This is a genomic window from Candidatus Velamenicoccus archaeovorus (genome assembly GCF_004102945.1).
Taxonomy (GTDB): Bacteria; Omnitrophota; Gorgyraeia; order Velamenicoccales; family Velamenicoccaceae; genus Velamenicoccus; species Velamenicoccus archaeovorus.
This window is the reverse complement of record NZ_CP019384.1, coordinates 749,731-807,401: the sequence shown is the minus strand read 5'-3', so window position 1 is coordinate 807,401 and position 57,671 is coordinate 749,731. Positions and strand designations below refer to the sequence as shown.

The window sequence follows — 57,671 nt, the reverse complement described above, 5'->3', positions numbered from 1 at the left end:
GGAGATTTTTCCGATATCTTACGATGCGCAGGTCTCCAGGGAAGAAACCTCGCGCCTCCTTGAAAGACTGCGAATTTGGATTTTCGAACGGCAAATCCATCCAAGAAAACAAGTTGACCTCGTCCATAAAGTCCTTTATACTCCACTTTAGTTGCAGAAAACATTTCCCCCACCCTAAAGGGAGGTCGCCCCATGAAAAAGATTCTCCTGATTGTGGTTATCGTTCTCATCGCCCTGCCGGTCATCGCCGTCCTCAGGGACCAGATCATCAAGAACACCGTTACCATAACTACAACTCAGGTTACGGGCGCACCTGTATCCATTGACAGCTTCTCTCTGGGCGTCATCAGACAAACCGTCACCATCAAAGGTTTCAAACTTTACAACCCGCCCGGATTCCCCAAAGAGCTCTTCGTCGATATGCCTACCGTCCACGTTGCGTTTGTCCTCGGCGACATCCTCAAAAAAAAGATCCACTTCAAAGAAATTGAGATCGCGCTCAAAGAGCTCGTGATCATCAAGGACAAGGAAGGAAAGATGAACGTGGATGCCCTCAAGGTCGCCGAAGCGCCGCAAAGGCCAAAAGGAGAAACGACGCGAAAACAACCGACAGGACAACTCCCCCTGCAGATCGATCTTTTAAAACTCAGCATCGGGAAAATCGTCTATAAAGATTACTCCAAAGGCGAAACACCAAAGATCCAGATCTATGACCTGGGTTACAAACAAAAGACGTATCGCAATATCACCAGCGCCCAACAGCTTGTTGCGCTCATCCTCTCGGAAGCCATGAAAAATACGGCCATCAAAAGCGCCAACATCTACGCCGTCAGCTCCATTTTAGGCGTCGGTTTCCTGCCGGCAGGCGTTGCCATCACCCTGATGGGCAAAGACAGCGCTCAGGACAATTTCGATATTCCTTTCGAAAAAGTCTATACGGTGGCTTTGGGCACTGTTAAAACGCTCGGAGAAATCAAATCAGAAGACAAGACAAACGGAACCATCAAGGCCCTCATCGATAAAAATGACGTAACCATCAAGATCCAAAGCGTAACGGAGAAAACAACACAGATCGTGATCCTGGCCAGACGCCTGCTCTTACCCCAACCCCAGGCTGCCGGAGAAATCCTGCAACGCATCTCGGACAAGCTCAAATAGCGACAAACCTGTAGCATGAGAATCTGGGACCTCAACCCATGCCGACTCTGCCGCAACCATCTTCTTGGAGAACATCGGGAGCTCCATGCCGTCTGGTCCATCCTGACGCGCCATAAAAAAGGATACTCGCGGCATCCGGAAACCCTGCGCTGGAAAGGAAAACTTCGAGCGCTCTTCCTCAGGCATGAGGCGCTCGTCAAAGAAATGGACAAAAGACACTATGCCCACCGCAGCCCTCTGCCCCCGCGGTTGGCGACAGGAAGGAATAAACAGGATATCTTGCTCGCTTCGTCTCATCAACAAATTCATATCCTCAGGCTCAAAAAATGTGACTGTGACGTCTAACGAAAAATGGGGGGGGAGACGTGGTAAAATCCAAGATGCATATTTTCAAGATCAAGAACCGTAAAGGATATGCTGCCATCTGCTGCGATCATCTGACCGAAGGCAAGACGGCGGCCCAGGCTGCCGCACGCATGGAAAAGGCCCTGCGGCGACGGAAAAAAACCGCGTAAACAGACGATGGCATACGAAACGACAGAAATGTTCTCTGCCATCGCCCGCCGCTACGACCTGCTCAACAAAATCCTGAGCTGGGGACTGGATGAGAAATGGCGCCGGCAAACGGCAGAAGCCGCATGCCCGCGCGCCGGCAGCCGCATTCTCGACATTTGCACAGGTACCGCAGACTTGGCCTTGAGTTTTTTTAACACGCAACCCCACTGCCGCGTCACCGGCATCGATCTCTCTTCGGCCATGCTGGATCTCGGGAATGCGAAAATCAACGCCAAGCGTGGACGGCCCGACATCTTCCTTGGCCGCGGCAATGCGCTGGATTTGCCGTTTGAAGACTCTTCTTTCGATATCACGGCCACAGCGTTCGGCTTCAGAAATATCCCGGACCGCAGCCGGGGGCTCCGGGAAATGCGCCGCGTCACCAAAAAAAGAGGGAAGATCCTGATCCTGGAATTTTCCCCGCCGAAAAAAAATATTTTTTCGGCACCTGTCCGCTTCTACATTAGCCGTATCGTGCCCATCATCGGGGGATGGATGAGCCGATCGGCCGAGGCTTACGCCTATCTGGCTTCTTCCATCATATCGTTCCTGTCCCCCCAAGAGGTCTGCTCCATGATGAGGGAAGCGGCCCTGAGCGACGTCACGACACGATACCTAGGCGCCGGCGCGCATCTTTACGTCGCCGTAAAACCCTAACGACAATGTCCGCATATTCCAAAGGTCTCATAGCCGTACCCGGAGGAAAAATCTGGTATAAAATCGCCGGGAAAAACAAAACAAGGGCGCCCCTCGTGACACTTCACGGCGGTCCCGGCTCGCCCCATGATTATCTAGAACCCCTGGAGGCCCTGGCCGACGAACGGCCGGTCGTCTTCTACGACCAACTGGGCTGCGGCCTCTCCGAAAAACCCAACGACCCGGCGCTCTGGACCATTGAGCGCTTTGTTGAAGAACTTGCCGAACTACGCCGGGCGCTAAAACTCAAAAGGTTTCACCTCATGGGCGCCTCCTGGGGAACGATGCTCGCCGTCACTTACCTTGGGCTCAAACACCCAAAGGGCATTCTCAGTCTGACCCTTTCTGGGCCCTATCTCAGCTCGTCCCTGTGGCACAAGGACCAGCGACGCTGCATCGAACAATTCCCTGCGGAGATCAGAAACATCATTCTTAATGCCGAGAAGGATGCATCATTCGATACGCCGGAATACCAAGAGGCCATGACGGCCTATTACCAACGCCACGTCTGCCGTCTCCAACCCTGGCCCGCATGCCTGAAGAAAGCCTTTAAAAAACTCAACATGGATATTTACGGCAGGATGTGGGGGCCGAGCGAATTCACGATCCGCGGAACCCTTAAAAATGCCGATTGCACGGCCATGCTCAGGGATATCCGCATTCCCGTCTTATTGACCTGCGGACGCTATGACGAAGCGTCTGTCGAAACCACGAACCATTACCGCAGCCTCCTGCCGAACGGCCGCATGGTCATTTTTGAAGATGCGTCGCATATGCACTACCTCGAAAAAAAACATGACTACACGGACCTGCTGCGGGCCTTTCTGCGGTCGACGGAAGAAAAGAAAAGATCCTGCGCGCAGACAAAGCGTCTTTTTTCATCCACCAACGTCGCCGCAACATAAGGAGGGACCATGCTGGCCATAGAAGCCCTGAAGCTCGCTCTGGAGAAAGAAAATGGTTCCATCGCGCTCTATAAAAAACTCACCAACGCTCATCCGGAGATCGCCGATCTTCTCTCGGACCTTCTCAATGAGGAATACAAACATAAAAAGAAGATCGAAGAAAAAATCAGCGAGCTGACGAAAGATTAACCCCGCCGCTGGACCTCTTCACCAGAGGCGCCAGACGGCATCACGCGCAGACACAAATACAAAGGAGTACTTGTTATGAGCGGACTCTTCGGCGTCATTTCCAGCAACGAGAACTGCAATCAGGCCCTGTTTTACGGAACGGATTACCACTCCCACCTCGGGACGGAATTCGGAGGCATGGCCGTCTTGGGCGAGAAATTCCATCACAAAATCCACGCAATCAATCAAACGCAGTTCAAATCCAAATTCTTCGAAGACCACCATCAGATGAACGGCAAAAAGGGGATAGGCGCCATCAGCGACACGGACGAACAGCCGATCTTTACGCATTCACGTTTTGGTTCGTTCTTTATTGTGACGGCCGGCTTCATCGAAAACAAAGAAGACCTCGTGCAGGACCTCCTGGAGAAAGGGATATCCTTCAGCGAACCCAGCCGCACAGGGGTCAATACATCCGAGCTTATCGCCAAACTCATCACGACCGGCGACAACCTGATCCATGGCATCGAAAGCATGTTCGAAAAAATACAGGGATCCTGTTCGCTTCTGATCCTTCATGAAGACGGCATCTATGCCGCTCGCGACCGCAAAGGGTATACCCCTTTGGCGCTCGGAAAAAACGACGGCATGTGGGCGGTCGCAAGCGAAACAACCGCTTTCACGAATCTGGGGTTTGAAACCGTCAAGTTCCTCGCCCCGGGAGAAATTATCTTATTGAACGAAAACAACGGCCTCGTCAGCCGCACGCCCGGACGCCCCAACCAGCAAATCTGCACGTTCCTGTGGATCTATACGGGATTCCCGGCGTCCAGTTATGAAAACATCGGCGTGGAGCTCGTACGCGAACGCTGCGGCCAGGCGCTGGCGCGACAAGACAAAGACATCGAAGCAGACGTCGTCTCAGGCGTGCCGGATTCGGGCGTCGGCCATGCTATCGGCTACGCCATGGAATCCAAAAAGCCTTACCGCAGGCCCCTTGTGAAATATACGGCCGGCTACGGCCGCAGTTACACGCCGCCATCACAGGAAACCCGCGACCTTGTCGCCAAGATGAAACTCATCCCGATCCGTTCCATCATCGAAGGCAACCGCATGATCGTCTGCGAAGACTCCATCGTCCGAGGCACGCAACTGAAAAATTTCGCCATCCGCAAGCTCTGGGATTGCGGCGCCAAGGAGGTCCATGTCCGGCCGGCCTGTCCACCGCTGCTATTTCCATGCCGTTTTTGCCTCTCGACGCGCACCACGCAGGAGCTGGTCGCCCGCCGCGCCATCCGGGCCATCGAAGGCCGCGATATCGAGGATATCTCGGAATATCTGGTGCCGCATTCCGAGAAATATGCCAAGATGGTAGAGTGGATCGCCCGGGACCTGGAAGTGACGACCTTACGGTATCTGACCATCGACGACATGATCAAGGCCATCGGCCTGCCGAAAGAAAAGCTCTGCCTTTATTGCTGGACCGGCGAATATCCGGCTGAGGCGGCGACGCATAAAAGATCAGCTGAAGCGGGCAAGGAAACGACAAAAAAACAAAAATAAATATTATTTGACAAAAACGGAAAGCTTGCTATAATGAGTTCCGTAGTAAACAAAGATTAGAAGTCTTCAGGCCGCAAGGAGGAGAAATCTAACCTTGCGGTTTTTTATCTGTGTCATTATTACCCCGTTGGAGATCCCGCAAACAGGTAAAAGTGAACAGGATTTCTAACGGGGTTTACTATAATTTTAAGAAAAGGAGGTAACAAGCTATGGCAAAAGGAGTTGTGAAGTGGTTCAGTAACCAGAAGGGTTACGGATTCATCACCCCTGAAAACGGCAAGGATGTCTTCGTGCATCACACCGCGATCAAGGGCGAAGGTTACAAGTCTTTGGATGAAGGTCAGCAGGTCGAGTTCGACATCGAACAGGGCCCCAAGGGCGAGCAGGCGGTTAACGTCGTCAAGCTGTAATCTTTAACCACGCTTAAAGCCCGGCGTCCGCGTGATGCCGGGCTTTATTTCTTTCTCTTCACACCCTATCCTGCCGTGCTTTTTCCTCAAAGGAGATTTTCCAAGATGACAAATCATTCAACGACAAACAAAACCCCCCAGGAGCCTGCTGCGTCCCCTGATAGTTTTTATGGACTGGGCATCGCCCCGGGCATCCTCGATATCCTCAAACGCATCCATTTCATTACCCCCACGCCTATCCAGCGAAAGGCGATCCCTTTAGCTATGGAAGGTAAGGATGTCGTCGGGATCGCGCAGACGGGAACAGGCAAAACCCATTCTTTCGCTATTCCCATGATCCAGCGCCTCAGTCAGACAAAAGGCATGGGCCTGATCCTGGCGCCTACCCGTGAACTCGCGATCCAGATCGATGAAGCCTTCGGCGTCCTTGCGCACCCCTTCAACATGAGAACAGCCTGTCTGATCGGAGGCGCGCCCATGGAACCCCAAACGGTAGCCCTGCATAAAAACCCGCGCATCGTCATCGCGACACCAGGCAGACTTCTCGACCACATGAGGCAATGGCACATCATCCTCGACGATGTCACCATGCTCGTCCTCGACGAAGCCGACCGCATGCTGGACATGGGTTTTGCTCCCCAGATCAACATGATCCTGAAATACATCCCCAAACAGAGGCAGACCATGCTCTTCTCCGCCACCATGCCCAAAGAGATCATGGAAATGGCGACGCATCACATGAAACTGCCCGTGAGCGTCGAGATCGCCGTCTCCGGGACCGTCGCCGAGCGTGTCACGCAGGAATTATTCATCGTCAAAAAAGAAACCAAGATGAAGCTTCTGGACAAGCTGTTGAGGCAATACCGTGGTTCGGTCCTGTTATTCTCCCGCACCAAACATTATGCGCACAAGATCACACAATCCATCCGCGGGATGGGGCACCGCGCAGCCGAGATCCATTCTGACCGTTCCCTCAACCAACGACGCGAAGCCCTGGAAGGCTTCAAATCCGGAAGATACAGGATCTTGGTAGCAACGGATATTGCCGCCAGGGGCATCGATGTTTCGGGGATCGAGGTGGTCGTCAATTACGACCTGCCCGAAGACGCGGAAAACTATGTCCACCGCATCGGCCGCACAGCCAGGGCCGGACAAAAAGGGCATGCCATCTCCTTTGCCACGCCCGACCAGAGCCGGGACGTGCGGGATATCGAAAAACTGATACGGGCAACGCTGCCTGTTTCACGGCATCCGGAGATCCCCTCGGAAGAGTTTACCCAGGAGTCACAGGCGGCCAGACACAAACCCCAGGGCAAACCATCCGGACACCATCATCATGCCGGCAGACGGTTTTCCCATCACCGCTGACCCCGCACCGCCCTCCGGACGTTCCTCCAAGATCACCCCTTGACAAAGAGACATTTCTGATAAATAGTAAAAGCTGGAACGTCACCGCAAAAGGAGGGACCATGAAAGCTTTCCTGATAGGCCTGCTTTTTCTTTTTGTCCTCGGTTTCCTGCTATGCGCCGGCATCATCCTCTTTCCGTTTTTGATGCTTCTCGTTCTATTCTTAAGGATCCTCATTGTCCTCGCCCTGGTCATCTTCTCCATTTGGCTCCTGGGAAAAATCATCATCCTTTTCTTTGAAGAGCTTCGTGGCGGCAAAACAGGGAAACGTGAACAAAAGGGAGGAACCATGGCAGAAAAAGAAATCGGCGTCATCTCGCACTATTTCGGGAAGGTCTCCGTCGGCATCATCGCCCTGAACGATACCCTCAAAGCCGGAGAGACGATCCATATCAAAGGCGCGCACGATGATTTCATGCAAAAGGTGGAATCCATGCAGATCGAGCATGCCGATGTCAAAGAAGCCAAAAAAGGCGATGCTGTCGGCATCAAAGTAGCGCATCCTGTCCACGAACACGACAAAGTCTATAAGATCATTGCCTAGATTGATTCTCTTGTAAACTTGTCCACCTTCTGAAAAAATCGGCAAAAGGCCTCTCTAAAAAGCACTGCAATGGAAAACAAGCTCCCAAACTGGCTACTCATTTCCATAGGTGTCGTATCGTTTCTATCTCTTGGTTTTCTTCTGATCTGGTTAGCCTCTACGGGGACCATTAAATACGAAGAATCGCAGAAAGACATCGCGCCCATCCACACCCAACAGCAAGGAGCGGGTTACAGGTCCTTACTGGAAAAGAACAACGAGAAAATAAAAACCCTCCAATCCCATGAGACCCTCCTGCAGGATCAAAAGGAAAAAGAACTCAATCAGACGCGCTGGGATACAAAAGACCGGCTCCAATTGATGAGCACCCAAAAGAAACTTTCAGATATCTGACTGCTCCCGATCGATATTTCATCCTGCCCCTTCCGGCCATCCTTTTTTGCAGATACGAACTAAAAATACCTAAGCAACTAAAAATACCTAAGCAAAGGTAAACCTTTCACCCCTGAAATCGTCTAATATATAAAACATCATAAGGAAACCCCCATCAGGGAAGTCTGTTCTACAACCGGTCTACGCTGATAGTGGTTTTAGACCACCGTCGACTTCAATCGGGGTAACCGCCGCTTGAAAACGGCGGCTTTCTCTAACGGGGTAAATAAGGGGAGAAAATTATGAAAAAAAGGGCAGGCATTCTGATCGTCATGGCAGTGTTTTTCACGTGCGTTCCTGCGGCAAGGGCAGACTATGTCGTCAGTCTTGGTTTCACCAACGCAGACAGACCTATCTACGGCAAGAGACATGGAAGAGACCGTCTTTTCTACACCAACTACGGTCACTATCCTCACGGATATTATTACTGGCCTCCCAGGCCTCACACCCGCGTTTATACGCAAACCGTCATCAAGACAATCGAAAAGACAATCGAAGTCCAGCCGAAACAAGCGATCTTTTCAGATCAGGAAAAACTTGGCATTTCAGACATCATCTTTTTGAGCAAAGCCGGAATCAACGATGACGTCATCATTGACAAGATCGCCATAACGCGCGCCGTCTTCAAGCTCACAGCCGAAGAAGTCAGCACGCTGGTCAAGGAAGGCGTCAGCAACCGCGTGATTAATTTTATGCTGAATACGGCCAAAAAGGCGGCTTTTTAAAAGAAAGAAAAAAAGGAGAGAAGCACAAATGTAAACCCATTCCTTACCTGCCTTGATATCCACACAAATGTGTGGCATTCTTCAGGTACCCACCACCGCGGCGTCCAACACAAAGAATCACGATTCCTCCCCAGATATACCTACAAAATATCCGATCCGTTGCAGAATTCTCACCCTTTGTAGAACTGTGTAAGTATCGAAGAATTCAATCGGGCATCCGCACAGCCTGGACCCCATTTTCGGACCGCCCCTTGGAGCTTGGAAAAACTATGGAGCCCCCGCGGCTTTACAGCCCTCGGCTTTGCCGAGAGGCGAGCCCGTAGTGCCTGTCTGCATTTCCGCCGTTGCCGAGACCTCGCCGGCTGACAGCCGGCGGGCATCCACGAGTTCACGCCCATGATTTTCCCGCCAGAGGCTCTGGATCGTCCAAGGCGGCTGCGCGAAGGCGGATAAAAAACGCATAAATACATAAATAAAGGAGGTTTTGGATCAGCCTGTTCCATCTGCGGCCAGCTTAAAACCACACCCGAAAGCATGCTGGTTGCGAATTTCGGCCGGACCGTTGGATCCTGGCTGTACCAAGCTTTAAGGACAGATGGAAATCCATCCTACAGAAAAGGCGCAACCGACACAGCCGAACCTCTAAAATCCATCGGCCATTCCTACACGCTGTCAGCAGAAATATGTAACCGGAATGTTGTCTTTTCATGGCTCAGAATGCTGTCAGAAATGGTCGCCCGGCGCGCCAGAAAAAACAGGTGCCAAGGAAAGACCATCAGCCTATGGATCAATTCCAAAAATGAGTCTTTTGTAAGACAAAAAACCTTTTCAATACCCCTTTTAACGGCTGGGAGATATTCATGCATTCTAGGGCCATTTTTGGCCAAAAGAAGGGCATTTTTAGGCCTGTCAGAGCCCTCGGTGTCACCCTCTCCGGCCTCGTTTTTGATGAAACCCCTCCCTTGTTGCCTGAACAAAAAAGAAGGGAGGCCCTCCTCATGGCCCAGGATAAAATCAACGCCAGATATGGCGGCTAGACCATCTCACCGGCCGTCCTGACCGGAATTCATCCCGAGTAAGATAAAGTAGGGCTTTTGGGACATATTTTAAAGGAATTAAAACCAGGTAAAACCAAATACTCAAAATAAGTGTCTGAATATCATTTTTCATAACCTATTATAATACCGCTTGTCTGCGTCAATCTTTCATATATGCTCAAGTTAACATAATATATATTATAGGAACTTGCAGAGATTTGTTTTTATGGTAAAATAAAGCTGTTTTTAGAGCTTCCAGATTGAATTTTTGCCAGATAAATATCCCTTTTATCCAAAATCTTTAGATCAAAAATATAGAGATAAACTATGAGGAAAAAATATAAATCGATGGGACAAAGAAAATCATGCCGGATGATTTTAGCCGGGCAGACAACCTTCAAAAAACACCAAAAGGTTATAATTTCTTTAGGGCTACACCGACCTTCAAAAAAATCGCTTATTTTTTCGTTTTCTGCCTCCTTCAAGCAATCTTTAAGAACTAGCCTAATGGCTTTCTTGTTCCACAAAAGAAACAAAAAATACAACAAAAAACGGCCTTAAAAAAGGCCGTTTTTCCAACCATTATCTCGATTATACAAAGGCTATTCGATGGGCGCTCCTGATGAGGTGTTGCCGACCCTGATGACACCGGATTGATCCAGGAAAAACTCCCGGACGCCTGTCACATTAGGAGTCTGGGGTGCGGCAACAACGGAATAGGTATTCGTGCCCCCTGTCCAAGCAAAACTGTAACCAGACTTATTGCCGCTGGCAAGAACCACATCGATAAAAGGCGGCTCTGTCCCGCTCATTTCGCTTAGATTCCCTGGAAATCTTGCCGGAATCTGAGCCATCCTAAAAGCCTCTGCCGCGGACGTCAACGTTTTCAAAGAAGCTACGGCAGACGCCTCATTGGCATTGATCCTAGCCCTGACAAGATTTGGGATCGCGATGGCGGCCACCGTGACAATGATGGCGACAACAATCAGGATCTCAACCAGCGTGAACCCTTTATGGTCAATTTTTTTCATCTCCATAGGCACATATTATACGAAATCGCTGCCAAGAAGTAAATGCTTTCGGCAAGAAAAAGCCCCCTCGTTCCTCAGGGGGCTTTTTCTTCTCTTATCATCTTGTATTATCTTGTTTTTAGTCCCATTCCGGGCTATTCAACTGGTTTGTACTTCTTGGGATTTTTGTCACTTTTACCAGACATGGATTTCGGACTCCCCTTTTTTGCAGGACTTCCGGAATGATGCCGCTTGTCGCGAACATCTTCTTTCCTGTCGCGCACGTCTTCATGCCTGTCGCGCCTATCTTCGCGCCGATCAATCCTGTCTTCTTTATGATCGCGCTTGTCTTCGCGACGGTCCGCTACATCCTCCCGCCGGTCGCGGATGTCTTCCATCTTATCTCTCTTCCAAGCCTCCGTGCCTTTAGGGGGATTGTGTCTGGCATCCCAGGCGTCTTCCTTGCGATCACGAATATCCTCCCTGCGATCCCGGACATCCTCCTTATGGTCACGGACATCTTCCCTCCTGTCCCATCTGTCTTCCCGCCGGTCACGGACATCCTCTCTTCTGTCCCTACGGTCTTCCCTCAGATCGCGGGGGCCCTCACGAAATTCTCTGGGAGGGCGATGTCTATAGCCCCCTTCCGGTCCTTGCAGTCCTGGCGCCCCTTCTCCCGAAGACACCTGACCGCCTGGCGGCTGTTCCCCAACGGGCCCTCTTCTTGGGGGCCGATTCCCTCTTTCCTCACGCGCACCCTTAATGTCCTCTTTCAATTCCTGGCGTGATGATTGCAAATCTTCCATATCTTGCTGGCGTTGCTGGATATTCCCCTGATGAACTTCGTGAAGCTGCTGACGAAGCTGCTTGGCCGTCTCCTCATCGCCGGACTGCACAGCCTGATGGATCTGGTCTCGCAGATTTTTCTCTTCCTGCCTGGCAGACTGGGCGTTCTGCCTGATCTGGTCCTGCTGCCCTTTCAGCTCCTGCTTGTCAGAGCCGATTTCTTGTTTCAGATTCGTACCGGAATCGGAGGTCGTCTCGTCTTCCTGCGCCATAGCCAAGGTGCCCGTCAAACACAAGACACCTGCGCTCATGCACAGCAGAATCATTCTTTTTCTCATAATTCCTCCTTTTTTCGCCACGAACACCCAAAAATCCTTGCGTCTGTTTAGACGAACGTCTTGCAAAAAAGTTTACTTCCGTAGAATCCCCCCCCCCCAGACTTTAAGTCTGGGACTCCTTTTTTCTAAGGAAGAAGCAAAACGCACAAAAATAGTTTACTCAATAAACAAACTTTTGTAAAAGGAATTTTATTAGTGCGCAGGGATCGTGGAAATCGGCAACCTGCAAAATAAGAGTGGGGGATCTTGGTATTTCAGCTAAGATCTTCCAGAGGAAGGACGAACGCTTTGACGCCTTCTTTTCCGATCTGTTTGCGCAGCTCTTTGACACAGGCAAGGAGACGCGCACCGTCTTTATCTTCGCAGGCCACATAAAGAACATTGTTTTTCCCAGGCCAGATATCATTTCCCAGATGAATCCCCGATGTCTCTCCGCTGCCGAAAACACCAATAACCTTTGTATAATTTTTTAAAGAACACACTCGCAAGGCCTCCATCACCTCGGCGTCAATGGCTTCGTTATAACAGATCATGACCATCTTCATCCCGTTAGACATATCTCCACCACCTTTTCTCTGTTCGCCGAAATTTCCTTTTTTGGCACTCCTGTGGCTCAATCTTCATATCATCCCATCAAAAACTTTGTCTAACGGGATTCATGATTTCGCCCCTCCATTCTTCTTGAGCCTATTCTCAAAAACGGCATACAGTATAGGGACAAAAAGCATCGTAATAAACGTAGATACCAGCAGCCCCCCAACCATAGTCACACCCAAAGGCTGCCAGCTCTCCGAACCCTCGCCTCTCGAAAGAGCCAACGGCAGGAGACCGACAAGGGTCGTGATCGTCGTCATCAGGACGGGCCGCAGTCTCTCTTTGCCGCCCTGGGTGATGGCCTGCTCCATCGACATTCCGCGGGCGCGCAGGATATTGATATAACTGATCAAAACGATGGCATTATTGACGACAATGCCCATCAACATAACAACGCCAAGAAAACTGATAACGTTCAATGTGCTGCGGGTCACCAAAAGACCGAGAATAACGCCCGTAAATGTAAAAGGCACCGCAAACATGATAATAAAAGGGTCCAGCAGAGATTCGAACTGAGCCGCCATAACCATATAGACGAGGATAATACCCAAGGCCAAAAGAAGGGCCAGATCCCTAAAAGCCTTGGTTTGCTCTTCCGCCTCGCCGCCGAAATTTATATAGATGCCGGCCGGCAATACCATCTTGTCTGTTTCCTTTTTGATATCCTCAATGACTTTCCCGGATGACCTATTAAAAGTATTGCAGGAAACACGCACCACTCTTTCGCGGTTCTGGCGCTCGATCTCTTCGGGACCAACGGTCTCCGAGATCGTCGCGATATTGCCCAGTCTTATCTGCTTGCCGGAATAAGGCGATGCGATGGCCAGATTCTCAACATCTTCGATCTTTTGGCGGTTGGACTCCTCCAGCCTGACATAGATATCATAGGTCTCGCCTTTTTCACGGTATTTTGTTGCCACCGAGCCTTCGATATAAGTCTTAACACTGTCGGCGATCGTTTCCATATCAATCCCTAGGACCCCTATCTTTTCTCTGTCGACCTTGATGACCAGTTCAGGCCGCTTCAGCTCGCGCGAGATGGAGACATCGACAGCGCCGGGGACCTTCTCCATGATATTTTTGAGTTGGTTGGCAACGGCATCCGTCGCCTCAAAAGAATGACCGATGATCTCAACCTGGATGCTCTTGCCCCCCGTTCCCGTGATCAACTGCCCCAGAGGGTTGCCTGTCGTGATATCCACCTTCAGGACACCCGGGATCTTGGCGATCTGCTTTCTTATAACCTGGCCGACTTCCTTGACGGAACGCTTTCGTTCTGTTTTGGACACAAGCTTGACGCCGGCAGAAACAACATGGCTTCCGGCCGCCTGACCAGACGTCCTGCCGATACCGGCTACCTGGCCGCTCCTAACGAATAGATATCGTCTCTCTGGCGCCTCTTTGACAAAAATATCTTCGATTCTTTTTGCCACCTTGTCAGACTCTTCGACCCGGGTCCCGATAGGAAGCTCGACTGTCACCCTGACGTCGCCGGAATCCTCCTCAGGAATGAATTCATTGCCGACAAAAGGCGCCAACAGAAGACTGCATGCAAACACAATGGAAAAGCCGATCAAGGTAAATTTCCTATGCCTCAGACACCGCTCAAGAGCATGAGCATAGAAATTTTCCCATGAAGTAAAGATCTTCTCGGAAAAATCATAAAACTTCGCGAAGATGCCTTGTTTTTTCTGCGACGGAGAACTTACTCTTAACCATTTGGCGCAAAGCATCGGGCTGAAAGTAACGGCCGTAAAGAGAGACGCCAGGAGAGTTACGATAACGATGATCGCCAATTCACCAAACATGATACCGACAACACCCGAAATGAACAACATGGGCAAAAAGACCACAACGGTTGTCATCGTCGAGGCGGCAATCGCCAGGAACATCTCGTTGGCTCCGAAGATCGCCGCTTCTTGCGGCCTGTTTCCCTTCTCCAGACGGCGATGGATATTATCGACAATGACGATGGCATTATCTACGACCATGCCGCTCGCAATGGCAACGGAAGAAAGACTGATCGTGTTGATGGTCTTGCCGCTTAAAAATAGATAGACAAAGGTGAATAGATTCCCCCGCCTTTACAGGCGGGGTTCTGTTAAAAGCCAAGCTCCGCTTGTCCTGTGTCTTCCTTGCCTTGCATCTCAACGTACTTCTTGATGACACCCTCATTGACGCCTACTGTTGAGACGAAAAATCCCGTGGACCACATACCCTCATTGTCCCAGTAGAACTTCTTGAGGAAACGAAACTTCAAGCTCAGCTCCCGGGACGTATTTTTCTTCAATGTCTCAACAACCATGCTCACAGCGTATTTCGGCGGAATGACCATGTGCAGATGCAGATGGTCTTCGGCGATCCCGATCGCCATATACTCCCAATCAGGATAATACTCGCATGCCTCTTGAAGTTTCGTTCTCAGGTACTTGGCGACACCCTTGTTGAGGATTTTTCGTCTATACCGGGTAACCCATACAATGTGGTACTGCGTCTGATAGACCGCGTGGGCGGATCGCTTTAATCGCATGGATTCAGTATATCATAACCTCCGGAAGACACAGGAACGGGCTCTCACCCCCGCCTTAACAGGCGGGGAACTCCCGCTGAGTTAGAAGAGAAAAGGGAATTGTCAAAGCAATGATCATGCTGGGAGCGGATTGCCTCAGGAAAAACCACACGACAAAAATAACCAAAACAATAGCCACCCAAACAGAAGACGTCAAGCTATTGACCGAATTGATGATATCCTCGGAAGTATCAAAAATGATCTGCATATGCACATCGGAGGGCAGCGTCTTCTCGAGTTCCGCGATCTTCTTCTTGACGCGTTCAGCCACCTCGACCGTGTTGGTGCCTGTCTGCTTCTGCACCTGCATCAGAAGCCCTGGGTTCCGGTTGATACGCACGATCATCGTGACTTCCTTGAAGCCGTCCTCAACGCGTGCGACGTCTTTCAGAAAAACGATCTTGCCGCCGCTCTTGCCCAGGATGACGGAATTGATCTCATCAGGAGTCGCAAATTCTCCCGGAAGGCGCAGAAGATAATCCGTCAAGCCCATTTTGATGTTGCCGACAGGCTGAGTGATATTTTCCTTATCAAGCGCATTTGTTATGTCCAGGATGGAAAAACCGTATCCTTCCAGCCGCTCCCTGTCGATCCACACATTAACCTGTCTCTGAAGACCGCCAAAAAGATTGACCGTCCCGACGCCCGGTAGCTGTCTCAGGGCATCGCCTACCGAATTATCGATAAGGTCGTAAAGCTCAGGATAAGTCTGGTTAGCCGTGATGCCGAAAAAAACAATGGGAATATTGGCTGTGTTGAACTTATAGAGAAACGGATTATCCATCTCATCGGGGATATCAGGCAAATAACGCTTGGCCTGTTCAATGCGGTCGCGGATATCGTTGGATGCCTCATCCAGGTTTGTCCCCCACTTAAACTTCAAGGAGATAACAGAAGCTCCTTCCATGGAACGCGATGTGATCTTCTCCAGTCCGGGTGTCGTGGCCAGCTGGTTTTCCAGCGGTTCCGTCACCTTGATCTCGACATCCTGCGGGTTGGCGCCCGGATAAGCGGCGATAACGGAAATGATCGGCGGTTCGATCTCCGGCATGATATCAATGCCGATCCTCGTCAGACTGTAAAAAGCCAGGATGATGATGGCGCTGAATATCATCAGATTGCTGACGGGTTTTCTGACTCCAAATTCAGGAAGACTCATTTCAACTCCTCGGTTTCGACAGAAACGCCGTCACGCAACCTCTGCTGCCCCATCACCACCACGACATCGCCGCTCTTGACGCCTTCTGTGATCTCCACGAATTCTCCATAACGGATGCCCGCCTTGACGATTCTCATCGAAGCCTTGTGATCTTCAACGGCATAAACATAAAGATTGTCCCCTTTTCCCATCAGGGCCTCTTTAAGAACGACCGGGACATTCTTGTGCTCTTCAATGATAAGCCCGACATCGGCAAACATCCCGGATTTCAGACGCCCCTCCTTATTGTCAATGGTGATTTCAATGGGCGCGCTGCGGGTCTCTAAGTCCACCACCGGACTGATCAGCGTCACCTTGCCTATAAAGACCACACCCGGATAGGCGTCGACCGTGATCTTCGCCTCCTGCCCCAGAGCAACAAAAGGCAAATATTTTTCAGGGATATCCAGATCGATCTCCATCTTTTCCATGTTGACGACAAAAGCTATCTGCGTTGTCGGCTCGACATTAGCGCCGATATCGACATTGATCCTGCCGACGACCCCCGTCAAAGGACTCTCGACAGGCGCCTTTTCAAACGTAAAACCGACCTCATCTCTGTCGATATATGCAATCACATCCCCTTTGTTAACGGGGCTGCCTTCCTCTTTGACTTTCTCTATGATTTTCCCGCTGACCTTGGGGTAAACGCCGGCCTCGTCTTTCGCTTTGATATTACCTACATAATCAAGGGTCTTCTCCAAGTCTTTTGTCTCCACCTTCATCACCTTGACCGGAATGACCTCTTTTTCTTTGACGGCTTCCGCATTTTTAGACCCGCAGCCGGCGATAGCAAAAAGGCCTATTGCCATACATACACACAAAACCCCATGGATGTCGCGCATCTTGTTCATTTGGCTCCTTCTAACTTCACATTATTGTTCATCAAAGTCAAACCTTCGCTCCTATCCAAATCGACTAGGGCAATGTTGTAGTCGATCAGGCTTTTAAGATAATCGAGGTCCGCCCTGGCATATTTATCCTGATAATCAAGCATATCATGCGTGGAGATCTGGCCTGCGGCATACCTCTCCCTCTGCGCCTCATAGTTCTTCCACTGAGACTCTTTCGCCAATTGAGACGCCTCCACCTGCTGTATGGCCAAATCAACCCCTCTAACCTTGTCCCTGACGTCCAGAATAATACTTTGTTCCAGCCTCTTGAGTTCCATCAGTCCCTGGGCCTTTTCCAGGATGGACTTATTGTAGTCAGCCCGTTCCGCACCGCCCCAGGGAAGACTTAAAGAAACACCCACGCTCCAATCTTTGTAATCCGAGCTGACATTCGACAGACTGTCGGAATAATCCGTCCCAAGGCCGTTCAGCCCGAAACTGCCGATCAGATCAACAGTAGGAAACAGGGCGTTCTTGGTCACCTTGATCCTGATGTCCTTGTTTTTCAGCTCGATTTGCTTGGCCTCATAGTCAGGCCTGTTTTTGAAAGCAGCTACCAGGCTGTCGACGAGGTCGACTTCCTGGTCGTCAAACAGTGGTTCATCCGTCAACGCAACGACCGCATTCCACATCCGGGGATCATCTACGATATTCGTAACGTATTTCAACTCATCCTCGGCTTTTTTCAGTTCCGTCTCAGCCAGGATCAAAGACCTGCGTCTCGTCAAGACGGCCGTCTCTGTCTCAAGAAGGTCCACGGAACTTACAAGGCCTTTTTCGTACCGAAGCTTGTTGATCTTCAATAGGTCCAACGCCATCTGCACGAAATCGTCCGCGATCTTATAGGCCTCGCGATAGTAAAAATAATCATAATAAGCCGTCTTGGTCTTTGTGATAATGTCCATGGCGATGCTCTTCAGGTTCTGCTCAGAGACTTTCTCGTCATTGGCGGCGATCGAAATATCTGCCTTGTTGACCGCGATGCCGAACCCTCTAAGCAAGGGCTGGGTGATCGTCACTTTCGGCTCTGTGGTATAAGAAGGGTTTATCGTCTGAAACGATGAGTTGCTGGAATCCCTGCTATTTAAAAAATCAAGGCTGTACTCAGTGCCGGTGATCAATTTCCCGGAGACGTTAAGATCAAGATTCAATTCCCTGGATGCAGAGACCCCGGCGCCCAAAAGCGTGCTCGCCGCCTGTTCCGTAGTGTCTGTCAGCATATAATCAAGATTCAAAGTCGGCTCAAACTCCGCCCGGGCAATACGGACGTCATCGGCCTTGATCTTCGGGTTGACGCTGGCGATCTTGATCTCGGAATTGTTCTTCAAAGCCAAAAGAATACAATCATAGACGCTCAGCGTCAATGTCTTCTTTTGCTTGGCTGTTTTGATGAACTCTTCCTTGCCCGGAACTGCGGGCTTTTCTTGTTCCTGTTTCTCTGCCGCAAGACATGACACGGTTCCCAGAAAAAACAGCAGCAAAAAAACAGCGGCGGCCGGTTTATGGTTTCTCATAAATAACATCTCGTATCTTCCTCAAAATCTTCAAGTAGGTCTGCCTCTCTTCTTCGCTGATCTTGCCAAAAATATGCTTGACCATCTTTTCCCTTTTGCGGCTGAGCTGTAAAAAAAGTCTGCAGCCTTTGGGCGTCAAATGGATACGGACCACCCGACGGTCATCTTGATCATACAATCTATCCAGTATCTTCGTGCCATGCAGCCGGTCGATCAATCCCGTGGCTGCCGGCAACGTGATCCCCATTTCCAGCGCGATCTGTGTCATCTTCATGGCCCCCTTGCGCCTTAGCATCTCCATGACAAGATACTGAGAGATAGTGATCTCTCCGCTGGTCACCTCATCGGCATGGCGTTTCAGGATCCCCCTCATGATCGTCGGCATCAACTGACTCATCTGCCGGGTGAATTCCCTTAAAGATTCTTGGGTCATATTTAACCTCTCTAATAGTTAACTAACTTAACTATTTCTAAAGTTAAGTATATGCCTGTATTCCCTGATTGTCAAGATAATTTGTGAGTTTTAAGGAAGGTGGTAGTATTTCTGGAGAGCCGAGCTCAAGTCGTCATCCCCTGTCAGGAAAGCCTTGATGCGTTCAACCCCCAAATAGCTGCGGATCTCATCAATCACCCGGGAATCCAGGGGGTCCGCCATGGCGACATACATCGTTCCGCCGACCTCTTTAACCGGCAGGCAACGGCAAGAAGCCGCCAAATGGCCGGGCAGCCGATTGACAATAAATGGATCGATAGCAAGTTCTTTTAAACTTAAATAAGGGACGCCTATTTGGAGAGACAGGATAGAAAATATCTTTTCTTCGCTGGCCATCCCCAGCCGTACAAGGATCGTGCACAGAAAATCGCGGTTTTTCTTTTGTTCATCCAGACCTCTTTGCAGGTCTCCCTCTGTAATGACGCCGTCTTTGACCAACAATGCACCGATGTAACGGTCATTATTCTGGATCGCGCTCACTTAAGCTCCCCCCTTTTGTACAAGGTCACGGCTGCCTTAACGATCTGGGGATGGAACTGGGAACCGCTGCAACGCTCAAGTTCCACGATCGCATAATCCCGCGTAAAAGCTTTACGATAAGGCCTGTCTGTTGTCATCGCATCAAAAGAATCCGCCACGGAAATAATGCGGGCAACATAGGGAATAGCCTCACCGCCTAGGCCTTCCGGATACCCCCTGCCGTCATGGCGCTCATGATGATGCTTGATGCCCAGAATCACTCCATCCAGATTCTTGATGGGGCCCAAGATCGTTGCGCCGATGAGGGAATGTTCGTTGATCTTTTTGCGTTCTTCTTCCGTCAAGGGACCGTTCTTGTTCAAGATAGACTCGGGCACGCCGATTTTACCGATATCGTGAAGCATGCTGGCGATATGAAGCTCCTCGAAGAATTTATCGTCGCTCCTTCCATTCGCATCGGCCGCAATCAGCTTGGCGATCGCCAGGCTGTATTCCGTCACCCGACTGGTATGCCCGCGCGTATAATGGTCTTTAGCGTCGATCGCCGCCGCCAAGGCCATCGTCGTCTCAAAAAACAGGCGTTTATTGCGCTCAATCTCCAGCTGCAAATCCTCGAAAAGGAAGGCATTGCGCAGGGCCATGGCCACGTCGTTGGCCAAGGCGATAAAAAAATCGATTTCCTCGTCCTTGAAACATTTCTTGCTGACCTTCTCTCCCAGCATCAGAACGCCCAGAAGATCATTCTGGAAATAACATGGCACGCTCACAACGGCATCGAAACTCTTCATTTGAAATTTTATGGCAATCAGGAGCTTTTCCGTTTCCGGATCATTATGGAAAAGCTCTTTTTTCTGCAGGAGATAATTGACGCGGCTGAGGATCAAGGCGCCATCTTCAAAAAAACTGAGGTATGCTTCTTTGTGGCGGAAAAAGCGGATGATCGGCGCATCGGGATCCAGGCGGATAAAGCCCGCCGGCAATTTTGCGCCAACCTGGCCGCGAGTGATGGTAACGATATAGCTGTTGCGGGTTTTTTCGTAAAGGAGGGTGCCTGCGTGCTCAATCTTAACTTTGCGCACGATCGTCCGCAGAATCATGCGGATGAGGGTATGCGGCTTATGGACAAGGATCATGTTCCTCGCCGCTTCTTCCAGTTCTTTTTTATAATTGACCCTCATAGGCAACCAAGCTGTTAAGCGTGAGTGGGCCCTTCAAAACCTCTTTCTATAATATAACCTAAAAATATGCTGAGTGTCCAGTACCGCGAGCGAACCGCCGAAAGGATCATAAGTAGACGACCCCAGCGGCGTGATGCCACCGACACCGTAATCGAAGATCAATTCCGCATCTTTTTCCATCTTGTAGCGCGTCTCAAGGAAAAAATTGTTGTGCCACTCGAAGATCCTCTCCCCTGTCGCATTCAGCATCAGCATATCGATCCACCGGGAATAGACATACTTGAACAAAAAAGACAACTTGGCCGTAGGGACGTAGGCGATCTCCAAGCCGTAATGGTTCATGTTGTCGTCGATCTGGCCGGCTTCTTTGAACTGGTTCATGGCAAGATCAAGATAGAATTCCAGCTGAGGAGTTGGTTGAAAGCTGAAGCCGAATTTATAAATATCAAAGTAGTCATAGGGGGGCAGGGGAAAATACTGTTGGCTGTAAAGGAAGGGGATGGCCTCACGGTAAACCTTTCCGTTCTCGACATAGGTCGTGTAGCTGGAATCATTGAACAGACCCCGGGGATAATTGTCCGTGGCCACCGTCGAGTCGTTGGTATGCTCATATACCGTATTCACGGCAACCATTTCATTCACCTGGTATTCCAGGCCTACGGAAACGGTTCCCAGGGAGGGGTCCTGTCCGCCGACGATTGAAGAATTCACCACATACGCATCCAGGTCTTCGTTATAAATGAATGGATCCACGCCCGCCGTCGTCTTATGCAGATTATGACGGATACCAAGAAATTTTGTCATTAATTTGTCCGTCACAGGATATTCCATCTGGAGGCGCGCGACATTCTCGATGAACCTGCCCGTCTGGGAATTATGCACGTTACGGACATCAAAGAGACCTTTGAGATAATGATCGAATATTTTCTTTTCCCCCTCTAGCCGCCAGCTGACGACGGAACGACCGCTGTCGATGCCATCGCCGATGGCAAAGGCCTCGATATCCTCGAACTTCATGGGTTTGGTCAGACCCGTGTAAATGTACAACGGGTGCTTACGGAAAGAAATATGACGGGACCAATACTCATCATCCCTCGTCTGGCTGTAATTGGACAGGGTTGCATCAAACCCCTGGGCCATGCGGACGGCACGCAACCGGCTCTTCAAAAACCACGCCTCATCCTGGCTGCGTCTGACCGCGCCGTAATCCTGCTCATAAAGATCTTCGGAGGGCCATCTATTGACCATGGAAACGAAATACGCCTGGCCACTTTTATGGGTTTCATAAACATCGTCGGAAAGGTCGTAAGAAGATTCCGAAGTCGCCGCCTGGATCACGAACTTGGTGCCGACGATCGGCTCCATCTTGCCGTCCAAGGAAAAGACATTGTTTAGGCCGTCTAAATTACTCTCATTAAAGCCGTAATGTCCGGCATGCGTAAAACCGATTCCGACGTTATACAAAAGATCATACGTCATCCTTGTCGCCGCCGCATAGGTCTCGAACTGGTCATAATCCGCCCAGAGGTTCTTGGGGCTGGCAATGGTGGACCTTAGCTTAAAATCGATGCCGTCATAGGCCAGCGTCCCGCCCCTCAAAGCCGTGAGGCGAACCCCGTCGCTGTCGCGGGTGTAAAATGCCAGAGAATCGTCCCATTGGCCTTTTGTAAAATCAACGGGCGTGGCGCCGGCATTCAACTGCCCCGGCTTCCAATCCGCCAGCCAAGGACTCTCCTCCCACCACGTATGATGATTGGAAACATTCAGGGGATCGTCGCTTGTCAACGCCTGATCCTGGAAGCCCATGGGGAAAAATCGAAAACTCAAGGACTCTTCCTTGTAATCCAGCCAGAATTCCCTGATGGGCATAAAAGTCCTATCAATCTTCTGGGATGGGATGGTAAACGTATTTTTGAAGGTAGAGGTAACGGTCGTTGGGGACGTCATTCCATCAATCACCTTGATTTCCGGCAGGGCCAGGCCGTCGCCATTCCTCAACGTGTTATAGATTTCATTGATGGTCCTGCCGGTATTTGACCAGTATTTCAATTCCACCTCGACGGCATCACCGCCTGCGCCGGTGACCGTGAACTTGTCGGACTTCCCCGTAAAACTCCAGGGATCAATCGTCAGATTGGTGTGGGCCGTCAACAAGCCATCCGAAACTGACTGAGGCTTGGTGTCGATGATAAAACGAAGGCGATCGTAGATGGCGGGGTCGAACGTGTTATAACGCGTATCGCTGAAAAGAATCCTGTAGTTACGCTCATTCAAATCGGCATTGGCTTCTTTCCAAATAAACTCATCCGGCGAACGCACCCCCATGGCCGCCTGATATTCACCTGAAATAGTCGCATAATCCGAAACCTGCTGCCCCGAAAGGCCCTCTTCGCCGGCGTGCTGTGCCCCTCGGCCAGATGGCGCCGCCTCGGATCCCGGCCTTCTTGAGAACTCCGCTAATTGACGGTTGACAATCTCTTCGCGGCTTGCCTGAACCCGTTTTTGGGATGCCGCGCCCTCCTGCGCATCCAGCATTTCGGCAATGACGGCGCTACGCGACGAACCCACCATTTCATTTGTCGCATTTATTTTAGAGATATAATATTGGGCATCGGCATTCTCCGGATCGACAAGAAGCGCCTTGTTGAATTCATGCAGAGCTTCCTGGTAACAGCCCATGCTGTAATACGTCATGGCTGTCTCTACGAGATACTGGGAAGTCGGAGAAAAAGCAAAAGCGGCCTGGGGCGGGATGATGATCGCAGCAACGATCAACAATGACAACGTTCTTTTGAGCATCAACATAGATGTCTGGAGCCCTCGCCCGCCGCTTACGGCGGACAGGGAATTCTGGTAAACGGAACTAAGGATCGATAACGATTCTCTGCAATACCTGCTTTTCAAGCTCATCGAGCATCAAAGGCTTATGCACGCAAGCCAGGACGTTGAATTCAGCCAGACGGTCCAGTATCTTCTGCTCCTCGACACCCGTCACCATGATCACTTTTGTCTGCTTCCCGGCTTCCCTCATTCTGCGCAATGTCTCAATGCCGTCGATGCCCCCCATCCGGATATCCAAAAGCATCAGATCAGGATCCAGGCTTTTAAGAAGGCTCAGGGCTTCTTCACCGCTCTCGGCTGTCACAACGTCAATCTTGCGCCTTCTGAAATAACTCTTGAGGTATTCCCTGACGTCTTCTTCGTCATCGACCACCATCAATTTGGGCATAATCTTTGCTCCTAAATGAAAATCTAAGAAAATAAATTATACAAACATATGTGAGGTAAGTCAAGAAAAATCAGAGGGTTATACTCTTGAAAAAACTAAGGTGAGCTTTTTAAAACTTTTGAAAAAGTTCCTCCCGTCAATCGATCGAGAAGCGCAGAAACTTCTTCAAGTCTGATTTTTCTTTTAGAAAGGTCTTCTGAGCTTAAAAAACCGTCGGAAAGCTCAATCAGAAGTCTTTTACGTTCATAATATAATTGCGTTGCCTCAGCGAGCACATCATTCCTCAACTGCACCATCAAACGTGAACGCACATCAATGCTTGTCTGATCAGGGGAATATATCAAATCACCCAATTCCCAGGACAGATTCACCTGCCAATCGTTAGGACCGACGGCGAAAATCCCATTATAGGATCCGTAGACATTATTGCCATATCCAAACGACAAATCCGGTAAAAACGCTTTAACTCTGGCCTCTTTATGCCAAGAGGCAATCTTATCATTGCTGACATCGCAATATCGTATGACCATTTGCTGGACTTCCTGGATAGTTGGTTCATATTCAGAATCTTGTTTGGTATCTTTGTTTATAGAGATCCTGATTTCGTCATTGCCATCATTCACTTCAAAAGCATAGATCCCCATAGACGTTGCGACGAAAATCTTTTCATTAATCAAAACCAGACCATGGCAAGCATTTAATGGAGCAATCACAGACCAACCATCCCCATCCATTCGAAACACTCCATTTTTTGTCGCAGCATACAGTGCCCCTCGAGATACAGACAGGATCAAATCAAGAATACCCTTTGAATCCAATCCTGTCAAAGGCAGCGACTCCCAAGTTTCTCCTTCATCCCGACTCCGGAATCCCCCAAGCGATGTTGCCAGATAGATCGTGGACGGCGTCCCCTTCTCCCCCATGGCTGCATAAATACGATTTGACACACCTTCCTCGGCGTTTTCTTCCTCATCTTCAGCCGCTTCCTCACGGCTTGAACCCGTACTCAAAGAAAAAACTTTTTCCCATGTTTTTGCTTTGTCTCTCGATCGATAGAGCCCGTCGGATGCCGCGACATAAAGAACCGTTCCTGCGGCATAAACATAATCAATCGTCTTATTTCCCAAGACAGCAATGCTTTTTGTCCATCTTTTTCCCTTCCCGGGTCTCACGAAGAGACCTCCTTTTGTGGCGATATAAATGTTCTGGCCAACGTCAACTGCCACACCATAACATTCATTTTCAGCATCCTGGTCGCTGGAATATATCTTGCAGGTCAAGGAAGAAACGGGATCTATTTCATATACCCCTTTCGAAGTAGCGGCATATCCAAAAGGTACATAAGAAGAAAATTCTATGCGGTTGACACGAACATCGGCAACATCCTCTAATACAATCTTTTGCCATGCTCCGTTTTTCGAAAGTTCCTTCCTAAAAATACCCCCATCAGTCCCGACCCAAACAACCTGACCTCCCGTTTCGTCCGAGCTAATCGACAAAGGTTTGCGCCCCTCCAATCCCCTTGAATCAAGACGCTCAAAATCACCGGCGTAGACATAACAATACCCCCAAAATCCCATCATGATTAAAAATACGCCGGCAAGGCCCAGCTTTTTTATCAAAACCCTACCCTTTATCATCGACATTCTCCATTTTTAAAAAACGAATCTTCATTCTTAACTCATCAAGCTCGTCAACTATCTTTTCAAACTCCTTATAATCCCGCTCAGAAACAGCCGAACTAAAATGTTTTTTAAGCTTCTCTCTGAGCACATTTCGTCTGCCTTGGAGCCTTTTCAATATCATTGCCTTATCTGTTTGCATCGCCATATCCTCCTCAACCGCGCATCAGACGGAATCAAACCCTCCGCCTTCATAAAATTACAGAAATCCATCCACTGCGGGGTTAATCCCGGACACCTAAACGGAGCACCTCTCAAACTCTCTTAGTTATTCGCTCGTCTTGGCTTCATACGCCTCCAAAACCACAGACATCACTTTATCTTTCGCTTCCGGCGTCATCGTCCTGACTGTTTCATACCATTTATTATCTTTACCTTTTTGTCGCGGCATAGAAACAAACAGACCATTCCTGCCATCCAACACCTGCAACCCCTTGACAAGAATTGCGCCGCTGATTTCGATATCCGCAAATGCCTTGATATTCCTGATTTGCGGATCCAGGCGATGGATCCTATTGACCTTGATTTCAAAAGACATATTCCTTCCTCCTTGTTAATACAACTGTTTTTAACAGCACCTATCTCTCTATTATTCCAGTGCCCACATAATAATTCTTACGTAACCAGACGTCGGATTCCAGGCATTGCCATTTTTGTCTCTGACACTGCCCAAATGATCTGGATCGGTCCGTATGGTTACAGTCGTCGGCGTCATCTCGGCAACAAAAACGCCGCCGCCATACTGCTGGTTCTGTCCTAGCCCCCAAGCAAATCTGCCGGAGCCATCACTATTTTCAGCAAGATAACCGACGACGATACATTTCGTTGTCCCCAGGTTATGCGTCTTCAGATAAGCTGCGTTACGGACGACCACGAACCAACCGCTATCAAATGTCTTCAAGGCCGCTGTAGGCAGTTTCGCATTACCGTCGAGCTTTACTGCCTTATTGGCCGTCGGTACTGCCGTAATATCGCCGGAAAGAACAAAATCACCTAAGCCTTTACCCAAGAACTTAACAGAATCATCGGCGATCTCCGACCGTATGGCATAACCGGAGCTTGTGACTTGTTGTCTGGGAACCATAACCTCGCTACCAACTTTGATCTCAAGATAATACGGCTTGTCAAAGGCAATATTCAAACCAGAAACAGATCCCAGGATCACATTAAACAGCCCCTTGTCCACAACAACTCCGGCATGCGTCTCCTGCCACAATAGATTTCCAGCTGTTTGCGCATCATAAATCTTGAAAGTAACATCATAGGCGCCTGTTAAAGGAATCCCGCTTGAATCCGTCAAGCGCCCTTGGTAATTAATCGCTCGTGGAATCGCCGCTGACACTTCCGATGTCCACAGAAAACTCAAGATCAAAAATACACCCCATCGTTCTACACTTCGCCAACTTTTCATAATTCCTCCTTTTGTTTCATTTTATAAATTTTATATTCCAATTATGAAACATTTGGACCAAAAAAATTATTTGTACTGCGCCACAGCAACAATCTGCCTTCCCCACCATTTTTTTGCGATAAGGCTGATGGGCGCCCACGACGGATCTTCGCACCAAATATCCACTTTAAAATCTTTAAGCATCACCCTGATCTTGCGCGGCGTGGAAACATTGACATGCAAGGCCTTGCCGGCCTCGCCTCTTCCAACAACCCTGACCTTTAACGCATTCTCTAGGAATTCTCCGGCACTTTTGGGCCGATACTTGCCCCTTATGACCCGGAATGTCCATTTTAAAAATCGAAATGGAAGATCCAGCGCCATTTTAAGCGGTTGAAGGTATTTTTCATAATACAGATTCGGAGTCGTAATGATGATCCTTCCGTTTTCTTTGAGGATCTTCTTGAATTTCTCACACGTCCGCTCCAGCTGGTCGTCGTTCATATGTTCAAAAACATCGAGCATAAAAATCAGATCATAGCGGTGGGAAAAATTATGGTCGGCGACATCCCCCATCTCAGCTTTGACAAAAGCCCTCATCTCAACAGGCAGCATCTGGATCGTTTGCCTAGCGATATCAATAGCCGCCCTGCTGTAATCCAACCCCAAGACATGAGCGCCTCTTTTTGCGCAATAATATAACAATTCTCCCCTCCCACAGCCAACATCCAGAATTTCATCGCCTTCCTGAGGACAAGCAATCTCCAAAACGTGTTTATATTTCGGGTGAATAGCGACATCCAACCCACGTGCGTATTCATGGCATCCTTCGTTATCATGATAATAATAATCCGCGTCGTAGAGATTTGGGTCGACGATTTTCCGATCGCTCATATGGCCTTCTTTTGCATTGCCTTAAAGGCGTCCGGCGCCTTCGCGCCGGATTTCTTCTTTTCATGGAACCAGTAATAAATACCGAAGATGCGGACGATAAACCACTCCTCATATCTGGACCTGTAAAACCAAAAAGGCGAAAACAGGTTAAACTTCGATTCCATCCCAACGGATATGCGATACAAGCTAAAAACCCTCCGACAACGCTATGCCCATGGTCTTAAATAGTGTCTTGAGGCGGTCTTGATAGGCATGCCGGCCATTAACGAGATCAAAGCCATTCTTTGCAATCTCCATCCGCTGTTGCGGATGCGCCAGATAAAAGTCAATCTTTTTTCTCATTTCACCGAGAATATCGTCAAACATAACCAGATGCTTGTCTTCTTCAAAGATCTCGCCGATGCCGTTTCCTTCTACTCGATGCGTCAAGAGCATAGCCCCCGCCCCCATGGCCTCAAAGAACCGCGCGTTGATATCATTATGGATAGGATAATTAACGACGATCTTGGCTTTGGAGTAAAAATCGTACAATTGTTCGCGTTCGGCGCGGCCGATGTAAGAATTAGAATAATAATGCCTGAGTGTCTCGATAACAACTTTTCGAAGACTGTATTTTCCTTCCGTGCCGATGAAACAGATATCATAGAGACGTTGCTCATCGCCCAGAAAAACCTGCCCGGGTTTCAGTGCATCGGCAGCCCACGGCAGCCAATAGGCTGTAACTCCGGCGTCTCTTTTCAACCGCTGGATATCGTCTTTTTGCGCCAGGAAAAGCGCATCATAATCTCTGGCCTGTCTTCTGATTTTCTTATAAGGTTTTCTGAGGTGGGTGTCGGAGATCCACCAAGCGGCCGGACGCAAGTGCCGAGGCATCGCAACCGTATAATCTCCGTCGTCAAAGCGGATGTAAAAATCAAAACCCCCTTTGACCGGCTGGATCTCCTGCATATCAAATTGACACAGCTCAAGAAGCGGATCGCGCCGCAGGACCTCCATGCAGCGCTCCCCCATTGCAACCCGGGAATTCCGCTGGAAAACCAAAGCCAAGCGTTTCTTACTTTTTAAGGGAATCCGATTATCCAAGATCGTTATGCTTTAGCCTGCTGTTGTTTCTTCTTGCGTTTGCGGCTTTTCTTGCCATGCGTAACCCAAAACCCATGCCACCATCCGTAAAGATCATACAAGGTCTTGCGGCCCTCTTCGCCGGTATAAACCCACGGTTTCCAATTCCCGCTCCATTCGAGGATTTGTTCTTTCGTATATTTTGTATCGACAAGCCGAACCTTCGACTCCCGGAATTTGCGGCTGCAGATCTTTTGTAATTTGGCGTAATTTGATACGGAAACCAATTCATCCCCTTTCTGGTTATTGAAAGGCGGCAGAGGCAGGGCGGCGCTGCACCGAAAGCAATACCTGTTGATCTGATCCTCAAAATCCTCCACCGACTTTTTCCACCAGCCTTTTTCCAGAGGGTATCCGCCCGGTCCGTCGAAAAGCATATCCATGGCCGCGGCAACTTCACAAAAAAATCCGCCTTTCGGGTTGATCGAAGGCGACCATTTCTCCTGTATCCAGCATTTATCAATCAAAGAACGCATGAAAACCCGATCGTCCAATGCATCCTCCATCGCAATCAAAAGAGGCTGGTGCTTCTGGGTATCGTCTTCATGGTCATTGTAATAAATATTCTCTGCGAATGTCTTGCGGATGATATCCCGATACTCTTTCCATTTGTAGCCGGAAGTCCACAAGAAACGCTTCTCCAAAGGCATCTTCTTGCGCAGAATTTCGCAAATCTCTTTGAACTTTGGATGAATCGTAGGCTCGCCTCCCATCACGCCCACGCCACCGGGGTACCCTTCTAATGAATCAACAGCCTTCTCAAACATCGCCAAATCCATATAATAGGGCTTAACATGATGGCCGACAAAACGTGTGCAATGCAAACATTGGTGTATACACGCATTCGTGATCTCGATCTGGATCAGCCACGTATCTTGGATTGCTTTCATCGTTACCCCCGACTCAGCATAAATCTGTGTTTTCCTTTACAACCGGGATTCTTCCGGCGGCAATTGGCACCTCAAGAACAAATCATATTATACGATTTTCGACGTCATATTCCAGGGTTTTGTTTTTAACGAAGACTAAAAAAACAAGCTTCAAAAACCGAAGAGTTATTCCAGCTAGTCTATTAATTTCCTGGTTAAAAAGATATTTCCTTCTCTTCTTACAAATACGATTGTCCTGTCCAGAATTTTCTCATCAACGGCCTTTTTAACACCGGCTTCATCCCGATAATCATGAAAACACACAAAACAGTTTTTCTTAACTAACGGAAGCCAATCTTCTATGTCTTTCTTAATACCTGTGTAAGAATGATCGCCGTCAATCCATAAAAAATCAATCTTTTTCTCAGACAACCAGGATCTTCTAATCTCGGAAGAAAACCCTCTTAAAGGAATAATCTTGCCCCTCCAGGACGCTGTATTATTTAAAAATTCCGGAAAGGTATCCGCGCGTGTTTGGCGCATGCCGCCATCGTTAAACCAGGTATCTATGGAATATATTTTTGAGTTCTTTCCGTTGAGTCCTTCGGCGATAAAAGAGGTCGACTTGCCTTTATAGGCCCCAATCTCAACAACTACAGCATGATCTTTGAGAGATCTGGCTATTTTATAAACCAACCGGCCTTCGTTCAATCCAAATAGTCCTTCTTGTCTGTCTATTTCCCTAAGGCGTCTATTCTGATCAAAAAGATTCTTAAACGGATAAAGCATATCTCCCTTCCTCTTCTTTGTTCCATTTTATATACTTAATTATTCCAATTATGGAATTACTCAGGCAAAAAAATAATACACCTCATTCAATCACTTCTTTTCTGGCGCGCCACAAAGCTTATTCCACCTACAGCACCGCCAAATTACTGCATCCATTATGGCGATATGCGACCCTCATCTTGAAGAATTGATCTCCTTGCGCGAGGGCAAGCAACCATTTTATTTGAAAAATAGGACCATCCCCATTATTTTCCATGGTCAGTCAGATAAAGTGTCTTGTTGTTTTTTCCTCGATCTCGTTGTGCATCTTCTTGGCTTCTTGCCTAGTCATTAGTTTTAATTTTACAACCTCATCAAAAAAATGGTCATAGAATCCAACATTTCTTAAAATAATAAAATACTCCCTCTGCCTTGCTTCTTCATTTAATAATTCCTGGGAAATGACTCCTTTCGTTTCTTGTTCAAATATTTTTGGATCTTTGAATTTAGATCTATTTTTTTGATAAACGTTGAGCTCCTTTAATATTTCAATCGTTAAATCATAATGTCTTTTACATTCCTGAGGAGGAACAATTTCTCTTGCTTTTTCCAGTGAATCTTTCGTTATGGAAATTGCTTTATTTATATCAGGATCTCCCCAGAAAGAATTCTTTGCCACATAGCGAGTTTTTTCAGATTCCTTAGAGATTTTATTTATTGTTTTAAAATAGTTAATTACCTCTTTTTGCCGTGGCTCAGAAACATTTTCGTATTTCCAAACAAACCATTGCCAGAATGGGTCGTCGTTTTCGTTTTTTTTATTCTCACTGAATGAATTTCCAGGCGTTATAAAAGATACTAATACAATAGAAATTAAAAATAGGGATCTTTTCTTCATCGAGACACTCATTGTGAAAAGTTATCATTCTTCAAACTAAGTCTGTTATTCACCCAAGTCTGGCAAGTATAAGAATCTAGTTTATAGTAATGCTGACCAAGATTTGTCTGGATATTACCATAGACATTTGTAATATATTTTATATCAGTACTTTGCGGAATAGATATTGTCCATGTCTGATTTGTTAACTTTGCTAGCCCAAAAACACGCCCCCCATAAGCAACAATTATACTTCCTGCCACACTATGATCGATATAATCAAAATCCCATGCGCCCTTAAATTGATTGTAATTATCTTTTATTCTTAACCCCCAGTGATTACCCGCATCATCCTGCATGCAATCTTTTATTATTTTTGGCAATGGTCTTTCAACAATCTCAAGACTCATCTGACGTTGCACATGAGCGGCTTTCCCAACAGATTCTCTATTCATCCCGTGGGCGAAATCTTGCATTCCAGAAAGATATGAACCCTCAATTAAGCCACCGATTACTGCACCAATACCTAACCCCATAGCTCCCGACTTCATGGCATCACTAAAGCTGACTCCGTCGCCTAGCGCACCACCGAAACTGCCACCAAAACCAGCCACTCCCATTTCGGAAGCACCAATCAAGAAGCCCCCGCCGAAGGTAAAGCTTTGTTCGCCAAGCATTCCTGAAATGCTATTAGCTACCCCGCCTCCTAGATATCCCCCTATCAATCCACCTGCCAAACCACCAGCAAATCCACCCCAATTACCAGTATTTGCAGCAGTAGTAAATGAATTGACGAAATTGAATATCTGAAAACCAACCATCATATTGCCAGTAAATATAGTTCCAACTACACCAGCGATAAAACCAAAGATTTTACCAAAGAATTTACTAAACCACGAGTGGCCGCTTGGATCCACATATTTGAGGGGATTGTTGCGGCAATAGGAATAACGATTCAGGGTTTGCGGATCGTATGGCGCCTGAACGATACTATCCGGCGTGACAAACCTGGCGATCTCAGGATCATAGTATCGCGCACTATAGAAGTATAAACCGGTCGAGTCTAATTCCTTCCCTGTAAACTTATAGGCAGCGACGTCCGCACCTTCATTGCGAGCAACCGTACCGTAAGGCGCGTATTCCAAATACTGCACCTGCTGACCGTTCTGGTCAGTAACAATACTTGAAGATCCCAGATGATCCCCATGATAATAATCTGTAGTAGATGGCCCACCGCCCACAGACCTAATGCTGCAGACCATCGTCGATCCGGCAAAAATGTGCCTGATCTGCGTTGCCTGATTGCCGGGAGCCGCCGAATCTTTTTTTATTTCAAAGAGCGACCCGATATAAAGAGTCTCTTGGGTTTGTTGAGTTGTCGGATTTATTGAGATCTTTTTTACCCGCCCGCCATCACCGTCGTACATAAACGACGTCACGGCATCGGGTTGGATTATCCTAATTATACGATTTTCAGTATCGTATTCCAGGGTTTTATTTTTCCCTGACGTCATATTTCCATTAGAATCGTATTGATAACCATAGCCGCCCGCGGACGTCATGGCATGCGGCCCGGCATTTACACCATAGAGCATAAAACCGACATCGGACTTATACGTCATATTACCGATACAATCGTACTGAAAATTATGGTCGCGCGTTCCGGCACCGGCGGGGATGCCCTGTGCATAAATCAAGCGATCAAATTCATCATAAGTGTAGGTACGGATATCATTACGCAGGTTATCTGTTAAGGTCGCTACGTTGCCATTCTTGTCAAAAATATAGTTCAAGTCTTGCAAATTAACACCACCACTCACCGTGTATATATGCGCTAACCTCAAGTCTTGACCATGGGTATAATCTGTATTTACGCCGTTACCGTATTGAATACGGCGTATACGCCCCTGGCTGTCATAGTCTATTGAATTTACGTAATCCGTTGGGGTCGAAGCACTGGACACTCTTTCCAAAAATCCGGAATTTGTGTCGTAAGAATATTCAACTGCTTCGCCATCCGGATAAATCAATCTTGTCAAATGGTTCCACGCGTCATATTCTCTTTTGACCTCATACGCATGGGCATCGACAGTCTTGATGGATTTTGTTTCCCGGCCGAACTTATCATAGAAGAACGCCGTCGATCCGGAAGTATCCACGACTTTTGAGAGACGGCCTATACAATTTTCTTTAGCGGCTTCATCGTAAATATAGGTGGCCAGAATTTGCCCACCGGCCTGCTTGCAGGTCAACCGATTTAACTCATCATAGCTGAATTCCAAAATTTGATTCTTTGCATCAGTCTGCTTTATCAAATTCCCCACAAGATCGTATTCATATGTCCAAACCCCCATATCAGGATCATCCATTTTTATCTTACGCCCTAAAGAGTCATACCATATTTGCAAGATATTACCCCTGGCATCCGTTACCTTGATCAAATTATTCTGGATATCATATCCATAGTCTGTTGCACAAACCCCTCCCTGGGCATATTCCGTAACCTTGATGATATTACCATAAACGTCTTTCAGAATGCCCTTCTTATGACCCATGGGATCGATGGTCTCGGTATAAAGCGGTGCAACGTAAAACATCTGGTTTTCGGCATCTTTTGCCGTCCCAGGGAAATCCGATATTGTCTTTTTGACCCGGCCGCGGATATCGTATTCGTATCTCATATATGATATCTGAGCTTCCGGCTCATCGGCATAATGCGCTATCGATTCTTTTCCAACCCGGCCCTTGTCGTCATAATAGATTTCGGTCGAAATCTGACGGCTGTTTTCTCCGTCTTCGCCGCTTGAAACGATCCTGTATTTTCGTGCCAAACCATCGATATATTCTTTTTTCTCAAGAGTGCCCTGCCGGGATATTTTTGTATTAAAGTCAGGATAATCAAATTCTTCTGTAATTACCCCGTCTGCGTCCACGATTTGGGTAGGACGCCCGAAGGAATCGTGGAAGGTTAAGGTCGAGTTAGCATTAGGATCTATCAATTGACTGACCACGCCAAATTTCGGATCATAAACATAGGAAACCATATGACCTAATGCATTGGTGATAGTCGAGGGGAAAGAATTGAATATCGTCTCATATTCCGTCGCCACCGTGTGGCCTAGAGCATCTGTCGTCGTCAGCAAATTACCGAAAATGTCGTATGAATAACTGCTGACCGCCAATAGCTGACTACCTGTTAAAGGATTGACGACAGCCATAGACTCTTTGCTCGCATTACCACGCGAATCGTATTCAAGGCTTTTTTTCGTCACAACAACGCCGTCTTTATCTTTCAAATAAACTTCCAAAGGCCTATTCAAACCGTCTTGGTAAGCCTGAGCATATGTTGTTTGCGTTGTTTTTTCATCGCCTTCTTTTGAAACGTCTCCAAGGCTCTTCGTTTCAAGAAGATTGCCTATCGCATCGTAATTAAACTCAGTAGCCGTGTTCAAAACAGAACCGTCCTCTTCATAAATAGTTGTATCTTGACGAATAAGAGCAGGAAACCCAAGAACATGATCTGCAGGACCGGCTTTCCTGACATCGTAAGTATTGGTCACCTGACTGATTTGGCGGACATTCCCATCGAATGTGACGATCTTTTCAATTTGCCCCTTTAGAGCGCCATCTTGACCAGGTTTACCCTGGTAGAAGAATGTCTCCGTGTAATTTCCCGTAATAGGATCAATTGCTTTGGCTTTTCCAAATCCGCGGAATTCACGCTCCGCGGCATCATAATAGCCATCCAAAAAGACAAACTGTTGGTCGTAAGACTCTTCCGGTGATCCAAGAGGCAAGGTATCAATGATCTTGATCTCAGACGTTACCTGCACCGGAAATGGCAAACCCGGGTTATCTGCGGCAGAGGCGTAAGAATACGTAATCTCCGTCTTTCCACCAATACCGTTAGCAATCCGCTGAAGCAGATCCGGCGGCCTTCGATCGATAATCTGTATTTTCCACCGCAAAATTCCGATCAACTCATGGTCATAACTGACCCTGTCTGATATACCGTCACCATTGAAATCTCCTGCGGCAACAAACTCATCGGCACTGCTGCCGTAATTTCCCAGAAGCCCTTTCGTCAAAAAATTTTCTCCGGTTGAAACCGCATAATACCAATCCTGACTGGCCTTATCCCAATAGCCGATATCCGAAATCCCATCGTTGTTATAGTCTGAAATAACCGATTCCTTATCAGCCCCAAATCCTGAGATCCAAACACCTCCGTCCACAAAAGCCCTGCCGTTGGAAAGCGCGACTTTATATTCACCGCTCGATTTGTTGACAAGGCAAAAATCAGCTAAAGAATCCCCATTAAAATCACCCATTAATACCGAACAATTCGTTCCAAAACCAGCCAGCCAGGTCGCCATGGCATCAAAACCGCTACCTTGACTTAAAGCAACCCGCACCTCTCCCGTTTCTTTATTATAGAGACCGAAGTCACAATATTTGTCGCCATTAAAATTTCCTGAAAAAACAAGCCACGACGAGGGATCCTCCGTGAAATCCAACCATAAGACGGGCGGAGACAACTCGCTCCCCGTAGACAGAGCAATCCGAAGTTCACCGTTTGTTTTGTTATATAGCCCAGCATCCGTTTTTCCGTCACCATTAAAATCTCCTCCTATCGGCGATATCTCACCAGTCGTTGCCCCCGACCGGAGCCAATCAGCTGCACTCGTAAAAACACCGCCCTCTGAAAGCGCTACCTCCCAAACCCCTGTTGCGCCGTTATATAGCCCCAAATCACACAACGCATCGCCATTAAAATCGCCCATGATCGGAAATATAAGATTGGTTGAGACGCTCGGATCTACGACATCAACACCCGCCGAACTCTCGACGCTCAAGCCACCCGCATCCGCCACTATAACAGAAACGGTATGATCTCCGGCATCAGCAAAAGAAATTGTTTTCTCATAAACGTTGTTCAGATCGCCGGAAGCAATTTCCTGGCCGTCCTTTTTTAAAACAAAGGTTAACCTATCTCCATCCGGATCGCTGCTCGAAATTCGAATGACTGCATCTTCACCTTTATTGATAGTATATGCACTCAGGGTTAAAGCGGCTTCTGGGGACCTATTGACATTATTGACAACGATAGATCCATTTTTAGTAACAGTATCGATACCGTCTGAAGCCGTCACACTATAGGAATACGAACCGGCATCATCATATCCTGTCAGCCATTTTCCTGCCATGTCCAGGGGGGATGAGTAATAATAAGTGACGGCATCGCCGTCCGCATCAGTCGCCTGAGGAGTCACAACCGCTAATTGACCTTCCTGAACTGTAATATCAGGCAAGATTACTAGAACGGGCGGACGGTTGACGTTTCTGACATTGACCTTAACATTTTGACTGGCGACAAGGCCGGTGGCATCCGTGGCCGTGACAGTGATGACATACATCCCCGCATCATCAAAGTCTGTCTGCCACCGGCCCTGCGCATCGAACGGCGCGCTAAATGCATAAACGATCTCATCATTATCCAAGTCAGTCGCATGCGGTGTAATCACAATTTCCTGGTTCTCATCCACATAAATGTCCGGGATGAAGTCAAGAACAGGCGCATTAGCCACGCCCTCTACCTGCAAAGTTACCTCATTTGAAGAAACAGAATTTCCTCCCGTGTCCTCTGCTTTAAATATGACCTCCTCTGTCCCATTCCATCCCGGAGATTGTGAAAAACTCACCTCGTGTGTCACAGGATCTATCTGCACCACAACATTCTGATTGCCGCTGACCGAATAATCCAAGGCATGGCCGTCAAAACCCAAAAAGTAATCATCCAGGTCAAACGCATTCGTTTTAAGTTCATTCTCCTGCCAATTCTGGTTAGAGATGGTCTGCGCTAATACAGGCGGATTTGATTTAGTTGTTGCAATATAACCGCTTTCCAGAATAAAAGTTGCACCACGGCCTCCGCCAACGCACGCTTCGCCTAAGCCATCCTGAATAACACTAAAGCTCGACGCCGCACGACTGCCTGCGCCCTGAACGATGGCACCGCTTTGCATCATCAACGTTGAACCACTCATGCTGAACGCCAATGCCTCTTCGGTGCCGCCGAATACCAATATGTGAGCACAAATCAAAACAACCGAGACTATTTTTCTCATAAATACCTCTATCCTGCCCTCAGCCCTGGCCCGCCGCTCACGGCAGACAGGGAATTCTGGCAAACTGGATTAATTATTGCCCTGATACTCAAAGATTTGACCGGGAAAACAAACACCGTCTCCTGCGCACTGCTGGAATGATGTTACTAACGAACGACCCGTATCGTCACTTTTGCCGTATCCGATGATATAACGCCAAACCAAATCGCCATTGCACTTCACCTGGATTTCTTTAAGACGCTTGGATGTTTCTATCTTGGCCCCGCCAATATAACTAAATATATGGTCCGTCCGATCACCCAAAACAAAATCAACCGTATCCCTACCAACAACGCCTGAATTTTCATTACCTGTATAAGTGATACGCGCTAAATAGGCCCTCCCGCCATCTTTAGCGTAATCGTATTTCACATAATTACCATTCGTGTCCAAGGTCTTCGTCAAATACCAGCTGAACGTTCCTCCCCAACCCCCTTCCTTGCTTTCCTCTGTCTCGCCGAACTTTAAGATGTTGCCGTCTTTCCCCAGGGCTCGCCAGCTGTCATTGCTTTCCTTGTAGAATCTTGTAAACGAAGATTCGATTTTTGCCTGATACAAGTTATCGACCAGATGCACCAATTCGGTTGTTCCGGCATCCGTGACTAAACAAAACATATCTTGGGTGTCATCATAGGTCGGCACGCCAAGTCGTGTAGAACGAACGATATATCCAGCCCTCAAATCAAACCCCATGCCGAGCCAAGAATTTGAGCTTGAAGAACGATAGACAAGTGCAAGCGACGGCTGTATGCCTTTTCGTCCCGGGGCCACCGTTATCGGAAAACTTCGACTGAATGCTCCTGTCAAAAGGTCCGGCAACGGAATCTTTACGCCGCCACCGATCGGCTCACCCTGAGAAACCAAACTCATCAAAACCGCATATGTAGAAAAATGATCAACCGAAAAAGTCACGCTATAGCCATCTGAAGAAATTACCGATGTCTTCCCCGTAGAATTGATCTTTTGCCGTACGCTATCGTAGAGCCCCAATTCAACCGGCGTCCCTGGAATACCGGCTTGATCGAGTCGATAAATAAGTTGAACGGGGACATTAAAAACCAAACCATAAGGCTTGCACTCAACAACATTCAAAACTATTGTCTGAGCTGGGACGGCGCCTTCCACAGCTTGAGAATCAACAGGAAGGATCTCAAATCCCCGCGCTACAGATAAAGCTCTCGCAGGAATAACTAACTTTGTCTTTCCATCAGACGAAAAGACCTCTCCTCCGCCGGGTCCAACAATTATCCCCGGTTCTGCGATAGTGCATACTCCCTTTTTTGTCCAGCCAGCTTTTAATCCCCGTGAATCCTGCACATAGAGATATATGTTTTTGGGACCTAAAAACGTCTCCTTAAACGAAACCACCCATCGGACCATCATCTTCTTGCCGCTACCGGAAATGCTTGTTTGCGAACAATCCATCCTCACATATGAATTCTCAAGCACTCGGGCGGTTCCAGGGGCACACCCTGTCCCCCAAGAAGTATTCGCATCATTTCGCAGATAAAGCTTATTGGCGGCTCGGTTATAATAAGCCTCAAATGAATTTTTTTTGTTGGTCGACACATTCACATGGATATAAGCCATTTTGATATCTTTCCAGCCATCGGAATCGCTGTATGCAACGCTAAATGTGACATAATTGTCTGCCGAAAACACAGCGTTGACCGGAGAAACAACGCCTAATGTTGGCGATGCCGCAAAAGCAGAAACCGGAAAAAGCAAAAACAGGCTCAAGCCGATAACAAAAAGTAACTTCTCCATAGATCTTCTCCTGCGTTTCAACCATAAACAATAGGATTCAGGATTGCGGCGCTTGCAAGCCGCATTCTCTTTACATAACCCACAATGACGAGGCATGCCTTTTCTGAGGAATTGTTCGGCGAGTTTTTCTTGGAACTCAAATACGATCATGTTTGCTGATTTAAGGGTAGACTAATTTTGTTGCAATAACGAGTATACATGTTGTTCCATTTATGTCAACTAATATTTTTCCATAAATGGAACAAAACGCTTAAATTGTTGCTTTACAAAATGATACGTTCAAGTTATTTTTCAAATTTTGTACTAAAATATTTCCGTTGTTGTTTGACTTTCTGTTCCAGTTGTGGTATTTTGTTTCTACACAAGGAATCAAGGATAAGATTTATCTGCATAACAAACATTTTAATCGAGACGCAGAAATCCCCAGCTTAAAAGCCGGGGATGCCCGCCACTAAAGATCGGCGGGTCCGCCTAAGTTGTGATGGCGGAAATGCGGCGAAGATTAGACCCTTCTTTTATTTTATGTGGAAGGAGGAAGGTCTGCCCTTTTTGGGTAACCCCGCGAGTAGAGGAAAAATTTCGTGCCCAGAGCTACCGGGCAAGAAATCTTTCCGATATCTTACGATGCGCAGGTCTCCAGGGAAGAAACCCCGTGCTTTAGCACGGGGAAAATTCATTCTGTGCAATCAATTTCACGGAGCAAAATATGAAATTAGGTGAAAAACTTAAAGCACTGAGGAAACAAAAAGATCTCACGCTGGATAAACTCGCTGAACTTTCCGGAGTTGCCAAGGCCACATTGAGCCGCATTGAGAACGGCGTGACAACCGGCAATCTCAATACGCACCTTAAAATCTGCAACGCATTAAGTGTAAACTTGGGAGAACTTTATAAGGGGCTGGAGAATGCCGAAGAAAAAGTCGTCGCCTTTGATGAAAAGACGATTAAGGATGCGGAAGTTTTTAATTATGACGAAAAGGTATCGGCCTTCATTCTAGCCAAACAGACAGGGAAGAAGAAAATGCTTCCCCAGCTTTTGATCATCGAACCACAAAAAGGCACGCCGACAGAAGAAAACCTTCCCGGAACGGATATATTCATCTTTTGCATCGAAGGGGAAACGGATTTAAAGATCGGGGACAAAACCTATCAGCTTAGAAAAAATGGCAGCACTTACTTCGATGCATCCCTCCCTCACTCTGTCAAAAACACCGGCTCAAAACCTGCAAAGCTGATCACTGTCGTTAGCCCGGTCGCATTATAATCAGATAATCTATAAACTTCCAGCAGAGGAGGAAACATGACAGCTAAAAAAAGAATTTTAATATGTGATGATGAGGAAGGCATCAGAGAATCCTTAAAACTTATTCTGGAAAATGATTATGACCTCATCTTTAGCTGCAACGGTAAGGAATGTCTTGAAAAACTTGAATGCGAGCAAGATGTCAAACTAGTCCTTCTGGATATTAAAATGCCAAAACAAAATGGTCTCGAGATTACTCAAGAGATTAAACGCGCCTGTCCAGATATCAAAATCATTATAGTCACCGGCTACGCCAGTCCTGAAATTGCTCAAGAAGCTATATGTATCGGAGTCAATGACTACATCCCAAAACCCTTTGCTTCAAAAGAAATTCTCAGAAAAGTAAACAATCTCTGCTAATGTCATGTTTTCAATAAACTGGTTTTTCATTTCAAGTCTTGTTCTAACTTTAGCAGAATTATTCTTAATTCTCATTCTATTAAAATATAATAATGTCAATTTTCACAAAATGTGGTTATTTTTCAATTTTTCCGTATTTATATGGGCTGTCGGATCAACAATAAGTTCTTTTCTTAATTTTTTTTCATATGAGAAAATTGCCCTATTAAGTTGGAAAATTGGGGATTGCGGAGTAAGTTTCATTTCGGTTTTTCTCTTGCATGCAATTTTATTATTAATCGGTAGACGAAATTATTTGATTCTAATATTATCTTATACTCAGGCCATTATATGCAGTATCGTATTATTAACTACTAATCTAATATTAGGTGACTATTTTGAAAACCATCTGGGTGTTTTAATTCCTTTTTCGGGAAAATACTATTTTCTATGGTATGCTTTGTGGACAATAATCGTAACCTATGCCCATTTTTGTCTTATCACTTTTTATTGGCAAGATCAAAACAAAAGAAAAGATATTAGATTGCTTATCATATTAACTATCTTAGGTTGCTCAAGTGGAGCAATCAACTTTTTCTATATGTACAATCCTCCCTTTTTTCAATTTGCAAACTTAGGAATAGTTGCCTACTGTTTGATTTTCACATATGCAGTATTCCGACATAAAATGTTCGGCATTGAAATCATATATAAAAAGGGATTGCTCTATTCAATTCTGATTGCTATTTTAAGCGCAATATATTTATTATTAATAATTATCATTGAGTCGCTATTTAGAGGAATCATCGGATACCAATCTTTCTTGCTAAGTCTTTTCTCAGCTTTCTTAATGGCACTTTTATTTAACCCACTCCGGCAAAAAATCCAAACTTTTGTCGATAAAATTTTCCTAGGAAAAAGCCCAGAAGAAATCGCAAAAGAAAATGAACTACTTAAACAAGAGCTTGAACGCTCAGAACGACTCAAGGCTGCCAGTGCATTAGCGCTAGGTTTAGCTCATGAAATAAAAAATCCTCTTACAACTTTAAAGACATTTTCTGAATTTTTACCTAAAAAATTTAAAGAAGAAGACTTCGTAACTAAATTTTCAAAAATTATTCCAGCCGAGGTCGATCGAATAAACAACATTGTCCACAAGTTACTCGACTTTTCAAAACCGACGCCTCCTATTTTAAAATCTGTAAATATTTGCGGCATAGTTAGAGAAACACTTGAATTAATGAGTAATGATTTTTTAAAACGGAAGATAACACTGATTGAAGAATGTACGGACCATAATTTGATGGTAGCTGTTGACGCCGCACAGATTAAACAAGTTTTTTTTAATGTTATTCTGAATGCCTTAGATTCAATGCCCCGTGGCGGAAAAATACACATCGCAACAAAAGTAAAAAATACTAAGCAAATCGAGATTATCCTAAAAGATGAGGGCTGCGGAATTCCAAAAAAAGACATGAAAAACATATTTAATCCTTTTTTCACCACAAAAGACGAAGGCACTGGATTAGGTCTTGCCATCAGTCATCAAATCATAAAAAATAATAAGGGAGAAATTGAAGTTGAAAGTGAATTAAATACAGGAACAACAGTGGTAATCAGGCTGCTGCGAGCCTAGGCTTAATAGGAAGGCTGATCGTAAAACAAGTCCCGGACCGATAAACAGAATTCATTCTAATCTGTCCGTCATGAGCAGAGATGATTTTTTGAATAACATAGAGACCTAACCCTGTCCCCTTTTTTGCTGTTGCTTTTGTGGTGAAGAAAGGCGTAAACACTTTCTGTTTGTCTTCAGGCTTAATTCCTATCCCATTGTCCTGCACATTAATATGAAAAAAAGTTTGATCAGTCATGACCGATATTTCGATTCTTCCCCGATAATGATGCTCGTTTAAAATCATTTGACGTTCTTTAATGGCATCGTAGGCATTATCTATCAAATTGAAGAAAACTTCCTGTAATTGAACAATATTAGCATTGAGACAAGGAAGATGTGATGGCATGTCTTTAACGAAATCGATTTCTCTGAGCTTGATCTTATAGCTCACCATCTCCACTGCGCCATCCAGAACTTCCTTGAAGGAAATCCTTTCGAAACCACATTCTCCTGGCCGAGAATATTTAAGCAAACCTCTTACTACTTCTCCTCCCTGCAAAACATTAGCCTGAATACGCTCCAGCGAATTCTTGAGATCATTGAATATCTGCCTTGTCTCTTCGTTGTGCTGAGAACAATCATAAGTTTTTAGAACGTCCATGGCATCGCCGGCAATCAAAGAAAGAGCGTGGAACCTGTTGTTGATCTGATGAGATAAGCCATCGGCCATAGTACCGATCGTTGCCATTTTTTCTGCCTGAAAGAGTGATTCCTGAGTCTTTCTAATTTCTTCATAAAATTGGGCGTTCTCAATGGCCAAAGCTGCCTGGTTGGCCAAAACAGAAAAAACAGCGAAATCATCTTGCGAGTAAAGCTCCCTGGAACGTTTTTCTCCTAAAACCAGAATACCTATGAGTCGATCTTCTACAAAGCTAGGAATAACCAAGGCAGCACTTAAAGAAAATAGTTCTTCCATTAATTTAATTAAATAATAATTATTTGGATCATCTCTTAACCGCAGAGCAATTTCTTCCGTAACGAGAGGCTCTTTTTCAGACATTAGCTTTTTTATTAAAACAGACTGTAAATCAATATTAAAGAATTTTATATTAGATTCTTTTGATGATCGGGAAGCCCTTACTGAAAATTGTTGATTCTCGAGATCAAAAAGATATACAGAAGCGTGCTGTATCTTAACAATCTTTGTGACAACGTAGACTATAAGTTTTAAAAGCACATCTAAATTTCTAATCCGGATCATACCGGCAGAAGCACCTTTCAAAATGCTTTGATATTTTTTTTGTTCTTTTAATAATCTTTCCTCTGCCTTTCTATCAAAATAAATGTATAAGAAAGGCCCCAAAGTAGCAAGAGCGGTAGAACATAAAAAAGGAACAATCCACCAAGAAACGCCTAACAAACCTACCAACTGATTCTGTAAATAATAAATAACGAGTAAAGGCAGACCAAGAATCAAAGAATAAACAGCTACAAAAATACTAGTTCGAGTTACGGCAATGCTAATATCTAACAAACGGTATCTCAAAATGGCATACGTTACAATAAGACAATAAATAGGAATGGTAAAATTACCAAAAGGATAAAAATTAATTCTAAAATGAGGGAAAAAATTTGTTAAGCCACCCGAAAATCCTAAGATTGTTCCAATGGCAAAATAAAGAATTTGATTTCTTAGCTTCCCCCTACTCTGGATTACAGAAATAAACAAACAGTACTGACTATATCCGACCAAAGCCATCCATATAAAGAAAAAAACATAAAACAATACTCCTGGTAAGGCATAATAAAACTGTCCAAAAATTAAATAAGTCCCAGAAAAAAATGTATTAGAAGTTATCGAAAGCAGTGAAAAAATGAACCCCTGGAAATAGGCAAAATATAATAAAGACCTATTTTTTAAATTACAAATTAGATATGTTGTATGAAGAAAAAAAAACAGCAATGAATGCTACGCTTATTTCAGTGAATCTCCATGTTAACAATGCTACATCTGGATTTTTAATACGTCCTATAAAAAATGATCCTGCCCCCCAACTTCCAACGGCAATATTGAATAAAGACCAAACTCGATGCAATAAAGATTTACCCTTAATTTCAGAAATTATAACTAGAAACAAACAAGTTAAACCTAATATCAAACCTGACAAAGAAAAAGTATTCATTTAAAAAACCTTATTAAGCTTTTTAGAGTTAATATACCCACTTTTAATGCAAAAATTAAAGATACGTTCAAGGAAACCCTTGGATGTATCTGGATAGAAAAAATGATGTCTTGCCAAAATTTTCTGGGTTTTCTCAGAAAAAAATAATGCCCCATAGGTGAAATAAGGTAAATAAATTTTTAATATCTTCTTTTGAATAGCGGTCAGGTGGTTTGAATCAAATTCTCCCAGAGAAATAAATTTTGGATTTTTGTAGCCAAAAAAATCAGCAGCAAAATCCATAAGATAAGGCAAAGAGAAATGTCTTGGATTTACTATGTGATAGACTTCTGCTGAATCTTCGTTTTCAGCCAAGGTAAAAATGGCCCTGGCGGCATAATCTACAGGTATTAAATTTAAATAGCCGTCCTTATTTAAAGGAAGCTCGGCAAATAAACCTAACGAAAGAGATCTAAATGGCTTATAAAACATTCTGAAATTGGTTGTCTCTCCACTTAAATAATCACCAACAACAATGCTTGGTCTATAAATTGCTATTTTTAGCCCCTTTTTTATAAAATCTTTTGCTAGTAACTCTGCCTCATATTTACTTTTTTCATATGTGTTATTAAAATTTTGATTCGTGCTCAAATCAACTTCAGTGAAGTGTATCCTAGAATTACCAACGACAAAAGCAGTACTGATATAATTTAATTTTGTAAATTTATTACATGAATAAGCAAATTTAAAAATATTTTCTGTTCCACAAACGTTGACTTTATAAACTTTCTCCCAAGGCTCATTAAATTCAGTCAAGGCAGCACAATGATATATTTCATTAATTTTTTTAAAAAGGCTAAAATATTTTTTTCTACTCAAGCCAAGACAAGATTGAGTCTGATCGCCGCAGAAAACTTCAAGCCGCTTATTATAACGCGTAAACCGATCTTCTTTATAAATGCGAAATATTAATTTTTTTAGCCGTATCAAAGCCTCATCCTGATTTTTTGCTCGAATTAACAAAAAAACATTATGACAAGTCTCATCCAAGATATTTTTTAAAATGAAGGATCCCAAAAAACCAGTCGAACCAGTCATTAAGATATTTTTTGTATACATAGTCTATATTCTTCTCAGAAAGATATAAATCTTTTAAAAATTACACAACAATTATTTCCGCCGAACGCATAAGAATTATTCAAAGCAATATTAATCTTTCTTCCTTCTGATTTATTAGGCACACAATTAATATCACAATCTTCATCCGGTGTTTCATAATTAATTGTCGGGGGGAAAATACCATCCTTAATCACTAGACAACAAACAACCGCCTCCATGGCAGAAGCCGCACCCATCGTATGACCAAGCATGGACTTAATAGAACTACACGGAATACTTTTTAATCTCTTACCAAAAACTTTTTTAAGGGCAGCACATTCGACTTTATCATTTTGCAATGTGCCTGTCCCATGCGTACTAATATAATCGACCTCTCCTGCTGAAATGTTTGATTCTTTAAGAGCTTTTTTCATACAACTAACGATACCTTCTTCTGCCGGTTGAGTCATATGATGCGCATCGCAACTTAAACCATAACCTAAAATTTCTGCATAAATTTTAGCGCCTCTTTTTTCTGCATACTCTAATGATTCTAAAATTAATATACTTGCCCCCTCTCCTAACATCATGCCTTTACGATTTTTGTCAAATGGCTGACACTTCTCAGGAGCCATAGCCATAAGTCGATTAAATCCTGTAAAAGCAATTCGTGAAAATGAATCCGACCCTCCTGCCAAAGCAACATTCAGCTCGCCCTTTTTCACTAAATCAAAAGCAAAACCTATCGAATAATTTCCGGACGCACATGCAGTCGGCATCATAAAATTATATTTTTGACATTTTAATTCTAACGCTGCGTTGACGGCGATAACATTTGTGGGAAATAAAAAAATTGAAGATTTATCGATAGACAAATGTCCAGTTTTTAGCCACCCTAAATTCATCTCCTCAAGCTCTTGAATTTCCCCCATTGTTGTTCCTACGAAAATGCCACTTTGAATAATATTATTTTTTTTAAGCAAGGCATCTTTCGTGGCTAATTTTGCCGCGGCGATGGCCATCTGGGAGGCACGCCCCAAATGTCTGATTTTTCGCTTGTCGATAAAATCTTCGGGGTGGAAATTTTTAACTTCTCCGCCTTTATGGACAGGATAATCCGAGGTATCGAAAGACTCGATATCAGAGATGCCCGACTTACCAGCGATGAGATTCTTCCAAAACTCCGGAACTCCGATGCCTAAAGAAGATACAACACCGAGCCCTGTCACGACAACACGACGCTTTTCACCCTTAGATCTAACCGACGGTTTCATATAGATTTGGCGTCCTGAGAACCAAAGGCAATCTCTGCCTCGGCGATCTTGCGATCTTCAATCGTGATGATGGCGTTAAAAATTCCCATTCTAGACATCATCTTTATGGGTTCAACCGTAATCATCATTTGGTCACCAGGGATAACGGGCTTTAAAAAGCGGCTTTTGACGGAAACGAGAAAGAGCACCTTGTCATTAGCAAATTTTTGTTTGTAGAGAATAATGCCTGTTTGCGCCATGGCTTCGATGACAAGAGCACCCGGCATAATAGGCTGTCCGGGAAAGTGGCCTTTAAAAAATTGCTCGCTGGCTGTGACGTTCTTGATGGCAACAACCTTTTCAGGCGAAGCCTCCAGGACCCTGTCAATCATTAAAAACGGGAACCGTTGGGGAATAAGTTTTTTAATATCTTCTATTTCCAAAACCATATTCTATCCTTTCTCATAGAGATCGATTAGCCATCACCCTCTTTTCCTGGCCGTCTCAACCATCTGAATAATTTTGTTAACAGTTGTCATCTCTTTGAGTCTTTCTTCGGGGACAACAATATGATACTTTTTTTCCAAGGCCGCCAGGATCTCAAGCGCCATCATGGAATCTGCCCCCACTTCCTGCACAAGATGAGCGTCAAGAGAAATGTCTCCAGCTTCTTTTTCGATAACCGTGGCAACGATCTCAAGGATTTCATCCTTTATGCTAGGCGCCATTTGTCAGTCCCTCCTATTCACCGTGTTGTCAATTGCTCGTATGCAGGCCGCCATCAACCTTGATGACTTGGCCCGTGATGTAATTGGACTGCTCGCTTAAGAGAAATAAAACGGTCTTGGCTATATCCTGTGGATTGCCGAACCGGCCCAAAGGGACGGCCCGGCGGAATTTATCCTTGAGTTCCTCCTTGAGGATGCCTAACATGTCAGTTTCAATAAAGCCCGGTGCTATGCAATTGACGCGGATATTGTAGGGCGCGACTTCCTGGGCCAGGGCACGCGTCAGGCCGATGATACCCGCTTTGGATGCCGAATAGTTCACCTGCCGCGCAATGCCTGAAATCCCGCTGATGGACGAAATGTTGACGATATTGCCTTCCTTCTGCTTGAGAAAAGTCACAATGCACGAACGCGCCATATTGAAACAGCCGGTGAGGTTGACATCGATGACGTCCTTCCAATCTTCTTTTTCCATCGTCATAAAAGCCTTGTCGCGCGTGATACCGGCATTGTTGACAAGAAAATCCAAACCGCCGAAATAGGCCTTGACCTGCTCCACGAAATCCCGGCACGTGTCGTAATCGCGCACATCACCCTTGAAACTCAGGGCCTCGGAACCTGCAGCCGCGATTTCCTGGAGAAGTTTTTTTGCTTCGGCATCGCTTTTGACGTAGGTAAAAGCGATTTTTGCGCCTGCGGCGACAAGCTCCTTGACGATCGCGCGGCCGATCCCCCTCGTGCCGCCCGAAACAATGCCGATCCGGTCCTTAAGCAACTCGTTATTTTTCATATTTTGACAGGACAACCGCCGTATTCACTCCGCTGGGCCCAAAACAGCTGATAAGGACATGACGGATGTCCGCTTTCTGCGATATGCCGTCCTTGCAATTGAGGGTGCACTGTGGGTCCTTTTCCCTGAGATTCAGTGTCGGAGGGATAAAGCCCTCTTTGATACTCCCTGATGCCGCCGCCAGCTGCATGGCGCCGGAAGCGCTGAACGTCTCTCCCACCATCGACTTGATTGCAGTTACAGGTATCTTTTGGGCCGTTGAGCCGAAAACCTCCCGGATCGCCACCGCCTCGATCCTGTCCGCTTCAGGCGTGGAATTCGCGTTAGCGCTGATGTAATCGACGTCTTCGACATCCAGATCGGCGGCCCCCAGGGCCTCTTTCATAGCCTTACGGATGCCTGTGCCAAGCCGATGATATTTGTTGATGCGGTAAGGAACGAATTCATAGCCCAGGGAAGAAATCCTGGCATAAATACGCACGCCGCGGGCTCGGGCAGCCTCCGCATCTTCAATAAGCAGCATTGCTGCCCCTTCCCCGAAAACAATGCCATTACGCCTGCAGTCAAAAGGACAATTCAATTCCTGGTCATCGTCTTTTGACCCTGAAAGGAACTGGAGCTTATAAAAACCGAGATATGTCTGCAGGCAAAGCTCTTCCACGCCGCCCACCAGAACCGCCTTGGCGCGGCCCAGGCGGATAAAATCACAGGCGTATTTTAAAGCGTCCATGCTCGACGTAAAACCTGTGGCAATCGTCGTATTAAACCCCTTGATACCGAAACGGATGGATATCTGGCTGGCTGGCGAATTGATGACGGTATTGGGAAAAAGAGCCGGGTTGACATATCTCGGCCCCTCAACAAGGGCCGTCTTGTCAAACTCGCTGATGCTCCAGACGCTCCCCAATGTCGTCCCCAGGACAACCCCCGTTTCGTCTGTGTTCTCCTCTGTGACAGTAAAATGCGCGTCGTCCAAAGCAAGCTTGGCCGCCACATTCGCAAGTTTCGTCGAACGATCAAGAAGACGAAGCCCTTTATCTCCCAGATAAAGCTTGGCATCAAAATCCTTGATCTCGCCGGCCTGCTTGGATTTTATAGAACCCGTATCAAAAAGACTCACCGGCTTGATGCCGCTCACTCCTTTCCGAAGGGCGCCCCAAAAAGCTTCCCTTCCTATACCGTTAGAGGCAACAACGCCGATGCCTGTGATGACGATCTCTGTGTGTTTCATGAAAACCCCTGGACTTACGCCTGACTTAGCCCTCTGGCCGCAGACCAAATTGTGGCCTCAATAAAAAACCCCTTTTTTCAAAGGGGCCTTGACTGGTCGCCTCTGCCTTTCTCTTCCTTCTCTCAGGCGTATCCACTTATCGAGAGCTGCTTTTCTAAATCTCCATCCATGACCAATCTTGAATGCCGGAAGGATACCTTGCCGCGCAAGCTTATGCACCGTAAAGATATGCAAATGCAGGTAATCCGCAACTTCTTTGGCTTCCAGGATCTCCAGATGGTAAACCATATCGCTCCACAAACTGACAAACACAACCAAACACAATGGATTATAGTTTAAAATACCGCAAATAAACGGCTTAGTCAATATCCTAGAGAGAGAATGAGGGCATCTCTGGGAAGGAACAAGACGGCAAAAAAACAAGGCCCTGCCTGATTTCCTTCAGGCAGGGCCTGGATCAATTGCCCATCCGGAAAAACGCTATGCGCCTTCGGCTTCTTCTTCGGACTCCGAAACTGTATCTTCTTCGATCACGGCAAGTACGGCACCAATCTCCACCACATCGCCTTCGTGGGCCACGATCTCGATCACGTTCCCTGAGCAGGGCGCAGGAACATTAAAGGTCGCTTTGTCCGTAGACACCTCGACCAACTCGCTGCCTTCCGTGACCGTCGCGCCTTCTTCCACATACCAGTAAGAAACGGTGGCCTTGGCGACACCTTCTCCTAATTCCGGCAGATATACCTTTACCATTGCCTGCTGCCTCCTGTCACTTCAAATTGAAAAACATGGGCCATTTGTTCAACTATCATATCACAAATCGTTTCCAATTGAACCTCGTCACTGAAAAAATCATTGATTGAAGCCACTTTCACATCCAACCCGCAGGGTTTGATCAAAGAAAAGAATTCCGGGTCTACGCCTACGTTCAACGACATGCCGTGATAGGAAACCCATTTCTTGACGGCAATGCCGATAAAACCAACTTTGTAAGGACCAATCCAGACGCCGGTCATTCCCTCCCTGCGATAAGCGTTCAACCCAAAATGCTCTTTTAAAGGCGCGATGGCGGCCTCTTCAAGCATCCTCATATAATAATGCAGATCCTGGCCTATCTTTTTAAGATCGAAAATAGGATAAAATACCGCTTGGCCAGGACCATGATAAGTGACGTCGCCGCCGCGATCCGTCTGGCATAGCTCGATACCCCTACGCCTGATCTCATTTTCCGAAACAAGGATGTGGTCATGGCCGCAGCGCCGGCCATAAGTGATCACCGCAGGATGCTGACAAACAAGAAGCGTGTTTACAGACACCCCGCAGGCCACCTCCTCGACTAGCTTTTTCTGCAAATTGCAAGCCTCGGCATATGGAATCAAGCCGAGATTCAGTACTTTCAGCGGGAGATCTGCGTAAGCCATGGGTCAAAACGCTCTGGCAAGTTCAGAGACAATCTCGCTTAAACTGGGGTGGGCAAAAACAGTCCTTTTCAGGTCGGGGATGCCTATTTTGTTCTTGATGATGACAGAAAACAAATTTACCAGTTCTGCAGCCTCAAGACCCACGATGCTGGCCCCAAGGATGAGTTTTTTTCTCCTGTCGACAACAACCTTCACAAACCCCTGCGTATCACCAAGGACATGGGCCATCCCCAAAGAAAGATAAAAAATGGTCTTCGTCTCATAATCCGCGCCGAAAGCCTTGGCTTCCTGCTCAGTCAAACCCACAGAAGACACCTCAGGTGTTGTAAAGACGCTGGAAGGAACGGCGCCGTAATCCCTGTTCTGTGCCTTTTGAAACATATTGGAGACAGCCAACTCTCCCTCATAGGCAGCCACATGGGCCAAAAGATATCCTCCCACGCAATCGCCGGCGGCAAAAACATGCTTCATGCTCGTCGCCAGCGTGCGGTCTGTATCGATTGCTCCTTTTTCCGCGCGCAAAGAACAGGATGAGGCACAGACGTCTTCCAAGCGGCTCTTGCGGCCGACAGCGACCAGGACTTTTTCATATGAATCCGGATCCGCCTGTTCCAGGCCCGTCTTGAGCATGACTTTTATGCCTTGTTTCTGAAAAGCCTGTGCCAGTTTTTTACCCAGCTCCTCGTCCATATTCGGCAAGAGCCTGTCGAGCATCTCAACGACCGTCACCTGCGCCCCTAAGCGGCGGAATATCGATGCAAATTCGCAACCGATGAAACCTCCGCCAACAATCAAAAGCGTCCCGGGGACAACCTCCCAATTCAAGACATCGTCGCTGGAAACAACCCTTTGGCGATCAAACGGGTTTCTGGAAATCTCCTTTGGCTCCGACCCCGTGGCCAAAAGGACAAATTTTGACTTGACCTCTCCTTTGCCGCCGACAGAAACCGCTCCGGGTCCCAGCAAAATCCCGCGGCCCTGGACCCATGTGATATTATGCGATTTCAAAAGATAATTCATCCCCTGGGAAAGCCGGGCTATAACTTCTGTCTTTCTCCTTTGGATCTCGGAAAGGTTCGAATTCTTTCTGGATTCTGCAACGAAGACCTTGGTAGGAATGCAGCCGCGGTTAAGACAGGTGCCGCCGATCTCATTCTCTTCAATCAGGCAGACGGTCTTGCCTAGACGCGCTGCCGCGATCGCGGCGTTAAAACCAGCCCACCCGGCGCCTATGATGGAAAGATCGTACGTCATGATGGCTCGCGGATATAACAAACCGGCGCGGCCTTGAGGCATGCCGCGCTCTACGTCAAACCTTAAGCAACTTGATGGAACTCTTGATAGCGTCGGCGGAATCCGCCAAGGACTTGCTTTCCGCCTCGTTCAAATCCAAAGCCAGGATCCGTTCGACACCCTCGGGACCGATGAGCGCCGGGACACCGATCGCCACGTCACGAAGGCCGTATTCCCCTTCAAGACAGATACTTGCCGATATCTCCTTGGAAGTGCCCGAAAGGACCGTCCTGACGATCTCGAAAATCGCGGCCGATGGGGCAAAATAAGCGCTGCCACTCCCATAAAGGGAAACAATCTCGGCGCCGCGCTTTTTTGTCCGCGCGACAATCTCTTCGATCTCTGCAGCCGTGAGCAATTCCGACAAGGGTTTGCCTCGCACCGTAGCAAACCTTGCCAAAGGCATCATCGTCTCACCATGGCTGCCGATCACCATGGCATGGACGCTATCAATGCCGACAAAAAGCTTTCCGGCGATCAAATTGGCAAAGCGGGATGAATCCAGGTTCACCCCCATGCCGAAAACCCGTTGACGCGAAAACCCTGTCAACTTATAAGCCAGGTATGTCATGACATCCAGGGGATTACTCACGACAATCACGAGGGAACCTGCAGCGTGTTGCGAGATCCCGCGGCAGACGGTTTTCATGATGTCGGCGTTCTTTAGTAAAAGATCTTCCCGGGTCATGCCGGGTTTTCTCGGCAGTCCGGCCGTCACGACAACAATGTCCGCTTCCGCCAAGGCCTTCATGTCTGATGTGCCTTCGATGCGCACATCTACGCCGAGCGCATAACGCCCATCTTCCACGTCGTAAGCCTTGGCCCGCGCAACATTCTCGACAACATCAACCAAAACAACTTGGGCGAGACCGCTCTCGGCAATGCGCATTGCCGCTGTCCCGCCCACAAAACCACCGCCAATGATAGCGACTTTTTTCATGATAAGAACTGCTACCCTTTCATTTTTTTGATGATAGCATCGGCCATACCACTCGTCGAAGCGGCCGTCGGGTCATTCCTGTCTTTTTTGAGATCATAGGTAACATACCTGCCTTCTCTGATGACTTCTTTGACGGCGCCCTCCAGCTTATCGGCGGCCTTCATCTCACCCAGATAACGCAACATCATGACGCCCGAAAGGATCGTGGCGGTCGGATTGACTTTATTCATGCCGGTGTATTTCGGGGCCGACCCGTGGACGGGTTCAAACAAAGCGATCCCGTCGCCCAGATTGGCGCCGGGAGCCACGCCCAGCCCGCCGACGAGCCCGGCACACAAATCAGAAATAATGTCTCCGTAGAGATTCGGCAACACCAGGACATCAAAATTCTGAGGCTTAGTCACCAGCTGCATGCTGAGATTATCGACGATCGCATCGCCAAATTCGACTTTGCCGGCATACTCCTGGGCCACTTCTCTGGCCACGGCCAGAAAGAGGCCGTCCGTATGCTTCATGATGTTCGCTTTATGGACAGCCGTGACTTTCTTGCGGCCGTTTTTCAAGGCATATTCGAAGGCGAATTTAACGATACGGCGCGTCGCGAATTTTGAGATGGGTTTGATGGAAATGCCTGAATCCTCGCGGATCTTCTTCGGGCTCAAAGCGTTAATGGTCTCAATCACCTTGGCGGCATCAGGCGACCCTTCCTGAAACTCGATCCCCATATAAAGATCTTCGCTGTTCTCGCGGACAATAACAAGATCTATATTCTTGAAAGCCGCGGATACACCCTCCATGCTGCGCGCCGGCCGCAGACAAATGTAAAGATCAAGGGCGTGACGCAGCTGGACGTTGACCGAGCGAAAACCGGTCCCTACAGGCGTGACGATCGGCCCTTTGATGGCGACCTTGTTTTTCCTGATGGAGGCTATGACGTCATCCGGCAACGGCGTTCCGAATTTCTTGATGGCCGCTTCTCCGGCAATGAATTCTTCCCAGCGAATGTCGACGCCGGTGGCTTCGATGCAACGCTTGGCCGCAAGGCTCACTTCCGGACCGATCCCGTCTCCGGGGATCAGAGTGATGGTGTATTTCGCCATGATGCTCCGTCTGAAGGCTACAGCTTGATGCCGCCGTATTTTTTGAAATGCTCGACGAGGCCGCCGTCTGAGAGAAGTTTACGCATGACAGGCGGAAGGGGATTGATTTTCATCTTCGTCTTCTGGGTCAGGTTGCGCAACTCGCCATTCTCCAGGTCGATCTGCAACTCGTCATTCTCGCGGATCCCGGTCGTATCGGCTTCAATCAAAGGCAGGCCGATATTGATGGCATTGCGATAAAAGATCCGCGCAAAACTTTTGGCCACGACGCCGACGATCCCGGCCTCTTTGATGACGAGAGGCGCCTGCTCGCGCGACGAACCCATCCCGAAATTTTTCCCGGCCACCAGGAAAGAAGCGCCGGGCTTCAGACGCGAATAAAAAGCCGGATCGATGTCTTCCATGATATGCTTGGCAAGTTCTTTCATATCGCTGATGGAAAACTTATATCGACCGGAAATGATATAGTCCGTATTGATATCGTCGCCAATCTTATAGGAAAAGCCCCTGAGAATCATAACACCTTGCGCTTTCTGTGTAATCTGCTTTCGGCAATCTGTGCAATCGCTCTACAAGTTCTTGAATTCATCCACGTTCTTGGCCTTAGACAAGGCCGCTTCGTAACTGATCGTCCCTTCTTTGTAAAGTTCTTTGAGCGTTTTGTCCATGGTCCTCATGCCGAATTGATGGCCCGTCTGGATCAGGGTGGGGATCTGCTCGATCTCCTGTTCGCGGACCAGGTTGCGGACCGCCGGGGTGCCGATCATGATCTCTGTGGCGACGACACGGCCGATGCCGCTGGCACGCGGCAAAAGAAGCTGGGAAACGACACCCTGCAGACAGTCTGCCAGCTGCAACTTGACCTGCTGCTGCTGATGCGGGGGAAAAACATCGATGATACGCTCGACCGTCTGCGGCGCATCCGGCGTATGCAACGTTGCCAAGACCAAGTGGCCCGTCTCAGCGGCCGTCAGGGCAGTGGAAATGGTCTCCAGGTCCCTCATCTCTCCGACGAAAATGATGTCCGGATCCTGACGCAATGCATGGCGAAGCGCTTCGGCAAAAGACTTGGTATCGGAATAAACCTCTCTCTGTTTGATCACGCTCTTCTTGTTATAATGCAAGTATTCGATCGGGTCTTCAATCGAAATGATCATTTCCTGGCGTTCGCTATTAATGAGGTCAATCATTGCCGCCATGGTCGTCGTCTTGCCGACGCCTGTCGGACCAGTCACCAGGACCAGACCATTGGGTTTGCGCGCCAATTCAGCCACAATAGGAGGCAACCCCAAGTCTTGCAATCTGGGGATCTCCAGGGGGATGCGACGAAAGGCGCCTTCCACGGAACCTCTTTGGACATGAATATTCACCCTAAACCTGTCCATCCCCGCCATGGCCACAGAAAGATCCAGTTCCCAGTTCCTCTCGAATATCTCTTTCTGCTCGTTGGTCAAAATGGCATAAATCATCTTCTTCGTATCATCCCGTGTCAATCTGGGATAGTCCGTCAAGACAAGCCGACCATCGATCCTGAGGATTGGCGGAGAATTTTCCGTCAAATGAAGGTCCGAAGCTTTCTTCTCAATTGTCAGCAACAATAGATCTCTGAGTTCCATATGAACTCCTTCATTTTGTCTATGATGGGTATTTGTTCCCAGCAAAATGAACTCCGCAGTTTACGCTGTAAATTTCCCGAAGGCCGGTTCAGCCGGCCGGAGGGGAAATTTACAAGTGTTTAAGCCAGGGCCGGCATCCGGCCGTCTATTTTAAATATGCCCTCGGATCTGCAATGCAGCCCTCAATAGCAGATGCCACGACCGTCGCCGGAGAACCGAGATAAATAAAAGATTCCGGATTGCCCATGCGACCCTTGAAATTCCTGTTAGCGGTAGAAACAACCACTTCGCCCACTGAAGGCACACCGTTATGCGTCCCGACGCATGGCCCACACCCGGGAGTCACGACACTGGCACCTGCCTGGACCAAAATACCAATCAAGCCTTTTTTCATGGCCTGAAGGTAAATGTTTCTCGACGCCGGCGCCACGATGAAACGAACATTCTTTGATACCCTGCGGCCCCTAAGCATTCCGGCCGCGATCTCCAAGTCTTCCAAGCGGCCATTGGTGCATGTCCCCAGATAGGCCTCGTCGATATGGGTTCCGACGAGCTCTTCAACAACCGCATTGTTGTCGACGGCATGAGGCTTGGCCAACTGCGGCCCGATCCTGGACGCGTCATATTCCTTCACAAGACTGTAAACCGCATCCTTATCCGCGTAGCGAGGACTCGGTTTTCTCATTTTATTACGTCCGGAAAGCCATGCCAACGTTTTTTTATCGGCGGGAATAACGCTGAACTTCGCCCCCATCTCGACGCCCATATTGCAGATAGTAAAACGCGCATCCATGCTTAAAGCATCAATGCAGGATCCATAAAACTCGACCGACTGGTAGGTGGCACCGTCTGCCTTCAAGTCCCCGATAATATGCAGGATAAGATCCTTGGAATAGACGCCACGGCCGAGCTTTCCGTGAACCACAATCTTGATCGACTGCGGTACCTTAAACCAGTTCTTGCCACAAGCAAGACTGATGGCCAAATCCGTGGAGCCGACGCCTGTTGAAAGGGCGCCTAGGGCGCCATAGGTACAGGTATGGGAATCCGCCCCAAGAACAAGGTCTCCGGGGAGCACATGTCCGTTTTCGGGGATCACCTGATGGCAAACGCCACACCCGACATCGTACAGGAGAAGCCCTTTCTCGCGGGAAAAATCACGCAGTTTCTTATGAACGGCGGAAACGCCCATATTGGGCGAGGGGGCGCTATGATCTATGACGATCGCAAATTTGCCGCGATCAAAGGCCTCTTTGATCCCCAGGGCGCGAAAACGATCCACGATGATACCACTCGTCCCGTCCTGCCCGAAACAAAAGTCGATGTTGCAGACGGCAAAATCTCCGGCCTTCAAATCCTGGCC

58 protein-coding genes (1 of these 58 running past the window's edge) are annotated in these 57,671 nt (G+C 47.2%); 17 read left to right on the top strand and 41 right to left on the bottom strand.

All coding sequences use genetic code 11. From position 1 onward, the window contains the following. Positions 1-192 precede the first annotated feature (192 nt). The 13 genes from BU251_RS03465 to BU251_RS09625 all read left to right on the top strand — a co-directional run bounded on the left by BU251_RS03465 (position 193) and on the right by BU251_RS09625 (position 9,623). Positions 193-1,158: a DUF748 domain-containing protein gene (locus tag BU251_RS03465; RefSeq protein ID WP_128699508.1), complete on the top strand. Its 966-nt coding sequence runs from the start codon at positions 193-195 to the stop codon at positions 1,156-1,158. 15 nt (positions 1,159-1,173) lie between these two features. Then, a complete protein-coding gene (locus tag BU251_RS03460; protein WP_128699507.1) occupies positions 1,174-1,503 on the top strand; it encodes a pyrimidine dimer DNA glycosylase/endonuclease V in 330 nt (109 codons plus the stop codon). A 20-nt stretch (positions 1,504-1,523) separates the two neighbouring features. Next, the gene (locus BU251_RS09400) at positions 1,524-1,673 is read left to right on the top strand and encodes a hypothetical protein (RefSeq protein WP_164908842.1); all 150 of its coding nucleotides are present in this window, start codon (positions 1,524-1,526) and stop codon (positions 1,671-1,673) included. A gap of 28 nt (positions 1,674-1,701) precedes the next feature. Continuing rightward, on the top strand, positions 1,702-2,370 hold the full coding sequence (locus BU251_RS03455) for a ubiquinone/menaquinone biosynthesis methyltransferase (protein WP_164908841.1): 669 nt from the start codon (positions 1,702-1,704) through the stop codon (positions 2,368-2,370). Between the two features lie 5 nt (positions 2,371-2,375). Beyond that, complete coding sequence (locus tag BU251_RS03450) at positions 2,376-3,314, top strand: proline iminopeptidase-family hydrolase (RefSeq protein ID WP_128699505.1); 939 nt, start codon at positions 2,376-2,378, stop codon at positions 3,312-3,314. Between the two features lie 9 nt (positions 3,315-3,323). Then, positions 3,324-3,503: a hypothetical protein gene (locus tag BU251_RS03445; protein ID WP_128699504.1), complete on the top strand. Its 180-nt coding sequence runs from the start codon at positions 3,324-3,326 to the stop codon at positions 3,501-3,503. A 75-nt stretch (positions 3,504-3,578) separates the two neighbouring features. After that, positions 3,579-5,045, top strand: a complete 1,467-nt coding sequence (locus tag BU251_RS03440; RefSeq protein WP_128699503.1) for an amidophosphoribosyltransferase — start codon at positions 3,579-3,581, stop codon at positions 5,043-5,045. Between the two features lie 209 nt (positions 5,046-5,254). Further along, positions 5,255-5,455 (top strand): cold-shock protein, encoded by a 201-nt coding sequence (locus BU251_RS03435; protein WP_128699187.1) that lies wholly within the window; start codon positions 5,255-5,257, stop codon positions 5,453-5,455. A gap of 105 nt (positions 5,456-5,560) precedes the next feature. Further along, positions 5,561-6,823, top strand: a complete 1,263-nt coding sequence (locus BU251_RS03430) for a DEAD/DEAH box helicase (protein ID WP_128699502.1) — start codon at positions 5,561-5,563, stop codon at positions 6,821-6,823. Positions 6,824-6,924: 101 nt separating this feature from the next. Then, positions 6,925-7,407, top strand: coding sequence for a hypothetical protein (locus BU251_RS09515; protein WP_228767841.1), 483 nt, complete (start codon positions 6,925-6,927; stop codon positions 7,405-7,407). A 69-nt stretch (positions 7,408-7,476) separates the two neighbouring features. Further along, positions 7,477-7,800: a hypothetical protein gene (locus BU251_RS03420; protein WP_128699501.1), complete on the top strand. Its 324-nt coding sequence runs from the start codon at positions 7,477-7,479 to the stop codon at positions 7,798-7,800. Positions 7,801-8,081: 281 nt separating this feature from the next. Then, positions 8,082-8,564 carry a hypothetical protein gene (locus BU251_RS03415; RefSeq protein WP_128699500.1) on the top strand — a complete coding sequence of 161 codons (483 nt, stop codon included), beginning with the start codon at positions 8,082-8,084 and terminating at the stop codon, positions 8,562-8,564. A gap of 534 nt (positions 8,565-9,098) precedes the next feature. Beyond that, positions 9,099-9,623 carry a DinB/UmuC family translesion DNA polymerase gene (locus tag BU251_RS09625; protein ID WP_128699499.1) on the top strand — a complete coding sequence of 175 codons (525 nt, stop codon included), beginning with the start codon at positions 9,099-9,101 and terminating at the stop codon, positions 9,621-9,623. A gap of 580 nt (positions 9,624-10,203) precedes the next feature. Here the strand turns inward: BU251_RS09625 and BU251_RS03405 are convergent. The 25 genes from BU251_RS03405 to BU251_RS03285 form a co-directional block, all read right to left on the bottom strand. Next, on the bottom strand, positions 10,204-10,638 hold the full coding sequence (locus tag BU251_RS03405) for a type IV pilin protein (protein WP_228767840.1): 435 nt from the start codon (positions 10,636-10,638) through the stop codon (positions 10,204-10,206). A 128-nt stretch (positions 10,639-10,766) separates the two neighbouring features. Next, positions 10,767-11,735 carry a hypothetical protein gene (locus BU251_RS03400; RefSeq protein ID WP_128699498.1) on the bottom strand — a complete coding sequence of 323 codons (969 nt, stop codon included), beginning with the start codon at positions 11,733-11,735 and terminating at the stop codon, positions 10,767-10,769. Between the two features lie 254 nt (positions 11,736-11,989). Next, entirely contained in the window at positions 11,990-12,292 is a 303-nt protein-coding gene (locus BU251_RS03395; protein WP_128699497.1) for a PG0541 family transporter-associated protein, read from the bottom strand. Between the two features lie 99 nt (positions 12,293-12,391). Further along, on the bottom strand, positions 12,392-14,353 hold the full coding sequence (locus BU251_RS03390) for an efflux RND transporter permease subunit (protein ID WP_228767848.1): 1,962 nt from the start codon (positions 14,351-14,353) through the stop codon (positions 12,392-12,394). 77 nt (positions 14,354-14,430) lie between these two features. Next, positions 14,431-14,859: an IS200/IS605 family transposase gene (gene tnpA / locus BU251_RS03385; RefSeq protein WP_128699495.1), complete on the bottom strand. Its 429-nt coding sequence runs from the start codon at positions 14,857-14,859 to the stop codon at positions 14,431-14,433. A 55-nt stretch (positions 14,860-14,914) separates the two neighbouring features. Further along, positions 14,915-16,057: an efflux RND transporter permease subunit gene (locus tag BU251_RS03380; RefSeq protein WP_128699494.1), complete on the bottom strand. Its 1,143-nt coding sequence runs from the start codon at positions 16,055-16,057 to the stop codon at positions 14,915-14,917. Next, positions 16,054-16,950: an efflux RND transporter periplasmic adaptor subunit gene (locus tag BU251_RS03375; protein ID WP_128699493.1), complete on the bottom strand. Its 897-nt coding sequence runs from the start codon at positions 16,948-16,950 to the stop codon at positions 16,054-16,056. Before BU251_RS03375 ends, BU251_RS03380 begins: the two co-directional genes overlap by 4 nt. After that, positions 16,947-18,503, bottom strand: a complete 1,557-nt coding sequence (locus tag BU251_RS03370; RefSeq protein WP_164908840.1) for a TolC family protein — start codon at positions 18,501-18,503, stop codon at positions 16,947-16,949. Before BU251_RS03370 ends, BU251_RS03375 begins: the two co-directional genes overlap by 4 nt. Further along, on the bottom strand, positions 18,490-18,936 hold the full coding sequence (locus tag BU251_RS03365; RefSeq protein ID WP_128699491.1) for a MarR family winged helix-turn-helix transcriptional regulator: 447 nt from the start codon (positions 18,934-18,936) through the stop codon (positions 18,490-18,492). The genes BU251_RS03370 and BU251_RS03365 overlap by 14 nt, the downstream gene beginning before the upstream one ends. Positions 18,937-19,026: 90 nt before the next feature. Then, positions 19,027-19,476, bottom strand: coding sequence for a GspE/PulE/PilB domain-containing protein (locus BU251_RS03360; RefSeq protein ID WP_128699490.1), 450 nt, complete (start codon positions 19,474-19,476; stop codon positions 19,027-19,029). Beyond that, positions 19,473-20,654, bottom strand: a complete 1,182-nt coding sequence (locus BU251_RS03355) for an HD-GYP domain-containing protein (protein ID WP_128699489.1) — start codon at positions 20,652-20,654, stop codon at positions 19,473-19,475. Before BU251_RS03355 ends, BU251_RS03360 begins: the two co-directional genes overlap by 4 nt. A 33-nt stretch (positions 20,655-20,687) precedes the next feature. Beyond that, entirely contained in the window at positions 20,688-23,459 is a 2,772-nt protein-coding gene (locus BU251_RS03350) for a tetratricopeptide repeat protein (RefSeq protein ID WP_128699488.1), read from the bottom strand. A 58-nt stretch (positions 23,460-23,517) separates the two neighbouring features. After that, positions 23,518-23,883 (bottom strand): response regulator, encoded by a 366-nt coding sequence (locus BU251_RS03345; RefSeq protein ID WP_128699487.1) that lies wholly within the window; start codon positions 23,881-23,883, stop codon positions 23,518-23,520. A 95-nt stretch (positions 23,884-23,978) separates the two neighbouring features. Beyond that, positions 23,979-25,505 (bottom strand): WD40/YVTN/BNR-like repeat-containing protein, encoded by a 1,527-nt coding sequence (locus BU251_RS03340; RefSeq protein WP_128699486.1) that lies wholly within the window; start codon positions 25,503-25,505, stop codon positions 23,979-23,981. Between the two features lie 4 nt (positions 25,506-25,509). Beyond that, on the bottom strand, positions 25,510-25,713 hold the full coding sequence (locus tag BU251_RS03335) for a hypothetical protein (protein WP_128699485.1): 204 nt from the start codon (positions 25,711-25,713) through the stop codon (positions 25,510-25,512). 120 nt (positions 25,714-25,833) lie between these two features. After that, positions 25,834-26,103: a septation protein SpoVG family protein gene (locus tag BU251_RS03330; RefSeq protein WP_128699484.1), complete on the bottom strand. Its 270-nt coding sequence runs from the start codon at positions 26,101-26,103 to the stop codon at positions 25,834-25,836. Between the two features lie 51 nt (positions 26,104-26,154). Then, a complete protein-coding gene (locus BU251_RS03325) occupies positions 26,155-26,976 on the bottom strand; it encodes a hypothetical protein (RefSeq protein ID WP_128699483.1) in 822 nt (273 codons plus the stop codon). Positions 26,977-27,042: 66 nt separating this feature from the next. Further along, a complete protein-coding gene (locus tag BU251_RS03320; protein WP_128699482.1) occupies positions 27,043-27,849 on the bottom strand; it encodes an SAM-dependent methyltransferase in 807 nt (268 codons plus the stop codon). After that, positions 27,846-28,034 (bottom strand): hypothetical protein, encoded by a 189-nt coding sequence (locus BU251_RS03315; protein WP_128699481.1) that lies wholly within the window; start codon positions 28,032-28,034, stop codon positions 27,846-27,848. Before BU251_RS03315 ends, BU251_RS03320 begins: the two co-directional genes overlap by 4 nt. A 1-nt stretch (position 28,035) precedes the next feature. Continuing rightward, the gene (locus tag BU251_RS03310; protein ID WP_128699480.1) at positions 28,036-28,860 is read right to left on the bottom strand and encodes a glycosyltransferase family protein; all 825 of its coding nucleotides are present in this window, start codon (positions 28,858-28,860) and stop codon (positions 28,036-28,038) included. A 77-nt stretch (positions 28,861-28,937) separates the two neighbouring features. Next, positions 28,938-29,861: a radical SAM protein gene (locus BU251_RS03305; protein ID WP_128699479.1), complete on the bottom strand. Its 924-nt coding sequence runs from the start codon at positions 29,859-29,861 to the stop codon at positions 28,938-28,940. Between the two features lie 174 nt (positions 29,862-30,035). Next, positions 30,036-30,629 carry a class I SAM-dependent methyltransferase gene (locus tag BU251_RS03300; RefSeq protein WP_128699478.1) on the bottom strand — a complete coding sequence of 198 codons (594 nt, stop codon included), beginning with the start codon at positions 30,627-30,629 and terminating at the stop codon, positions 30,036-30,038. Between the two features lie 262 nt (positions 30,630-30,891). Continuing rightward, positions 30,892-31,506 (bottom strand): hypothetical protein, encoded by a 615-nt coding sequence (locus BU251_RS03295; RefSeq protein ID WP_128699477.1) that lies wholly within the window; start codon positions 31,504-31,506, stop codon positions 30,892-30,894. An 8-nt stretch (positions 31,507-31,514) separates the two neighbouring features. Next, positions 31,515-37,613, bottom strand: coding sequence for an RHS repeat domain-containing protein (locus tag BU251_RS03290; protein WP_128699476.1), 6,099 nt, complete (start codon positions 37,611-37,613; stop codon positions 31,515-31,517). 69 nt (positions 37,614-37,682) lie between these two features. Then, positions 37,683-39,569, bottom strand: a complete 1,887-nt coding sequence (locus BU251_RS03285; protein WP_128699475.1) for a SpvB/TcaC N-terminal domain-containing protein — start codon at positions 39,567-39,569, stop codon at positions 37,683-37,685. Between the two features lie 556 nt (positions 39,570-40,125). Between BU251_RS03285 and BU251_RS03280 the strand changes: the two genes are divergently transcribed. The 3 genes from BU251_RS03280 to BU251_RS03270 all read left to right on the top strand — a co-directional run bounded on the left by BU251_RS03280 (position 40,126) and on the right by BU251_RS03270 (position 42,697). Continuing rightward, the gene (locus tag BU251_RS03280; protein WP_128699474.1) at positions 40,126-40,683 is read left to right on the top strand and encodes a helix-turn-helix domain-containing protein; all 558 of its coding nucleotides are present in this window, start codon (positions 40,126-40,128) and stop codon (positions 40,681-40,683) included. A 36-nt stretch (positions 40,684-40,719) separates the two neighbouring features. Then, entirely contained in the window at positions 40,720-41,082 is a 363-nt protein-coding gene (locus BU251_RS03275) for a response regulator (RefSeq protein WP_128699473.1), read from the top strand. Between the two features lie 109 nt (positions 41,083-41,191). Further along, positions 41,192-42,697, top strand: a complete 1,506-nt coding sequence (locus BU251_RS03270; protein WP_338140999.1) for an ATP-binding protein — start codon at positions 41,192-41,194, stop codon at positions 42,695-42,697. Here BU251_RS03270 and BU251_RS03265 read toward each other — a convergent pair. Then, positions 42,678-44,462, bottom strand: coding sequence for a sensor histidine kinase (locus tag BU251_RS03265; RefSeq protein WP_128699471.1), 1,785 nt, complete (start codon positions 44,460-44,462; stop codon positions 42,678-42,680). The genes BU251_RS03270 and BU251_RS03265 overlap by 20 nt on opposite strands. 149 nt (positions 44,463-44,611) lie before the next feature. Between BU251_RS03265 and BU251_RS03260 the strand changes: the two genes are divergently transcribed. Then, entirely contained in the window at positions 44,612-44,863 is a 252-nt protein-coding gene (locus tag BU251_RS03260) for a hypothetical protein (RefSeq protein WP_128699470.1), read from the top strand. Here the strand turns inward: BU251_RS03260 and BU251_RS03255 are convergent. From BU251_RS03255 to BU251_RS03185, 15 genes are all read right to left on the bottom strand, one after another. Further along, positions 44,860-45,957, bottom strand: coding sequence for an SDR family oxidoreductase (locus BU251_RS03255; RefSeq protein WP_128699469.1), 1,098 nt, complete (start codon positions 45,955-45,957; stop codon positions 44,860-44,862). The genes BU251_RS03260 and BU251_RS03255 overlap by 4 nt on opposite strands. Before the next feature lie 14 nt (positions 45,958-45,971). Next, positions 45,972-47,210 (bottom strand): beta-ketoacyl-[acyl-carrier-protein] synthase family protein, encoded by a 1,239-nt coding sequence (locus tag BU251_RS03250; RefSeq protein ID WP_128699468.1) that lies wholly within the window; start codon positions 47,208-47,210, stop codon positions 45,972-45,974. Beyond that, the gene (fabZ, locus tag BU251_RS03245) at positions 47,207-47,638 is read right to left on the bottom strand and encodes a 3-hydroxyacyl-ACP dehydratase FabZ (RefSeq protein ID WP_128699467.1); all 432 of its coding nucleotides are present in this window, start codon (positions 47,636-47,638) and stop codon (positions 47,207-47,209) included. The genes BU251_RS03250 and fabZ overlap by 4 nt, the downstream gene beginning before the upstream one ends. 33 nt (positions 47,639-47,671) lie before the next feature. Then, complete coding sequence (locus BU251_RS03240) at positions 47,672-47,917, bottom strand: acyl carrier protein (RefSeq protein ID WP_128699466.1); 246 nt, start codon at positions 47,915-47,917, stop codon at positions 47,672-47,674. A 28-nt stretch (positions 47,918-47,945) separates the two neighbouring features. Then, complete coding sequence (gene fabG, locus BU251_RS03235) at positions 47,946-48,707, bottom strand: 3-oxoacyl-[acyl-carrier-protein] reductase (protein ID WP_128699465.1); 762 nt, start codon at positions 48,705-48,707, stop codon at positions 47,946-47,948. Then, positions 48,697-49,938, bottom strand: coding sequence for a beta-ketoacyl-[acyl-carrier-protein] synthase family protein (locus BU251_RS03230; protein ID WP_128699464.1), 1,242 nt, complete (start codon positions 49,936-49,938; stop codon positions 48,697-48,699). The genes fabG and BU251_RS03230 overlap by 11 nt, the downstream gene beginning before the upstream one ends. A 57-nt stretch (positions 49,939-49,995) precedes the next feature. Then, positions 49,996-50,226: a helix-turn-helix domain-containing protein gene (locus BU251_RS03225; protein WP_128699463.1), complete on the bottom strand. Its 231-nt coding sequence runs from the start codon at positions 50,224-50,226 to the stop codon at positions 49,996-49,998. 192 nt (positions 50,227-50,418) lie between these two features. Then, on the bottom strand, positions 50,419-50,691 hold the full coding sequence (locus BU251_RS03220; RefSeq protein ID WP_128699462.1) for a biotin/lipoyl-containing protein: 273 nt from the start codon (positions 50,689-50,691) through the stop codon (positions 50,419-50,421). Then, a complete protein-coding gene (gene lipB / locus BU251_RS03215) occupies positions 50,685-51,359 on the bottom strand; it encodes a lipoyl(octanoyl) transferase LipB (RefSeq protein ID WP_128699461.1) in 675 nt (224 codons plus the stop codon). The genes BU251_RS03220 and lipB overlap by 7 nt, the downstream gene beginning before the upstream one ends. 3 nt (positions 51,360-51,362) lie before the next feature. Continuing rightward, positions 51,363-52,655: a dihydrolipoyl dehydrogenase family protein gene (locus BU251_RS03210; RefSeq protein WP_128699460.1), complete on the bottom strand. Its 1,293-nt coding sequence runs from the start codon at positions 52,653-52,655 to the stop codon at positions 51,363-51,365. Between the two features lie 13 nt (positions 52,656-52,668). Continuing rightward, entirely contained in the window at positions 52,669-53,592 is a 924-nt protein-coding gene (locus tag BU251_RS03205; RefSeq protein ID WP_128699459.1) for a malate dehydrogenase, read from the bottom strand. Positions 53,593-53,603: 11 nt separating this feature from the next. Further along, complete coding sequence (locus tag BU251_RS03200) at positions 53,604-54,692, bottom strand: isocitrate/isopropylmalate dehydrogenase family protein (RefSeq protein WP_128699458.1); 1,089 nt, start codon at positions 54,690-54,692, stop codon at positions 53,604-53,606. A gap of 17 nt (positions 54,693-54,709) precedes the next feature. Next, a complete protein-coding gene (locus BU251_RS03195) occupies positions 54,710-55,210 on the bottom strand; it encodes a 3-isopropylmalate dehydratase small subunit (RefSeq protein WP_128699457.1) in 501 nt (166 codons plus the stop codon). Positions 55,211-55,261: 51 nt separating this feature from the next. Further along, the gene (locus tag BU251_RS03190) at positions 55,262-56,308 is read right to left on the bottom strand and encodes a type IV pilus twitching motility protein PilT (protein ID WP_128699456.1); all 1,047 of its coding nucleotides are present in this window, start codon (positions 56,306-56,308) and stop codon (positions 55,262-55,264) included. 145 nt (positions 56,309-56,453) lie between these two features. Next, on the bottom strand, positions 56,454-57,671 hold the 3' portion of the coding sequence (locus BU251_RS03185) for a 3-isopropylmalate dehydratase large subunit (RefSeq protein WP_128700949.1). Its footprint extends 42 nt past the window's final position; the window shows 1,218 of its 1,260 coding nt (coding positions 43-1,260); its start codon lies off the right edge, out of view; the stop codon is at positions 56,454-56,456.

Excerpts from the sequence above, each read along its gene's own strand:
- BU251_RS03465 (WP_128699508.1), top strand. The coding sequence starts at position 193 with ATGAAAAAGATTCTCCTGATTGTGGTTATCGTTCTCATCGCCCTGCCG.
- BU251_RS03460 (WP_128699507.1), top strand. The coding sequence starts at position 1,174 with ATGAGAATCTGGGACCTCAACCCATGCCGACTCTGCCGCAACCATCTT.
- BU251_RS03455 (WP_164908841.1), top strand. The coding sequence starts at position 1,702 with ATGTTCTCTGCCATCGCCCGCCGCTACGACCTGCTCAACAAAATCCTG.
- BU251_RS03450 (WP_128699505.1), top strand. The coding sequence starts at position 2,376 with ATGTCCGCATATTCCAAAGGTCTCATAGCCGTACCCGGAGGAAAAATC.
- BU251_RS03445 (WP_128699504.1), top strand. The coding sequence starts at position 3,324 with ATGCTGGCCATAGAAGCCCTGAAGCTCGCTCTGGAGAAAGAAAATGGT.
- BU251_RS03440 (WP_128699503.1), top strand. The coding sequence starts at position 3,579 with ATGAGCGGACTCTTCGGCGTCATTTCCAGCAACGAGAACTGCAATCAG.
- BU251_RS03435 (WP_128699187.1), top strand. The coding sequence starts at position 5,255 with ATGGCAAAAGGAGTTGTGAAGTGGTTCAGTAACCAGAAGGGTTACGGA.
- BU251_RS03430 (WP_128699502.1), top strand. The coding sequence starts at position 5,561 with ATGACAAATCATTCAACGACAAACAAAACCCCCCAGGAGCCTGCTGCG.
- BU251_RS09515 (WP_228767841.1), top strand. The coding sequence starts at position 6,925 with ATGAAAGCTTTCCTGATAGGCCTGCTTTTTCTTTTTGTCCTCGGTTTC.
- BU251_RS03420 (WP_128699501.1), top strand. The coding sequence starts at position 7,477 with ATGGAAAACAAGCTCCCAAACTGGCTACTCATTTCCATAGGTGTCGTA.
- BU251_RS03415 (WP_128699500.1), top strand. The coding sequence starts at position 8,082 with ATGAAAAAAAGGGCAGGCATTCTGATCGTCATGGCAGTGTTTTTCACG.
- BU251_RS09625 (WP_128699499.1), top strand. The coding sequence starts at position 9,099 with ATGCTGGTTGCGAATTTCGGCCGGACCGTTGGATCCTGGCTGTACCAA.
- BU251_RS03405 (WP_228767840.1), bottom strand. The coding sequence starts at position 10,638 with ATGGAGATGAAAAAAATTGACCATAAAGGGTTCACGCTGGTTGAGATC.
- BU251_RS03400 (WP_128699498.1), bottom strand. The coding sequence starts at position 11,735 with ATGAGAAAAAGAATGATTCTGCTGTGCATGAGCGCAGGTGTCTTGTGT.
- BU251_RS03395 (WP_128699497.1), bottom strand. The coding sequence starts at position 12,292 with ATGTCTAACGGGATGAAGATGGTCATGATCTGTTATAACGAAGCCATT.
- tnpA (WP_128699495.1), bottom strand. The coding sequence starts at position 14,859 with ATGCGATTAAAGCGATCCGCCCACGCGGTCTATCAGACGCAGTACCAC.
- BU251_RS03380 (WP_128699494.1), bottom strand. The coding sequence starts at position 16,057 with ATGAGTCTTCCTGAATTTGGAGTCAGAAAACCCGTCAGCAATCTGATG.
- BU251_RS03375 (WP_128699493.1), bottom strand. The coding sequence starts at position 16,950 with ATGAACAAGATGCGCGACATCCATGGGGTTTTGTGTGTATGTATGGCA.
- BU251_RS03370 (WP_164908840.1), bottom strand. The coding sequence starts at position 18,503 with ATGAGAAACCATAAACCGGCCGCCGCTGTTTTTTTGCTGCTGTTTTTT.
- BU251_RS03365 (WP_128699491.1), bottom strand. The coding sequence starts at position 18,936 with ATGACCCAAGAATCTTTAAGGGAATTCACCCGGCAGATGAGTCAGTTG.
- BU251_RS03355 (WP_128699489.1), bottom strand. The coding sequence starts at position 20,654 with ATGAGGGTCAATTATAAAAAAGAACTGGAAGAAGCGGCGAGGAACATG.
- BU251_RS03350 (WP_128699488.1), bottom strand. The coding sequence starts at position 23,459 with ATGTTGATGCTCAAAAGAACGTTGTCATTGTTGATCGTTGCTGCGATC.
- BU251_RS03345 (WP_128699487.1), bottom strand. The coding sequence starts at position 23,883 with ATGCCCAAATTGATGGTGGTCGATGACGAAGAAGACGTCAGGGAATAC.
- BU251_RS03335 (WP_128699485.1), bottom strand. The coding sequence starts at position 25,713 with ATGGCGATGCAAACAGATAAGGCAATGATATTGAAAAGGCTCCAAGGC.
- BU251_RS03330 (WP_128699484.1), bottom strand. The coding sequence starts at position 26,103 with ATGTCTTTTGAAATCAAGGTCAATAGGATCCATCGCCTGGATCCGCAA.
- BU251_RS03325 (WP_128699483.1), bottom strand. The coding sequence starts at position 26,976 with ATGAAAAGTTGGCGAAGTGTAGAACGATGGGGTGTATTTTTGATCTTG.
- BU251_RS03320 (WP_128699482.1), bottom strand. The coding sequence starts at position 27,849 with ATGAGCGATCGGAAAATCGTCGACCCAAATCTCTACGACGCGGATTAT.
- BU251_RS03310 (WP_128699480.1), bottom strand. The coding sequence starts at position 28,860 with ATGGGGGAGCGCTGCATGGAGGTCCTGCGGCGCGATCCGCTTCTTGAG.
- BU251_RS03305 (WP_128699479.1), bottom strand. The coding sequence starts at position 29,861 with ATGAAAGCAATCCAAGATACGTGGCTGATCCAGATCGAGATCACGAAT.
- BU251_RS03300 (WP_128699478.1), bottom strand. The coding sequence starts at position 30,629 with ATGCTTTATCCGTTTAAGAATCTTTTTGATCAGAATAGACGCCTTAGG.
- BU251_RS03295 (WP_128699477.1), bottom strand. The coding sequence starts at position 31,506 with ATGAAGAAAAGATCCCTATTTTTAATTTCTATTGTATTAGTATCTTTT.
- BU251_RS03290 (WP_128699476.1), bottom strand. The coding sequence starts at position 37,613 with ATGAGAAAAATAGTCTCGGTTGTTTTGATTTGTGCTCACATATTGGTA.
- BU251_RS03285 (WP_128699475.1), bottom strand. The coding sequence starts at position 39,569 with ATGATCGTATTTGAGTTCCAAGAAAAACTCGCCGAACAATTCCTCAGA.
- BU251_RS03280 (WP_128699474.1), top strand. The coding sequence starts at position 40,126 with ATGAAATTAGGTGAAAAACTTAAAGCACTGAGGAAACAAAAAGATCTC.
- BU251_RS03275 (WP_128699473.1), top strand. The coding sequence starts at position 40,720 with ATGACAGCTAAAAAAAGAATTTTAATATGTGATGATGAGGAAGGCATC.
- BU251_RS03270 (WP_338140999.1), top strand. The coding sequence starts at position 41,192 with ATGTGGTTATTTTTCAATTTTTCCGTATTTATATGGGCTGTCGGATCA.
- BU251_RS03260 (WP_128699470.1), top strand. The coding sequence starts at position 44,612 with ATGTTGTATGAAGAAAAAAAAACAGCAATGAATGCTACGCTTATTTCA.
- BU251_RS03255 (WP_128699469.1), bottom strand. The coding sequence starts at position 45,957 with ATGTATACAAAAAATATCTTAATGACTGGTTCGACTGGTTTTTTGGGA.
- BU251_RS03250 (WP_128699468.1), bottom strand. The coding sequence starts at position 47,210 with ATGAAACCGTCGGTTAGATCTAAGGGTGAAAAGCGTCGTGTTGTCGTG.
- fabZ (WP_128699467.1), bottom strand. The coding sequence starts at position 47,638 with ATGGTTTTGGAAATAGAAGATATTAAAAAACTTATTCCCCAACGGTTC.
- BU251_RS03240 (WP_128699466.1), bottom strand. The coding sequence starts at position 47,917 with ATGGCGCCTAGCATAAAGGATGAAATCCTTGAGATCGTTGCCACGGTT.
- fabG (WP_128699465.1), bottom strand. The coding sequence starts at position 48,707 with ATGAAAAATAACGAGTTGCTTAAGGACCGGATCGGCATTGTTTCGGGC.
- BU251_RS03230 (WP_128699464.1), bottom strand. The coding sequence starts at position 49,938 with ATGAAACACACAGAGATCGTCATCACAGGCATCGGCGTTGTTGCCTCT.
- BU251_RS03225 (WP_128699463.1), bottom strand. The coding sequence starts at position 50,226 with ATGGTTTACCATCTGGAGATCCTGGAAGCCAAAGAAGTTGCGGATTAC.
- BU251_RS03220 (WP_128699462.1), bottom strand. The coding sequence starts at position 50,691 with ATGGTAAAGGTATATCTGCCGGAATTAGGAGAAGGTGTCGCCAAGGCC.
- lipB (WP_128699461.1), bottom strand. The coding sequence starts at position 51,359 with ATGGCTTACGCAGATCTCCCGCTGAAAGTACTGAATCTCGGCTTGATT.
- BU251_RS03210 (WP_128699460.1), bottom strand. The coding sequence starts at position 52,655 with ATGCCTCAAGGCCGCGCCGGTTTGTTATATCCGCGAGCCATCATGACG.
- BU251_RS03205 (WP_128699459.1), bottom strand. The coding sequence starts at position 53,592 with ATGAAAAAAGTCGCTATCATTGGCGGTGGTTTTGTGGGCGGGACAGCG.
- BU251_RS03200 (WP_128699458.1), bottom strand. The coding sequence starts at position 54,692 with ATGGCGAAATACACCATCACTCTGATCCCCGGAGACGGGATCGGTCCG.
- BU251_RS03195 (WP_128699457.1), bottom strand. The coding sequence starts at position 55,210 with ATGATTCTCAGGGGCTTTTCCTATAAGATTGGCGACGATATCAATACG.
- BU251_RS03190 (WP_128699456.1), bottom strand. The coding sequence starts at position 56,308 with ATGGAACTCAGAGATCTATTGTTGCTGACAATTGAGAAGAAAGCTTCG.